Annotated in this window: 43 protein-coding genes and 3 pseudogenes; 24 read left to right on the top strand and 22 right to left on the bottom strand. The window is 44.7% G+C overall.

Annotated elements, in window-relative coordinates:
* Positions 1–206: 206 nt before the first annotated feature.
* The 6 genes from IQ270_RS03110 (at position 207) to IQ270_RS03085 (ending at position 6715) form a co-directional block, all read left to right on the top strand.
* Complete coding sequence (locus tag IQ270_RS03110; protein ID WP_228056035.1) at positions 207–1859, top strand: AarF/ABC1/UbiB kinase family protein; 1653 nt, start codon at positions 207–209, stop codon at positions 1857–1859.
* A gap of 261 nt (positions 1860–2120) precedes the next feature.
* Entirely contained in the window at positions 2121–3065 is a 945-nt protein-coding gene (uvsE, locus tag IQ270_RS03105) for a UV DNA damage repair endonuclease UvsE (RefSeq protein ID WP_193971802.1), read from the top strand.
* Positions 3066–3437: 372 nt separating this feature from the next.
* Positions 3438–4124, top strand: coding sequence for an SOS response-associated peptidase (locus IQ270_RS03100; RefSeq protein WP_193971801.1), 687 nt, complete (start codon positions 3438–3440; stop codon positions 4122–4124).
* Positions 4125–4250: 126 nt separating this feature from the next.
* On the top strand, positions 4251–4637 hold the full coding sequence (locus tag IQ270_RS03095) for a VOC family protein (RefSeq protein ID WP_193971800.1): 387 nt from the start codon (positions 4251–4253) through the stop codon (positions 4635–4637).
* Between the two features lie 133 nt (positions 4638–4770).
* Complete coding sequence (locus IQ270_RS03090) at positions 4771–5688, top strand: helix-turn-helix domain-containing protein (RefSeq protein WP_193971799.1); 918 nt, start codon at positions 4771–4773, stop codon at positions 5686–5688.
* A 232-nt stretch (positions 5689–5920) separates the two neighbouring features.
* Positions 5921–6715, top strand: coding sequence for a dienelactone hydrolase family protein (locus IQ270_RS03085; RefSeq protein WP_193971798.1), 795 nt, complete (start codon positions 5921–5923; stop codon positions 6713–6715).
* 142 nt (positions 6716–6857) lie between these two features.
* On the opposite strand, the gene IQ270_RS03080 is transcribed toward IQ270_RS03085, so the two are convergent.
* Complete coding sequence (locus IQ270_RS03080) at positions 6858–7475, bottom strand: CP12 domain-containing protein (protein WP_193971797.1); 618 nt, start codon at positions 7473–7475, stop codon at positions 6858–6860.
* Between the two features lie 454 nt (positions 7476–7929).
* Entirely contained in the window at positions 7930–8148 is a 219-nt protein-coding gene (locus IQ270_RS03075; protein ID WP_006632503.1) for a helix-turn-helix domain-containing protein, read from the bottom strand.
* Positions 8149–8573: 425 nt separating this feature from the next.
* Here IQ270_RS03075 and IQ270_RS03070 point away from each other — a divergent pair, with 425 nt between their 5' ends.
* Together IQ270_RS03070 and IQ270_RS03065 are read left to right on the top strand one after the other, a co-directional pair.
* Complete coding sequence (locus IQ270_RS03070) at positions 8574–9044, top strand: hypothetical protein (RefSeq protein WP_193971796.1); 471 nt, start codon at positions 8574–8576, stop codon at positions 9042–9044.
* Positions 9045–9434: 390 nt separating this feature from the next.
* Entirely contained in the window at positions 9435–11243 is a 1809-nt protein-coding gene (locus tag IQ270_RS03065; RefSeq protein ID WP_193971795.1) for a hypothetical protein, read from the top strand.
* 127 nt (positions 11244–11370) lie between these two features.
* On the opposite strand, the gene IQ270_RS03060 is transcribed toward IQ270_RS03065, so the two are convergent.
* From IQ270_RS03060 to IQ270_RS30650, 4 genes and pseudogenes are all read right to left on the bottom strand, one after another.
* Positions 11371–12759: a UDP-glucose/GDP-mannose dehydrogenase family protein gene (locus IQ270_RS03060; RefSeq protein WP_193971794.1), complete on the bottom strand. Its 1389-nt coding sequence runs from the start codon at positions 12757–12759 to the stop codon at positions 11371–11373.
* A gap of 148 nt (positions 12760–12907) precedes the next feature.
* Positions 12908–13528: pseudogene (locus IQ270_RS30660) on the bottom strand (NAD-dependent epimerase/dehydratase family protein); the annotation flags it as partial.
* Positions 13529–13549: 21 nt separating this feature from the next.
* A pseudogene (locus IQ270_RS30655) lies at positions 13550–14041 on the bottom strand (LAGLIDADG family homing endonuclease); the annotation flags it as partial.
* Positions 14042–14407: 366 nt separating this feature from the next.
* Positions 14408–14842, bottom strand: a pseudogene (locus IQ270_RS30650) (GDP-mannose 4,6-dehydratase); the annotation flags it as partial.
* 940 nt (positions 14843–15782) lie between these two features.
* Between IQ270_RS30650 and IQ270_RS03050 the strand changes: the two are divergent.
* From IQ270_RS03050 to IQ270_RS03040, 3 genes are all read left to right on the top strand, one after another.
* On the top strand, positions 15783–16589 hold the full coding sequence (locus IQ270_RS03050; protein ID WP_193971792.1) for a DUF4058 family protein: 807 nt from the start codon (positions 15783–15785) through the stop codon (positions 16587–16589).
* A 355-nt stretch (positions 16590–16944) separates the two neighbouring features.
* The gene (locus IQ270_RS03045; protein ID WP_193971791.1) at positions 16945–19581 is read left to right on the top strand and encodes an ankyrin repeat domain-containing protein; all 2637 of its coding nucleotides are present in this window, start codon (positions 16945–16947) and stop codon (positions 19579–19581) included.
* Positions 19582–19610: 29 nt separating this feature from the next.
* Positions 19611–21002, top strand: coding sequence for a serine/threonine-protein kinase (locus IQ270_RS03040; protein ID WP_193971790.1), 1392 nt, complete (start codon positions 19611–19613; stop codon positions 21000–21002).
* Positions 21003–21190: 188 nt separating this feature from the next.
* Here IQ270_RS03040 and thrB read toward each other — a convergent pair whose 3' ends face one another.
* The 4 genes from thrB to IQ270_RS03020 form a co-directional block, all read right to left on the bottom strand.
* Positions 21191–22129: a homoserine kinase gene (gene thrB / locus IQ270_RS03035; RefSeq protein ID WP_193971789.1), complete on the bottom strand. Its 939-nt coding sequence runs from the start codon at positions 22127–22129 to the stop codon at positions 21191–21193.
* Between the two features lie 101 nt (positions 22130–22230).
* Positions 22231–22707, bottom strand: a complete 477-nt coding sequence (locus tag IQ270_RS03030; RefSeq protein WP_193971788.1) for a tetratricopeptide repeat protein — start codon at positions 22705–22707, stop codon at positions 22231–22233.
* Between the two features lie 7 nt (positions 22708–22714).
* Complete coding sequence (locus IQ270_RS03025) at positions 22715–23281, bottom strand: Uma2 family endonuclease (RefSeq protein ID WP_193971787.1); 567 nt, start codon at positions 23279–23281, stop codon at positions 22715–22717.
* Positions 23282–23487: 206 nt separating this feature from the next.
* Positions 23488–24723, bottom strand: a complete 1236-nt coding sequence (locus IQ270_RS03020) for a VWA domain-containing protein (RefSeq protein ID WP_193971786.1) — start codon at positions 24721–24723, stop codon at positions 23488–23490.
* A 71-nt stretch (positions 24724–24794) separates the two neighbouring features.
* On the opposite strand from IQ270_RS03020, the gene IQ270_RS03015 reads away from it, so the two are divergent.
* From IQ270_RS03015 to IQ270_RS03005, 3 genes are all read left to right on the top strand, one after another.
* Positions 24795–25454 (top strand): ATP-dependent Clp protease proteolytic subunit, encoded by a 660-nt coding sequence (locus tag IQ270_RS03015; protein ID WP_193971785.1) that lies wholly within the window; start codon positions 24795–24797, stop codon positions 25452–25454.
* Positions 25455–25621: 167 nt separating this feature from the next.
* The gene (locus tag IQ270_RS03010; RefSeq protein ID WP_193971784.1) at positions 25622–26215 is read left to right on the top strand and encodes an ATP-dependent Clp protease proteolytic subunit; all 594 of its coding nucleotides are present in this window, start codon (positions 25622–25624) and stop codon (positions 26213–26215) included.
* A gap of 119 nt (positions 26216–26334) precedes the next feature.
* Positions 26335–26961: a J domain-containing protein gene (locus tag IQ270_RS03005; RefSeq protein ID WP_193971783.1), complete on the top strand. Its 627-nt coding sequence runs from the start codon at positions 26335–26337 to the stop codon at positions 26959–26961.
* A gap of 18 nt (positions 26962–26979) precedes the next feature.
* Here IQ270_RS03005 and IQ270_RS03000 read toward each other — a convergent pair whose 3' ends face one another.
* The 3 genes from IQ270_RS03000 to IQ270_RS30640 form a co-directional block, all read right to left on the bottom strand.
* Positions 26980–27915 (bottom strand): inactive serine/threonine-protein kinase VRK3, encoded by a 936-nt coding sequence (locus IQ270_RS03000; protein WP_339384243.1) that lies wholly within the window; start codon positions 27913–27915, stop codon positions 26980–26982.
* A gap of 581 nt (positions 27916–28496) precedes the next feature.
* Positions 28497–28838, bottom strand: a complete 342-nt coding sequence (locus IQ270_RS30645; RefSeq protein WP_228056030.1) for a hypothetical protein — start codon at positions 28836–28838, stop codon at positions 28497–28499.
* Between the two features lie 75 nt (positions 28839–28913).
* Complete coding sequence (locus tag IQ270_RS30640; RefSeq protein WP_228056029.1) at positions 28914–29057, bottom strand: hypothetical protein; 144 nt, start codon at positions 29055–29057, stop codon at positions 28914–28916.
* Positions 29058–29450: 393 nt separating this feature from the next.
* Here IQ270_RS30640 and IQ270_RS02990 point away from each other — a divergent pair, with 393 nt between their 5' ends.
* Positions 29451–29726 (top strand): hypothetical protein, encoded by a 276-nt coding sequence (locus IQ270_RS02990; RefSeq protein WP_193971782.1) that lies wholly within the window; start codon positions 29451–29453, stop codon positions 29724–29726.
* A gap of 4 nt (positions 29727–29730) precedes the next feature.
* On the opposite strand, the gene IQ270_RS02985 is transcribed toward IQ270_RS02990, so the two are convergent.
* Positions 29731–30624, bottom strand: coding sequence for an EI24 domain-containing protein (locus tag IQ270_RS02985; RefSeq protein ID WP_193971781.1), 894 nt, complete (start codon positions 30622–30624; stop codon positions 29731–29733).
* 66 nt (positions 30625–30690) lie between these two features.
* Here IQ270_RS02985 and IQ270_RS02980 point away from each other — a divergent pair, with 66 nt between their 5' ends.
* Positions 30691–31440 (top strand): 2-phosphosulfolactate phosphatase family protein, encoded by a 750-nt coding sequence (locus IQ270_RS02980; RefSeq protein ID WP_193971780.1) that lies wholly within the window; start codon positions 30691–30693, stop codon positions 31438–31440.
* Between the two features lie 210 nt (positions 31441–31650).
* Here the strand turns inward: IQ270_RS02980 and IQ270_RS02975 are convergent, their stop codons facing one another.
* Positions 31651–33018 carry a lipid-A-disaccharide synthase-related protein gene (locus IQ270_RS02975; RefSeq protein WP_193971779.1) on the bottom strand — a complete coding sequence of 456 codons (1368 nt, stop codon included), beginning with the start codon at positions 33016–33018 and terminating at the stop codon, positions 31651–31653.
* A gap of 165 nt (positions 33019–33183) precedes the next feature.
* Between IQ270_RS02975 and IQ270_RS02970 the strand changes: the two genes are divergently transcribed.
* Positions 33184–33747: a Uma2 family endonuclease gene (locus IQ270_RS02970; RefSeq protein ID WP_193971778.1), complete on the top strand. Its 564-nt coding sequence runs from the start codon at positions 33184–33186 to the stop codon at positions 33745–33747.
* Between the two features lie 46 nt (positions 33748–33793).
* Here the strand turns inward: IQ270_RS02970 and IQ270_RS32190 are convergent, their stop codons facing one another.
* The 4 genes from IQ270_RS32190 to IQ270_RS32185 all read right to left on the bottom strand — a co-directional run bounded on the left by IQ270_RS32190 (position 33794) and on the right by IQ270_RS32185 (position 43687).
* Positions 33794–34039, bottom strand: a complete 246-nt coding sequence (locus IQ270_RS32190; RefSeq protein ID WP_339384242.1) for a hypothetical protein — start codon at positions 34037–34039, stop codon at positions 33794–33796.
* A 6-nt stretch (positions 34040–34045) separates the two neighbouring features.
* Positions 34046–39238 (bottom strand): PAS domain S-box protein, encoded by a 5193-nt coding sequence (locus IQ270_RS02965; protein ID WP_193971777.1) that lies wholly within the window; start codon positions 39236–39238, stop codon positions 34046–34048.
* A 416-nt stretch (positions 39239–39654) separates the two neighbouring features.
* Positions 39655–40947 (bottom strand): ATP-binding protein, encoded by a 1293-nt coding sequence (locus tag IQ270_RS02960; protein WP_193971776.1) that lies wholly within the window; start codon positions 40945–40947, stop codon positions 39655–39657.
* Between the two features lie 421 nt (positions 40948–41368).
* On the bottom strand, positions 41369–43687 hold the full coding sequence (locus tag IQ270_RS32185) for a tetratricopeptide repeat protein (RefSeq protein ID WP_193971775.1): 2319 nt from the start codon (positions 43685–43687) through the stop codon (positions 41369–41371).
* Positions 43688–43980: 293 nt separating this feature from the next.
* Here IQ270_RS32185 and IQ270_RS02950 point away from each other — a divergent pair, with 293 nt between their 5' ends.
* Both IQ270_RS02950 and IQ270_RS02945 read left to right on the top strand, forming a co-directional pair.
* On the top strand, positions 43981–47550 hold the full coding sequence (locus tag IQ270_RS02950; protein ID WP_193971774.1) for a glycosyltransferase: 3570 nt from the start codon (positions 43981–43983) through the stop codon (positions 47548–47550).
* A 236-nt stretch (positions 47551–47786) separates the two neighbouring features.
* Positions 47787–49118: a beta-xylosidase gene (locus tag IQ270_RS02945; RefSeq protein WP_193971773.1), complete on the top strand. Its 1332-nt coding sequence runs from the start codon at positions 47787–47789 to the stop codon at positions 49116–49118.
* 140 nt (positions 49119–49258) lie between these two features.
* Here IQ270_RS02945 and IQ270_RS02940 read toward each other — a convergent pair whose 3' ends face one another.
* Complete coding sequence (locus tag IQ270_RS02940; protein ID WP_193971772.1) at positions 49259–49558, bottom strand: contact-dependent growth inhibition system immunity protein; 300 nt, start codon at positions 49556–49558, stop codon at positions 49259–49261.
* The gene (locus tag IQ270_RS02935; RefSeq protein WP_193971771.1) at positions 49555–50094 is read right to left on the bottom strand and encodes an RNase A-like domain-containing protein; all 540 of its coding nucleotides are present in this window, start codon (positions 50092–50094) and stop codon (positions 49555–49557) included. Before IQ270_RS02935 ends, IQ270_RS02940 begins: the two co-directional genes overlap by 4 nt.
* 377 nt (positions 50095–50471) lie before the next feature.
* On the opposite strand from IQ270_RS02935, the gene rfbF reads away from it, so the two are divergent.
* The 5 genes from rfbF (at position 50472) to IQ270_RS02910 (ending at position 55830) form a co-directional block, all read left to right on the top strand.
* Positions 50472–51248 (top strand): glucose-1-phosphate cytidylyltransferase, encoded by a 777-nt coding sequence (gene rfbF, locus IQ270_RS02930; protein ID WP_193971770.1) that lies wholly within the window; start codon positions 50472–50474, stop codon positions 51246–51248.
* Between the two features lie 229 nt (positions 51249–51477).
* Positions 51478–52560: an acyl-CoA dehydrogenase family protein gene (locus IQ270_RS02925; protein ID WP_193971769.1), complete on the top strand. Its 1083-nt coding sequence runs from the start codon at positions 51478–51480 to the stop codon at positions 52558–52560.
* A 165-nt stretch (positions 52561–52725) separates the two neighbouring features.
* Entirely contained in the window at positions 52726–53457 is a 732-nt protein-coding gene (locus IQ270_RS02920) for a cyclase family protein (protein ID WP_193971768.1), read from the top strand.
* Positions 53458–53504: 47 nt separating this feature from the next.
* A complete protein-coding gene (locus IQ270_RS02915; RefSeq protein ID WP_193971767.1) occupies positions 53505–54251 on the top strand; it encodes a DUF1995 family protein in 747 nt (248 codons plus the stop codon).
* An 811-nt stretch (positions 54252–55062) separates the two neighbouring features.
* The gene (locus tag IQ270_RS02910; protein WP_193971766.1) at positions 55063–55830 is read left to right on the top strand and encodes a metallophosphoesterase family protein; all 768 of its coding nucleotides are present in this window, start codon (positions 55063–55065) and stop codon (positions 55828–55830) included.
* 174 nt (positions 55831–56004) lie between these two features.
* On the opposite strand, the gene IQ270_RS02905 is transcribed toward IQ270_RS02910, so the two are convergent.
* Positions 56005–56859 (bottom strand): M48 family metallopeptidase, encoded by an 855-nt coding sequence (locus IQ270_RS02905; RefSeq protein WP_193971765.1) that lies wholly within the window; start codon positions 56857–56859, stop codon positions 56005–56007.
* Positions 56860–57100 lie beyond the last annotated feature (241 nt).

Below are 57100 nucleotides of genomic sequence, written 5' to 3'. Positions count from 1 at the left end.
GTATATTAACATGAGGATTAATGCTACGGCCAAAAACCGATCGCCCTCCCCCACACCCCAAAGTGCAGCGCAGTTATCCCTCTTCAGAAATTGCGCCCCCGAACCACTATTCCCGCCAATTTATTCCTCAAGACAACGATCGGCTCGGTCAACAGCGCTATCCTAGTAGTTATATTGCTACCAAAGTCGATCGACCCGGAGGCCCCTTGTTCAGCCTAGTTCAAAACACTTCTCGCAAAGGAGAAATCCTAGAGGTCGTCTTCCGCAACGGTTGGGACTACATGAAAAGCCTCCTAACCGGCCGCAAAACCGACGCACCCAGTCTCCCAACTCCCGCTGTTCTCCGCAACATCCTGGTAGAATTAGGCCCAGTTTTTGTGAAATTGGGACAATTGCTGAGTACCCGTCCCGACCTTTTACCCGCCAGCTACATCGAAATCCTCTCCACGCTACAAGCGGAAGTTCCGCCCGTACCTTGGTCGGAAGTAGAATTTATTGTCCGCAAGGAACTCACACAATCTCTCGAAGATACCTTCGCTAAATTTAACACTCAGGCGATCGCCGCAGGGTCGATCGCCCAAACCCACAAAGCTACTTTAAAAGATGGCCGCGAAGTCGCCCTCAAAGTTCAGCGCCCCGGGATTGATATTATCATCGAACAAGACATCGCCGTGCTCCGAGGCTTGGCAGAACTTGTGATGCTCACCGAATTCGGTCAACAATACGATATTGTCGCCCTAGCTGAAGAATTTGCGATCGCCCTGCGTGCAGAACTAGACTTCATTCAAGAAGCCAGCTACACCGACGAACTGCGCCGCAATTTATCTAAAAGTAAATGGTTCGACCCAAAACAAGTTGTTTTACCAGAAATAAACTGGGAGTTGACAACCAAAAAACTCTTAGTAATGGAATGGCTGAACGGAGTGCCGATTTTGTTAGGCGACTTGCAAGGAATTGGTCATAAAGGAGATATAAATGCCGAACGCGAAGAAATTACAACGCTACTTTGCCGCGTTTTCTTCCAGCAGTTGTATATCGACGGATTCTTTCACGCAGACCCGCATCCCGGCAATTTATTTTATCTCAAAGACGGTCGAATAGCTTTGCTCGACTGCGGTATGGTCGGCAGATTAGACCCGCGAACCCAGCAAAATTTGACAGAAATGTTGCTAGCAATTGTCGATTTAGACGCTCAGCGATGCACTCAATTAACATTGGAAATGGCAGAATTTGCTCAACCTAAAAGTTTAGCTATTCTCGAAAACGATTTGGCTCGAATGCTGCGGAAGTATTACAATGTAAGCTTGTCGCAAATGAACCTCTCCGAAATATTTTATGAAGTGCTGGAAATCACCCGCAAAAATAAAATTAGGCTACCCAGCAATCTCGGTTTGTATGCAAAAACTCTAGCTAATTTAGAAGGACTGGCGCGCTCTTTCAATCCGAGATTTAATATTGTAGAGCAGGTGAAACCGCTGATGACCGATATGTTTCGCCGTCAGTTATTGGGAGATGACCCGGTGCAAGCTCTGCTGAGAACCGCTCTGGATCTAAAAAGCTTGTCTTTGCAATCTCCGCGACAGGTGGAAGTGCTTTTAGACCGGGTTACTTCGGAAACTTTGAAGTGGAATTTAACAGTAAAAGAACTCGATCCGCTGCGCCGTACTTTGGGTGATTCTGCGAACCGACTTTCTTTTAGTGTTGTCGTGGGTTCGCTGATTGTGGGTGCAGCAATTATTTCTTCTAACGCGCAAACTGCTCAACTATCTTTTTTGAGCAACGGTTTGTTTGCAGCGGCGAGTTTTTTAGGTTTGTGGTTAATTGTTAGCATTTTGCGATCGGGGCGTTTGCGGAGTTAAAAGGTTAGTAGTGGGGACTTCAGTTTCTTCAAATTAAGGACTTGCATTCCTGACTACAAACCTATGCTATCTTCAGGTTCGTAGTGGGGACTTCAGTTTCTCCAGATTCCAGAAAGAAGGACTTGCATTCCTGACTACGAACCTATGCTATCTTCAGGTTCGTAGTGGGGACTTCAGTTTCTCCAGATTCTAGAAAGAAGGACTTGCATTCCTGATTACGAACCTATGTTAAAATAAGATTCAAGCTAAATATTATTAGGAATGAGCAATATTAACCAAGTGTTATTAAGTCAAAAACAGCCAGAATTAGGATTAGTCTGCATTACAACATCCGATGCCGTTCGCTTTCGCACTGTCACGCGGAAGCGACTTTTACAGCTTGCGGAAACTGAACAAGAAAAAGTGTTGCGCGAGTTGTATGCAGATAACTTAAAACGGCTTGACAAAGCGATTGATTTCTGCTATGCAAATAAGATTAAATTGTATCGCATGACTTCTGCACTGTTCCCTTTTGCAGATACAGATTTGGGGGAAACAGTGCTGCACTCCATGACTGAGGAATTGCGGAGAGTGGGCGATCGCGCAATTTCCCTCAATATCCGTTTGGTACTCCACCCGGATCAATTTGTTGTCCTCAGTTCCGACAAGCCGGATGTTGTGAAAAACAGCATTAAAATTCTGGCGACTCATGCTTTAATTTTAGATATGTTGGGACAACCCCGATCGCCCTGGGCACTGATGAACATTCACGGCGGTAAGGGATCTCGCACTTCGCAACTGACATCAGTCATCCGCGACTTACCCGAATCTATTCGATCGCGCTTAACCTTTGAAAATGACGAATACGCTTACAGTTCCTCAGAACTTTTAGAAGTTTGTCTCGATACCGCAGTACCGATGGTTTTTGACGCGCACCACCACGTCATTCACGAACATTTAGAAAGTTACGACGATCCGAGTGTGGCCGAAATGCTCGCAGCAGCCCGCACTTCTTGGGCATTTCCCCAATGGCAATTAGTACATATATCCAACGGAAAAGAATTTTTTGCAGACCCGCGCCACAGCGACTTGATTGTAGATATGCCTGAGTGCTATTATCAAGCTCCTTGGATTGAAGTAGAAGCTAAATTCAAAGAATTAGCTATTGACAAGTTGCGGAAAGAATGGCTGGCTGCAAATGTTCGAGAATTTAGCAATGTCTCGTAGGGGATGGTTTAGTCTGACAGTCCGACAGGGGTTTTTAACCTTTGTTTCATAGCTAAAGTCCTCTTTTAGAGGACTAAAATAGATAAATATTGATGTGATATTGCTAGTCGGTTTTAACCGAGATATTGCACCATTCTCAATTAGCCTTTCATGGGCGGGCTTTCTGGCCCACCCCACAAGAAAATCCATTTTTTGTGGAACGGGCTTCTAGCCGATTGCTGACATTGGTGCAATATCTCAGTTTTAACCGAATGCAAGCTTTGAGGCGGGGGTTTAAAGCACTGCCGCACTGTCGGATCGCCCGACGAATGCCGGACTGCAAGAGTAGAGAAAAAAGCGCGTTAATACCAACTATAAATAATGTGAGCAATTATGTGCGGAAGATTCACTTTAAATACATCAGCTCAAATCATCGCCGAATTCTTCAAACTGTCAGAAGTTCCCGAAATTAAACCGCGATACAATATCGCCCCAACTCAATCAGTTGCGACAGTCACAGTCGATTCAAAAACAATTGAGCGGCAGTTTCAATTTATGCGCTGGGGATTGATTCCCAGTTGGGCAAAAGATCTGAAAATCGGCAGCCATACGATCAATGCGCGATCGGAAACAGTAGCCGAAAAACCTGCTTTTCGCAGCGCCATCAAGCACAGGCGATGTTTGATAGTTGCTGACGGTTTCTACGAATGGCTGCCGCAGGGCAAGAAAAAACAGCCTTACTATTTTACAATGGCAAACGGCGCACCTTTTGCTTTTGCCGGTTTGTGGGAAAATTGGGAATCTCCAGAAGCAGAAAAGATTGTATCTTGCAGTATAATTACTACCACTCCTAACGAAACTGTGCAGCCCGTGCACGATCGAATGCCGGTGATTCTCCCTGAGGAGGTTTGGGAAGAGTGGCTTGACCCCTCAATTAAAAATGCTCAGCAAGTTTTGCCGCTGTTAAAGCCCTATACTTCAGCAGCAATGAAAGCAAATGCGGTAAGTGCGATCGTCAATAGTCCGACTAAAGACACTCCGGAGTGCATTCAAGCAATGCCTTTATCGCTCGGCGGTTAGAAACCGCGTCTACACACACGAAGTCCGCCTCCGCGGACTAAGAAGTCGAGGAGCATTACAGTTTAACTCAGTTGTTATTTGCTCAAATACTTTTTTTCATCTCAACATCAGGGAAAGGACAAAAACATGATCGGATACGTTACACTCGGCACTAACGATCTTGAAAGTGCAGCAAAGTTTTATGATGCTTTGCTTGCGGAAATTGGCGCTCGACGATTCATGGAATTCGACGGATTTATCGCGTGGAGCGTTTCTCCAGAGCTACCAGCACTTGCTGTTACAAAACCATTTGATGGTAACAAAGCAACTGTTGGTAATGGAGTAATGGTAGCTCTTCAAGTTGACAGCCCAGAAAAAGTCAATTTAGTTTATAACAAGGCGATCGAACTTGGCGCTAAAGATGAAGGAGCCGCGGGACCCAGAGGCGTGTTACCGGGGTTTTATGCCGGATATTTCCGGGATCTTGATGGAAATAAGTTGAACGTGTTTTGTATGATTCAACCAAACAGCTAAGATAGAAAATCGCTATCGCACTGGTGCGTCGCCATCTACAATCTGCAACTTCCATCCCATATCTGAGGGCGACGCACCCTACAGAATTGACAGTCACGAAAATCAAAGACTTCTCAATCTATTTAAGCGAAAGATGAGAACATCAGAAGCAGAGGTAAAACTGATTGATTTCAGCCAAGAAAAGGCAACAGATTTTTTGTTACCTCAGCCCGCTGTTCTGACAAGTTCGGGATGGGATAATATCTATTACGAACATCATCAACAGCCTCAGTTTGACACGCCCGAACATCAAGGTTCGTGGCACGTGATTGCTCATTGTCCTGCTGTTGAGGTATCGGGAGAGCGATCGGGAGAACGGTGGTTGGATGGTAGGCTAAAAACAGAACCCCGGAATCAGGGAGACATTGCGGTGATTCCGGCGGGTATTTCCCAGCGCTGCAATTGGAATACTTTGGCTCAGTTTACCATTTTGGCGATCGCCCCTGCACTCCTAGAACAAGTGGGTCAAGATTTGGTAAATTGCGATCGCATTGAACTCATCCCTCATTACATGAATAAGCAAGATATCCTGATTCAAGGGATATTTGGCGCTTTAAGACAAGAATTAGAATTTGGTCAAATCGGCGGTTATTTGCTGGTTGATAGTCTCAAAACCGCATTGGCGATTCACCTGTTGCGAAATTATTGCACCACACAACCTCGGCTTTCTAGCTATGCGGATGGATTATCTAAATCCAAGCTAAAACAGATAACGGAGTATATCAACGAACATCTTCATCAAGAGGTAAAGCTAATTGAACTTGCTGCGATCGCCCAAATCAGTCCTTATCACTTTTTACGTCTGTTCAAGCAAAGCACGGGCATAACACCCCACCAGTACATCTTACAATGCCGCATCCAGAAAGCAAAGTATCTCTTGCACGAGAGTGAACTTAGCATCGCAGATATTGCTTTCCGAGTCGGATTTTGCGATCAAAGTCACTTGACTCGATGTTTCAAGCGCCTGCTGGGGATGACACCGAAACAATTCCAATCAGGGCGATCGCAATAATTTAATAAAAGAGCGCAATTTTTTTCTAGAATTCAGAGTCGCTAATTTTCTAAGCTATAACCCAATACGGTTCAGATCAGACCGATCTCCCTGGCACCCCCCTTAAAAAAAGTAAGGATAAGAACTTACTCAAAGTCCCCCTTTTTTAGGGGGATGCGAGGGGGATCTCCGGGGAATTAACTGTGTTAACCCAACCGTATTGAAACTGAAAGATCAAAGCTGGAAAAAGCAAATGAAAAATCGCGAAATTAATACCACAAGAATCAAAATTATTAACCACAACTTACAAATCGATGCTTACTTAGCCCAACCAGTAGAAAAGGGAACTTTTGCCGCGGTTATTGTGTTTCACGAAATCTTTGGTGTTAATGAAAATATTCGGGATATTACCGAATTGATAGCACAACAAGGATACATAGCAATTGCACCTGCGATGTATCAACGTATTGCTCCCGGTTTTGAATTTGGGTTTAGCGAACCAGATATTGGTTATAGTCCAGAAGCTTACCAATTGGGGTTGCAATACTATCAACAAGTAAAATATTGGGAAATATTCAGCGATATTCAAGCAACCATTGCCTATCTAAACACATTACCCAACGTTAAACCTGATTCTATTGGCTGCATTGGTTTTTGCTTTGGTGGTCACATTACTTATATGGCTGCAACTTTACCCGATATCAAAGCAACTGCTTCGTTTTATGGTGGGGGGATTGCAACTTCTAGCTATGGAGAAGATACTCCAACTATCGAGCGCACATCGGCAATTAAAGGCACTATTTATCTATTTTATGGCACGAATGATACAATAGTTTCACAGGAGGAAACCCGAAAAATTGAGGTAGAATTACAGAAACATCAAATCAGTCATCGTGTATTTCGATACGACGCAGGACATGGATTCTTTGGTGCATTTTTCGTAGATAAGTACCCGTTTTTAGCACAGCATCCTAATATAAATAGAGAAGCTGCTGCTGATGCGTGGCAACAGGTTATCGAACTTTTTCAAAATAAACTTAAAGATTAAGGGCGATCGCATTAGTCTTTGAAGGCAGAAGGCCGAATTAAAAATTCTGCCTTCTGCCAACTCTCAACTGTCAGGGTGCATCCCAATTTTGGAGGGATATATTTGCAAAAATGGGATGAGCCAAACTGCCAACTCTCAACTGTTAACTGTCGTACATCCGCGCTTCAGCCGCCTCGGGATTTTCATCGCAATACTCCTCAAAAGCCGTTTTCTCAAGCTTCATCGATCGCTGGTGAGAAGCCTCAGCCTGCATTTCCTCTACAATGTCCCACGCTACGGCGCACTCAGCAGAAGTAGCGCCTTTCTGGGAACAGACATTTCTGGCATCGGCGATCGCCGCTTCAATTTCTTCCTCAAATACCAAACTCTTCGGCTTATCAACAAAATCGCTTTTTGTCAAGATATCCGTTACCGAAATAATGCCGAGCAGCTTGTCCTTAATCACCGGAGCTCGGCGGATGCGGGTATTGGCGAACAACCTCGCCACATATTCCACGCCCAAGTCAGGGTTCACCGTGATGCACGGTTTGGTCATAATCTCGAAAACGCGGACTTTTTGCGGGTCTACTCCGTAGGCTGTTACTTTGTAAACAATATCCGTTTCAGTCACAATCCCGTAGGCGTCTTGTTCGTGGCGGCGTTCCACAATTAGGGCGCGCAGACAGAGTTCGTTCATCATCGCCACTGCTTCAGCTACCGTTGCCGAACCACGAATGGTAACAACTTCTGTTGTCATAATATCTTGGGCTTTCATCATCATTTTTTAGCAACTCCCGGTTGTAGAGTTTAGTGCTTCCCGATTTTTGACCGGAAACTTGATTTGCCACAATCATAAAACTTCAGGCTTGAGGCAACTGTTACGATAAATCAAGGATGGCGGCCCAAGGAAGAAGCCACAAGAGAAATGGAAGTCGGAAGAAGGAAGATTTTTCCAAATTTCCCACTCTCCCACTCTCTGGCACATCTTCCCCGCTTACCGGTAAGCTATTTGTTTGAAGACGATACATGACAAATTCTTGAGGTGCTTATTTTTGAGGATTCAGGTTTTTCCCCCAGCCCGGTGTTTCGTTTGAGTACCTCGATTTTCCCCTGATTTAGTTGATTTTGTACTACCCTGTGGCCAAAAAATCTACACTTGTCAGCAGGGTAAACGCATCTTAAATTTAATCCAAAACATGGTACAATCTGATATTTAATTTAGGAAAAATGCTCGGCTACTTTTCTAGGATTACCACAAAATCTTCAATCATCACATCAAAAGTGCGAGCCAACTTGTGCACTGCTGCAAAGTCAACCATCGCCATGCCTTGAGAGCGGGCATAATTGCTAATCGTACTGTACCCCACGCCCGATCGCTCGGCAACCTCCTTGAGCGTCCATCCCTTCTCGGCCGCCAACTCTCGAACCCGCAACCTGACTAAGCCTTTGCTCATATTTACTATTTACAAAATTTTGGATTTAGTATAATATATCAAAAAGCGATCGCCCCCGGTCTGCAAACTAAAGACGATCGCCAGTTAAAATTAATCCCGACAGATAAATTTCTGTCGATCGTACCTAGCAGATAGATTTACCTACCACCAGGATATGCAACTACATTGACATCCTCTCAGCGCTCTTTGGGACTGAGATTCCTAAGACTCACAACTTAGGTTTCTGCTTCATAGCAACTGCCTCTGCACCCGAAGCGCTTTTCGGTCTTATGTTCGCTCCACAGACTTGAGGTCTTACCTTTCCGCAAGCCCTGCGGTATGACTTGATCCTAGCACACAAAAAGACTAAAAGGAATTTATTCTCTCGCTCGTTTACCTTTCAGGTCTAAAGACCCGTTTCGTTTCCCACTTACCGTATTATTTTGATGATATCAGAAAATCAGTTAAGATCGTCAGCGATCGGCGCATCAAAAATTATTCACAAATCGTCGATCGTCAATCCGCGATCGAGATTTGTCACCGAAGAAACAGTAGCACTCCTGTTCAACATCACACCAGACCAAATTTACCGGATCGAATGCTGTCACAACATGGTGTACGTGCACGCCAAAGGCCTCAGCAGATTCGTCAGCTACGCCGATTTCCCCCCAATCTTAGAAGTAAAACAGCCCTGCGATCGAGATTTTCTCGGATGGTACAAACGCTGGAAACGCACGCAAGCACCAGAATTTTGGACTAAATTCTATACGTACAACTTCAAAACCGCTGTTTCAGTTGACAGCTTGCTGGAGTGGGGTAAATTAGTCGCTACAGTTAAATCGGTAATTTCTGCCTCAGCGCTGCAACAGCTACGAGATGTTTACGCTCAAGAAAAAACCTTGATGGAAAAATTTTAAACAGTTAGTTTTCAAGCGTAAGGTTCGCACGGAGCACCTTACGCCCAGGAGTGCGATCTACTGCTTTGTATCATTGTAGACGTTGGCGATCGACAATAAACAAGATTTATTTATAATCACTGGTTAAAAAAAGGAGATTGTGAGCGATCGCTTTGATCCGGGTGAATTGGCGGGGGATGATTTGATGGAATGAGGGAAGGCGTTAGGTGTTATTTTTTGTAAATTTTGAGTGATTGACAGCGGTAGCTGTAGTGATTGAAAGCGATTAAGTTAAAATAATAAGTATTTGGATTAATCTTCAGTTAAAAAAGTTGGGATTTTGACTCCGGGCGATCGCGGAATGCGGAGAAATGGTGGTGTAGCAGCTAGAAGTATAAATCAGCATTGACCATGAGCAACGACGATTTGCAAGTCCGGGTGCAACATTTTGCAGCGCTTAAATCCAAGTATCAAGCAACTAATTATGAAGATTTATCACCCTCTAGTCTTCTCTATCTCATTCTGCGAAAAGCTGATTTAGAATTTGAAATTACTGACTTCGAGTGGAATTGGTTACAAGAGCAAGAGCTTTTGGAAACAATAGAAGCTATCGAGTATGAACCCCAACGTAGAGCAGAAGAACTCCGAAAACTCGATACAGAATTTTCTCAACTCAAGTCTAAGTTCAAAGTCACCAAGCGTCACGATTTGCGACTATCTAGTCCTTTGTATCCTATCCTTTGGAAACTTGACTCTGAACATCAATTAATCCCGTCTGAAGTTAATTATCTCAAAGAGCAAGGACTAACTCAGACGCTAGCGATTGCTCAAGAGATGGCACGGTTTGCAGCGCTCAAAGATAAATACAAAGCGACTAGATATCAAGATACTTTTCCTGAGAATCCGCTGTATAAAATTCTCAATAAACTGGAAGCAGGAGAGCCTTTAAGCGATGCTGATTCTAACTGGATTCTAACTAAAGAATTGCTAGAAACGCTTGATATTTATTGGCAACAAGAGGCTGTGAAAGAAGCTGAATTTTCCCATCTTAAGGCTAAATATCAAGTCAGTAGTAATCAAGGAGGTACATTTGCCTCTAGCCTTCTATATCCTATTCTGCAAAAAATTGAGTCAGAAGAATTGCTGAATGAATATGAAATCAACTGGCTAGTACAGGAGAAACGATTTGAGATTGTTACTCTCAATCAGCAAAGATCGGAAAAGCGGGAATTTGCCATATTGAAAGTTAAGTACAACGCCAATCAGCATGAAGATTCATCTATTTCTAGTCCTCTTTACAAAGTTCTCCAAAAGCTTGAAGAATCTAATCCGTTAGAGGAGGAAGAAGTTTGCTGGCTGCAAGAACAAAGGCTGACTGATACTTTGACAATTGCTAATGAAAAGTATGCTACCTTCCTCAAGGAAAAAATAAAATCAGGAGAAGATGTGAATGAGTCAGAGGTTAAATGGATAAAACTTAACGATCGTAAAGATATCCTTGCTTTGTTAGAACAAAAACACTTTGCAAAACTCAAGGCTAAGTATCAGTTTGTAGACCTAAGAAGTGAAATACCGCGCGAAACTATTTACGAGATTATGCTGCAATTAGAGGAAGGAACAAGACTCGATCGCTTGATGGTTGCTCAACTAATAGTTAACGATCAGCTATCCCCTAATGGAAAAATTGCTAAAGCTCACCACACGCTTGAAGCAACTTTCTACGAACAGGAATACAAGCGTACTGGCAATAAATGGAACTTGGTCAGCGCTAGCAGTGATTGGCGCAAGGCAAAAAATCCCCAAAAAGCATCGGAACTGACAAATAATTTTAATTTCAACAAAATACCAGGAGATGAACTCAAATCAGCACTGTTAACGACTAGAGGTACAGCCTTCCGAGATGTTGAAAATTTTAGTGAGGCAGAAAAGTGTGCAAAACAAGCTATTGACTATTGCCCTCACGGTTATGAACCTTACCTTCTCATGGCAACAATTTCTAAGAGGCAAGAGAAATACGAGGACTATGTATTTTGGGAAAACGAGGCAATCAAACGCGGGGCTGAACTGGGAGATGAGGATTACGAACTCAAACGAATGGTCAAAAATATCAAGGATGAGGTCAAGCTTCAAGAAGTTGTAGAGTATTTGCTGAAAGAAGATCCGCATCAGTATGCTTGGGCTAACTCTTATCTAAAGCAGCCAAAAGACAAAGCTAAGTGATATCAATTCCGGTTGCACTCAGACATGATACGGAGGAAACGGCATTGCCGTTTCCCTACCCCGATTAATTGTAGGGAAACGGCATTACCGTTTCCTGACTTTGGTGGGTAATATTAATTCTCTCCCTTTACCTTCCAATCCCCACATATTGGAAACCAGCCGTTTCTAAAGCCTTCTTGTCTAAGAAATTGCGGCCGTCAATCATCACCGGATGGTTCATCAACTTGGCCATTTTTTGATAATCTAAATTGCGAAACTGTTCCCAATCAGTCACCAACACCAAAGCATCGCAACCGTCGGCCAATCTTTCGGGATCGGTTTCTACCAAAACTCCCGACAAACCGTGACGCATCCCAGTTTGAGAAACAATCGGATCGTAAGCTTTAACTTTCGCTCCTAATCGGTTCAAATTTTCGATTAAATTCAGCGAAGGAGCATCCCGCAAATCGTCAGTATCCGGCTTAAAAGTCAAACCCAAAAGTCCGACTGTTTTACCTTTAAGAATCTTCAAAACTTGCTGCAATTTTTCAATAGCAATCAACCGCTGGCGTTCGTTAACTTCCACCGCTGCTCTGAGCAAATGCGCCTCGTAGCCGTAATCCTCAGCAGTGTGAACTAAAGCTGAAACATCTTTGGGAAAACAAGAGCCGCCCCAACCGATACCCGCTTGCAAAAACTTGCTGCCAATTCGCGAATCTAAACCGATACCTTTGGCTACTTGGGTAACATCTGCACCGACGCGATCGCAAATATTAGCTACTTCATTAATAAAGCTAATCTTCGTAGCCAAAAAAGCATTAGCTGCGTACTTAATCATCTCCGCCGAACTGATATCAGTCGTCACCACAGGCACCTCTGGTAAAGACGAATTTTCGGCAAATTTGCGATCGACAATTGGCTTGTAAAGCTGCACCATCATATCCATAGCCCGCCCGGAATTGCTGCCGAGAACAATGCGATCGGGATTAAACGTATCGTGAACAGCGCAGCCCTCCCGCAAAAACTCTGGATTGCTAACCACATCAAATTGCACGCCTGTGTTTGCCGCCACTTCCTCGCCCGTAGACGCATCATTGGTTTGAGCTTTTTGACGTTCCGCCAAACCATCGAGGACAATCCTCCGCACCCAGTCCCCAGAACCGATCGGTACTGTAGATTTATTGACAATGACTTTGTAATCGCCGTCGAGGTGAGCGCCGATGCCGCGCGCCACCGCTTCCACGTAGCGAGTATCGCTTTCCCCGCTAGGCAAAGGAGGGGTTCCCACCGCAATAAACAAAATGTCTCCGTGAGCCACTCCTGCTGCTAAATCCGAAGTAAATTCTAGATTGCCCGACGCAGATGCAGAGTGCATTAATTCAGACAGTCCGGGTTCAAAAATTGGCGACTGTCCAGACTTCATTAATTTAACTTTTTCTTCGTTGTTGTCTACGCAAATTACCTGGTGCCCGATATGGGCTAAACAAGTGCCGGTGACTAAACCGACGTATCCTGTACCGATGACACATACACGCATAGAAATATCCTCAAAGTAAATAAGTTAGATGGGAATTGGGAATTGGGAATTGGGGATTGGGAATTGGGGATTGGGAATTGGGAATATTTTTTTCATCCCCTACTCTCCCAATCTCCCACTTCTCCCAATCTCCCCTTCTCTTGAGTCTCTACTTTTTGTTTCCCTCAATGCGATCGCGAAAATCCTTGATCGTCAACTCCAAACCTCGATCCAGCGGCACAGTTGGCTCCCACCCCAACCAAGTTTTAGCACGAGTAATATCCGGCTGTCGCTGTTTCGGGTCATCTTGCGGCAGAGGTTTAAAAATAATTTCTGCCCCAGGATTAATCATGTTTTGAATTTTCTGTGCCAATTCTAAGATAGTGTATTCGCCGGGATTTCCCAAATTCATCGGCCCGATTTGGTCGCTGTTCATCAAGCGAATAAAACCCTCAACTAAATCAGAAACGTAGCAGAAACTCCGCGTTTGCGAACCGTCGCCGTATACTGTCAGCGGTTCGTTTCGCAAAGCTTGAGCAATAAAATTGCTGACAACTCTGCCATCATTTTCCAACATCCGGGGACCGTAGGTATTGAAGATTCGCACAACTCGAATGTCTACCCCATTTTGACGGTGGTAATCAAAAGATAAGGTTTCAGCTACTCGTTTGCCTTCGTCGTAACAATTGCCACAAAAAGCAGCCCGGCCGTTCCGGCGGACGCAGATAACGTGATTGCGAACATTGACGCAGTAAACATTGCCAGCATAGCGAACTGGTTCGGGATTCACCAGATTTGCATCTTTTGCAGGCCGAATATTAACTCGATAAAGGTCGCGACCAACTGCATGATTTACCACTGTTGCGGCATAGCCACAGCGCATTGCCAACTCTTGTACGTCGTCAGCTAATTGTTTTGACTTAGTGTAATAAGCGTAGGCATTTCCTCTTTCAGAGCCATCTCCCAAAATCAAAGCTTTGAACAAAATTAATGACTGTCGCTGAGAAAGATTCAGATATTCTCGCGGTATGTATTTGTCGCCAGACTTGCCCAGTGGCAGCAGAATTTCTGCTAACTGTTTGCTACAAATCCGAAATTGGTGGTCGTCCGAGTCGAAAAACTTAAAGGGAGTGCGCTTTAGACACTCTGCTATAGCTGTCCGTCCTTCTGGATTTTGTTGAGCAATCAATATGTTGTAATCAGCAACATCATAATTGGAGCCATTAACTACTCGCGCTCGTCTACGGACATGGACGCAACCTTCAGAAATGTAGTAACCCAGGAATTCTAGCCAATCATCCATCCGCACCCGTTCGAGGTTTACTTTAGAATTGCGCGGGGGTTCTCCTAATTCAAACCATTCTTTTTCTGATCCTAAAAACTCTGCTCCTGTGATCGCTCTTTGATGATGCCAATATAAATCTGTATCGGCTCGAATAAACTTCAATTTTCCTGTTCTGTTTTTGACATACATCGAGTGATTGGGAGTCACGCAAAAATCAAATTTAGTGTTGGCAAACCGGAGCAAGTTACCCACATAGGGTTGTACGATTAACTCATCGGGAACGTGATATTCAATCTGATTCTCTGGATTGAGGGTTGCTACGGGGACTCCAGGCTGTAATTTGGGAAAAGGTATCCAGCCGTTTTCTGTCAAAATTTCAGTATTTTGGTCGTAACAACTGCGAATTCCGATACAATTAACGTTGCCGCGGTACTCTTCTGTTTGGGGATGTACGTCAGGATCTCCGTACACTTCGGAAGTAGAAGCGAGAAAAAATCGGGCTTTCACCCGTTTTGCCAATCCCAACATATTCATCGTGCCGATGACATTTGTTTTAATTGTCTTGACAGGGTTGTACTGATAGTGTATTGGCGAAGCAGGACAGGCCAGATGGTAAATCTGATCGACTTCTAACCGAATCGGTTCGGTGATGTCGTGGCGGATCAGCTCAAAATACGGGTTGTCCAGCCATTTGAGGATATTGCGTTTAGTCCCGGTGTAAAAGTTATCGAGGCATACTACCTCGTGTCCTTGGGCCATTAAGCGATCGATTAGGTGGGAACCGAGGAAACCCGCACCGCCTGTGACTAAAATTCTCATGGGGGAAACTGCCGTTCTGTTTAGGGGGTAGGACTGTGGTACAAAAATTTAGCCGATCGAATGAAACTTAAGTAATACAATAACAAAATTGCGATCGACAATGTAAAGGCTTCTGCGTTACATTCATAAAATCTTTAATTAACTTAGCATTTTCAAATATACTGAACAAACCGGCATCCTACCTACATCTGGGCTAGCAATTTTTATTTTAACTTCGATATTTACGAAAAAATACTGTTGACAATAATTCAATTATGAGTTAATGCCGCTCTGGGGGGTGACAAATACAGCTAAGCTAGAAACTTTGTCCTCGCCGATTCTCGGCCTGAGACTTTTTTGACAAAAGTGACACTTATTACAAATTAATTTCATTAACTATGCCACAGGTTCAGCATATTTTTCAAGATAATTAACCCACTGTTGGCTATCATTGCCTCTTTCGAATGTACTGCGTCTGCGATATGTTCTTTGGGATTCCTTAATGCAAAAAATCTTTTGTAAATACTTCTTTTTGACTGTAGTACGTTCAATAATGTCACGACTAAAGGCAATTGTGATGAAGAGAATCATTTTAGTCGATCGGTCTTCTGTTAACCTTGTCCCCTCACTCATTACAGCCTGCTGTTTGGCAATCGCGGAACATTTTCCCAATTGGGATCAGTTGCTTACAGGCTGCGATCGCGAACGGTAAAGTCTCTAAGTTAGTTAGGATAAACCGCGCTTCGTGAACTGTCCATCCTTGACAATTTCTTTTCCATTTGCAGCCAATATCAAATCTGCGATCGGCTTAGTCTTTCTAACTTTTATACCTTGAAATTATATAAATGTTCCGGGGGTGATATTTAACTCATCTAACCGCAGCCAAATTATATTTTCGGTTTCGATACATCGAACCCAGTGCTAAAATGATTTTAAACTCAATACATCGGAAAGCTGTCCTATGCCCTCACCCTTTCCCGGAATGGACCCCTACTTAGAACACCCCGATTTTTGGCAGGAAACTCACAATCGATTAATTGTCGCGATCGCTGATAGCATCATGCCTCAAATTCGCCCTAAATATGAAATTGCGATCGACAAACGCATCTATGAAATTACCGATACCGACAGTAAAAGTAACGGCGACTCGCTTTTAGTTGGTATCCCCGATGTGGCGATTAAACGTCAATCTAATAGCCCCGATGTTCCCACCCGTTCAGTTGCTACTGTAACTATCGCACTTCCTACGACCGTCAAAGTGCCTATTCCTGAAAAAATTAAACAAACTTACCTAGAAGTGCGAGAAATGGCAACTAAACAAGTTGTCACGGCAATTGAAATTATTTCTCCGGTCAACAAACGCAGTGGAGAAGGCAGAATTACTTATCTCAAAAAACGCCAGAGTATTTTAGGTAGCTTAACAAATTTAGTGGAAATCGACTTGTTGCGAAGCTGGGAACCGATGCCTGTACTCAACAGTTCCATTCAAAGCGATTATCGGGTTTTAGTCAGTCGTAGCGATTGCCGTCCTTTTGCCGAACTTTATGGTTTTAATCTCCGGGATTCTCTACCTGTATTTCCGCTGCCATTGCGCGAAGAAGATATAGAACCTATTGTTAATTTACCGGAATTGTTCGCAGGTATTTACGATCGCGCCGGCTATGATTATCGGAGCGATTACGATCGAGAACCGGTACCATCCCTGTCAGAAGAAAATCGGGTTTGGGCACAGGAATTTTTACAAGAAACAGGATTGCGAGATAATTAATTCTATTTTATATCGTTTCCGGTTGCATCGGCACGATCTAACCGCAGAGGGCGCAAAGGACACAGAGAGAGAATAGAGAGATGAATACAGGTGTCCACTGTCCACTGCTATATCTGTCAACCGTAAATTTTCGTTAACGGTGATATGACACTCCAAAATTCTGGGTAAGCTATCCATAGAAATACGGTAATTAAAATTTAAGCAAATATACATAGTCAGTCATTGACTTTTCGATTGACTTGTGTTTGAAATTTACTCAAACGCTCAGTTAACATTGCATAAATTTCTCAAAATTTGGGTTGTAAAAACCCAAATACAAAATGTTTGTTGGTACTCATCAACCCAGGAGCAGGCTATGGATATTATTCAACAAATTCCCCAGAAGTCAGTCAAACACTATCAGATTAAAAATCTCCTCGGAGAAGGTGGTAGTAGCACAACTTATGAAGCCATTGACCTCAAAACAAACCAGCGAGTCGCACTCAAAGCTTTGTCTTTACAGAAGATGAATGACTGGAAAGTCCTGGAACTATTTGAACGAGAAGCCAATGTTTTATCAAAATTGAATCATCCGGGAATTCCGCGTTATTTGGATTATTTTTATGTCGATACTCCCGATAACCGTTGTTTTTATATAGTACAAGAACTGGCCCAAGGGCAATCTCTAGCAAGTTTAGTCGAAAATGGCTGGCACGCTTCTGAATCCGAAATTAAACGCATTGCAACACAAATTTTGGAGATTTTGGTTTATCTCCATTCACAGACACCACCTGTTATCCACCGGGATATTAAACCAGAAAATATTGTTTTTAAATCCCCCATCAATTCCCACAAACAAAAAGATTGGGAAGTCTGCTTGGTAGATTTTGGAGCAGTGCAAAACACTTATAACAATACTTTAATGCGAGGAAGTACCGTAGTTGGAACCTATGGTTATATGGCTCCAGAACAATTTCTTGGACAAGCCGTACCTGCAACAGATTTATATGGTTTAGGAGCGACGTTGTTGTATTTACTAACCCACCGTTCCCCCGCCGAATTACCAACAAATATACTACAGAGAGATTTTCGCTCTCAAATTCCGATTTCTTCAGCATTTGCCGATTGGTTAGAAAAAACGATCGCACCAGATTTAGAAAACCGCTTTCAATCGGCAAAAGAAGCGCTTGAATCGCTTCGCAATCCTCTAAAAGTTAGCGTTAAATCCAATCGATCGACGCAATTAAAAAAACGCCTTAAAATAGGAACTGCTGCTGTGGCTACTGTTGCTACTGTTGCTGTTTTAAATCACTTTAAATATCCCATCCTCAGCCGGATTGGATTTACCCCCGATGCAGTTTTCAAGGCTGTTGAACAGGGAGATACTAAAACTATTAGGCATTATCTGGATCTCGGTATTGGTGCTAATACCAGGGTAAATAACCAGAATTTACTACACTTGGCTGGCTCAAAAGAGATGGCAGAATTGTTAATTGCCAAGGGTGCAGATATCAAAGCTAAGGATGGACTTGGCTTTACCCCGTTACACTTTGCTGCTGGATACGATCGCATAGAAGTGGCACAGACGCTAATTGCTAAAGGTGCAGATATTAACGCCCAGAGTGAAATTATTTTGGATATGTGGACTCCTTTCTGGAGTTATAAATCGGTAATGTCTTTACCTTTATATGCCGATCGTAGGGGTACAACTCCTCTGTTCTTTGCGCGATCGCCTGAAATGGCCAAGTTTCTGATTGCTAAAGGCGCAAACGTCAATGTCAAAAACAAAAATGGCTCGACTCCTCTACATATAACGAAATCAAAGGCGATCGCAAAGATACTACTCGCTGCGGGCGAAAAAATTAACATCAAAGAAGAAAATGCCCGAAATGGCAAGCGTACAACTTTATTACATAATGCAGCCAAAATAGGCTTTAAGGAGTTGGTACAACAGCTAATTAACAACGGCGCAAATGTTGTTATCAGGGATAGACAAAAAAGAACTCCACTGCACTATGCAACAACAAAAGAAGTTGCTGCTTTGCTAATGCAGGATATCAACGCTAAGGACGAATCTGGAAATACTCCGTTACACCTAGCTGTTCAAGAAGATCGCCCAGAAATCGTCTCTTTTTTAATTGCTAATGGTGCGAAACTCAATATTGAAAATAAAAGTGGAGATACTCCGTTACACCTAGCTGTTCAACATAATCCCTATAATCCCTCAGATATTCCACGTAATCGCCCAGAAATCGTCTATTCTTTAATTAAAAATGGCGCGAAAGTCAATGTTAAAAATAATAATGGGCAGACTCCTCTACATATTGCTGTGTTCAATAAGCGGTTTCCTAGGTTAGATAATATGCAGAATATCATCGAACGACTGCTAGAGTATGGTGCAGAAATTAATATCCAGGATAATAACAAAACAACTCCATTGGATATCGCCGTAGACTCGACAGATCGGGATGCAGTAGCGTTGCTGATTAGTAAACACCCAGATGTTAATAGCGAATACAAATATGGCAGAACCTTACTGCATATCGCTGTCGATTTCAAACTTAAGGATGCAGCCAAACAACTCATTGCCAAAGGTGCATTCGTGAATGCCAAAAATAACTTGCTTCAAACTCCCCTGCATCTTGCCACTACTCGAGGATCTCTAGATATCGTTGAACTACTAATTGCTAAAGGTGCAATGGTTAACGTTAGAAATGTGAAGGGTCAAACTCCTTTGTATCGAGCGATCGCACTCGGACACAATGATATTGCTGCACTGCTAATTAACAAGGGTACAGATGTTAATAATATAGATGTATCTGGCACAACTCCACTCCACCAATCCGCACATTATGGCACTCTAGAAATCTTAAAGTTGCTGATTGCTAAAGGTGCAAAGATTGACGCTAAAAACTCCTATGGCGATACGCCGCTAAAGATAGCAGTAACCGACTTGAATCCCAACCGACAAGCAGTAGCCGAAATACTTAGATCTCACGGCGCAACAGACTAATTATCCAAAATAAACTCAGGCATAAAAATATGGAAACACTACAACGATCGGAAAAAATCATTGCTGAAAAATATCGCATAATCGGCAAATTAGGAGAGGGTGGAGTTGGGATTACCTATGCTGCTGTAGATTTAAACAGCAATCGAAAAGTTGCACTCAAAGCTTTATCGCTGCGTCTGACAACTGAATGGAAGAAAGTCGAGTTATTTGAACGAGAAGCAAAAACTTTATCGGGATTGAATCATCCGGGAATTCCTCGCTACATTGACTACTTTCAAGTTGATACTTCCCAAGATCGTTGTTTTTATATCGCCCAACAACTCGCACCGGGAAAATCTCTCGCACAGTTGATAGAAAATGGCTGGAAACCAAATGAAGCGCAAGTTCGTCATATCGCCTGTCAATTGCTAGAAATTCTAGTTTATTTGCAATCGCTGTTACCTGCTACTATCCACCGAGATATTAAACCTCAAAATATTATTCTGCAAAAAAATGGGCGAGTCTTCTTAGTTGATTTTGGCGCAGTTCAAAATACTTACCATCATACCGTTACTGGAGGCAGTACCGTTGTCGGAACCTACGGTTACATGGCACCTGAACAATTCAGAGGAAAAGCTGTATTGTCAACAGATTTGTATGGATTAGGCACAACACTGCTTTTCTTGTTAACCCAGAAATTTCCATCTGATTTACCCAGACAAAAGCAGAAGATAAAATTCCGCGATCGCGTCTCTATTTCTCCAGAGTTTGCCGACTGGTTAGATCAGATAATTGAACCCGCAATTGAAGATCGATTTCACTCTGCAAAAGATGCTTTATCAGCGCTGCGAGGGGAACAGCCAAGCGGGATTAATTCCGAAAAAATGTTTAAGCGATCGCCCCAATCCCGAATTACTTTAATTGACGCTAAACGGTGGTTATTCATCAATATATATCCCGATCGTTTCCCTAGCAAACTCAAAGGTTTTTTTCAGTTCATTCATCTGACTTGTAAACTTTTACTTCCCTTGTATTTGATTCTGGCATTTTTTAGTTTATATTTATTCCTAATGCACATATTCGGAGAGTCAGACCGGACATTTAGCTTGTTTGAATACACTGTAGCCGACTGGCTAGCTAAATTGTTTCAGCTATTTGTATTTATATCAGTCAAAGCTGTAATAATATTTATCGTATTTTATGCTCTGATGTACTTGTGTTGGATTTCTGGTTGTCTATTCACCAGACAGATTCAAATCAGTCTTCAAGATATCCAGCGGGTAAAGTTGAGCAAAATTCATCTGCCATTGCTCAAAAAATCGATGACTTTTTGCCGGATTCGCGCCAAGTCGCGTAACTATTGTTTTGGCTTATTTTTGCCGCAAGCTGAGAAAGAATGGTTGGTAGGGGAATTGAATAATTGTTTAAGTAAACTCAAGTAAATAATTTAGCACTTATGCGTGGGGTTCAGAAACCGGGTTTTTTCCTAAATACTTCGTTGTTAGCCGCAGACTTGGTAAAAAACCCGGTTTCTTTGTCGGAGTGCGTGGCCCCGAAACCGAGTTTTTTCCGAGATACTTCGTTATTACCCAGAGATTTGATAAACAACCTGGTTTCTTTGTCGAAGTCCCTAATTTCTATTAGAAATTATCGCGCCTTGAGTGTCAAGTTCGATCGCCCTGACATCAGCCTTCACCCCAAATTCCATCCAAGCAGCCGCCATTTCCCTCACAACCGCAACAGCATTAGTAACATCCGTTAAAGCCAAAAGCGTCGGCCCCGCACCGCTAATCACCATTCCACAAGCCCCTGCATTGATTGCGGCTTTTTGGACTGCTTCATATCCCTGAATCAGAGACTGGCGATAAGGCTGGTGAATCTTGTCTTGGAGGGCGCAGCGCAGCCAATTGCGATCGCCCGTAGCCAACGCCCGCACCAACAAACCCAGGTGTGCGGCATTGAAAATCGCGTCAGCCCTGCTGTAATCTGCGGGCAAAACTCGGCGCGCTTCGGCTGTAGAAAGTTCAAAATCGGGAATCGCTACCACGGGCACAATATCAGGATGCCACGGAATGTCGCAGATTTGCCAGGAACCGCCCGGTGCATTGCTAGCAGCGAGGCGACACCCCCCCAACAAAGCGGGGACAACGTTGTCGGGATGTCCTTCAAGTTCGATCGCCAATTGCATCACATCCACCTGACTCAAAGGCTTTCCGGCTAATTCATTGGCACCGACTAACCCACCGATAATAGCTGTAGCGGAACTTCCCAAACCCCTCGCCAGCGGTACTTGCATATCTATATGTATCGCGACTGGTGGAGGGGATTGGTGGAGGTATTCGTATAACTTGACAAAGGCTTGGTAAGCGAGATTGCTTTCATCTGTCTTGACTTTAGCGGCTTCCGCGCCCGTAACGGTAATTTTTAGTTTCTCGGTTGGTGACGGTTCGAGGAGGGAGAATTGGAAGGAGTTGTAGAGGCTTAAAGCCGCGCCGATGCAGTCAAATCCGGGGCCGAGGTTGGCGGTTGTGGCGGGTACGGTGACGGTGACGGTGGAGGTTGCGGACATTTTTTTGAATAATGGATTTGGAGTTTTTAACCGCAGATGAAGGCGGATGAGCGCGGATGAACGCAGATGGAAGAATACTATACTATGTTTTGGGAAGCACTCTATCTTTGCAGTATTTTAAGATGTTTGATGGCATCTTGATAATCGTTGGTATTGCCGGATTTTTGATAAATATCGGCTGCTTTTTGATAGTCGCCGATCGCGCCCGGTTTGTCTTTTAAGAATTCGCGGACTCTGGCGCGGTTGTAGTAAGCATCGCCGTAGTTGGGGTTGATGGCAATTGCGCGATCGAAATCTGCCTTTGCTGCTGCGTAATCTTTGAGATCGCGGGCTCGAATTATACCGCGTTTGTTATGGGCTTCGGCGTAGTCGGGATTGAGGCGGATGGCTTCGGTGTAATCGGCGATCGCCCCTGGGATATCCCCACCCTCTGACTTGGTTAAAGCGCTGTTGAATAAGTCTTCGGCCGAATTTTGAACGATGAGTATTGGTGAATTTTGAGTAGAAATGGCAGGGGATATGCCGCCGAAAACGGTAACAAATCCGCAAATTGCGATCGCTCTGTAAAAGAGTTTCATAAATAATCTAAGCAAAAATCTGAGCTACAGAACAACTAAAACCAGGTAATAAAGGCGATGTCAATTCATCATCTCTCAACAGCGTAGCAACTAATCTTAAACTTGCTTGTTCCCTGCGATAAACCTCTATTTGCTGCAACCGCCAATTCACGATCCAGTATTCCTGTACTCCCCGCACTGAATAAAGTCTGAGTTTCAAATCTCGATCGCGTCTTTCATTGTCTGTACCAGCAGATAATACTTCAACCACTAACTCAGGTGAACCGGTTAAATGTCCGGCTTCGTCGAGCAAAATAGCCAAGCGTTCATTGCTCGCCCAAACTAGATCGGGAATTACGTTATCGGCATCTGTGAAAATAAGACCCGGATTGATTCCTGCTTGTCCTAAATTAGTCTGTCGCGACCAAGTATTAAGTTCTTGGTAGAGGTTGCCTATAGCCTGTTGATGACCCCAATGCGGTGCTCTAGTCACAAATAACTCTCCATCAATAAGCTCGTAACGATCGCCGTTATCTGGCAAGAGTTCTAAATCGGCGGTAGTCCAGCGTACTTTATCAGATATTGTCTGGCTCATACAAGCACTCTATGATAGGTGATACAAAAATTATAGACGATAGAGTATCTAGAGCATCCACAAATTTTAACTTGTGCAGTACACATAGATGCAAAAACAAAACCCGCGCAAGCGGGTTTCAATATTCTTAGTCCGCGAAGGCGGACTTTGTTTGTGTAGTCGCGATTTCCAATCGCCGAATTTCCTGAAAATTACAAACCATGAGATTACTTAAGAACAGTTTTAGAAGCAATGCGAGTTTTCTTGCGATCGGCCTCACTCAATTCTTCACCAGACTGCAAGCGAGTAGCTGAAGTTTGCAGCACCGTTGCGGCACTTTTATCGCCCATTTGCAGAGCAGTTTTAGCAGCCGTTTGTAACATTGTGGCGGCACCAGCCCGATCGCCCTGTTGTAACCTAGTTTCGGCGAGTTGAGTTTGGCGGTACTTAGCCAAAGCGAAAATATGCTGCTGCACCATCGGGTTAAGTGCCGGCTGATAAACTTTTAGGACATTAGCAGAAACTGCAACGGGATCGGAAAGCAAACTTGAACCCACCGTCGGATCGTCGTAGCGAATTTGTAATTGCCCGATCGCCTGTGTACCTTCGGGTAACTGTCCAATATAAATATTAGCCAAAACTACTCGCTCTACATCCTTCATTAAATCTCCCAAACGCACCATAAAGCGATCGCCCTCTTGCTGTACCGGCAGTTCGATCGTATCAGGAGCAACTTGGGCGATCGGTTTGAGTTCGGCTAACCGCACTTTTGGCATCAGGGAAAATAGCAAATAAGCATTAGTCAAACCTACACCTTGGATGCGAGTAAACAGCTTGCCAAACTCATCAACCGCATCTTCGGGCCGCTGAATGTGAGCCAGAGCACCGCCGCCAGCATCAGCAATCTTCTCCAAAATATCCTGGTTCCAGTTATCGCCAAATCCCAGAGAATTTAAAGTCATGTTATACTCTGTGGCCAGTTTCGCCAACTTCAAACAGCGGCTGTCGTCGCCGTGTTCGTTTTCGCCGTCTGTCAGCAGAAATGCCTGAGATATAGATTCTTTTTTGCCTTTCCCCAACTCTTCAATACCTAACTTAATGCCCTCATCAATTGCTGTGCCGCCGGCCGGTCGCAACCTGTCAATTTGGCGTTTAATGCTAGCGGAGTCTTCCACAATTTGGTTGGGGACGATGACTTTGGCTTTGTGGTCGAAAGCCACGGCGCAAAAGCGATCCCCTGGCTTCAACCTGTCGAGCAACCGTCCGGCGGCTTGTTTGACCGTTTCCAAGGGCCGTCCGCCCATCGAGCCGCTGTGGTCGAGAATCAGGCACAGGTTTAAGGGAACGCTGGAGTCGATCGAGCTTGCCATTGCAGACACTGAAATTGCTAGCTGGCGCTGGATAGAGGGCGCGGCAGCGTCAAGGTTGGGGTCGTTTAACACCGGGAGCAAACTAACTTTCATGCGGGATACCCAAAGATTGCGTTACTATTTCTTTAAGAATAGCTCCATCAGTTCAGGCAACATTTCGGTTTATGAACACACCAATTAAAGCTGTGCAATCGCCATACTACGGGGAAGGTAACTCTCGGACACCGCCTCCCGATTTGCCATCCCTGTTGCTGAAGGAGCGGATCGTTTATCTGGGTATGCCTCTGGTGCCTGCGGTAACAGAACTGATTATCGCGGAACTGTTGTATTTGCAGTACGAAGACCCCGATAAACCGATCAAAATCTATATCAACTCGACTGGCACTTCAGGTTACAGCGGCGAACCCGTCGGTTTTGAAACCGAAGCCTTCGCTATCTGCGACACGATCAGGTACATTAAGCCGCCCGTCCATACTATTTGTCTCGGTTCGGCAATGGGGATGTCTGCGATGCTGTTAGCAGCCGGTACAAAGGGCTTTCGGGCGAGTTTGCCGCACGCTTCGATCGTGTTGCACCAACCCAAGGCTTACACGCGGGGTCAAGCCAGCGACATTCAAATTCGCGCGAAGGAAGTGCTGGCAAATAAGGCGACGATGCTGGATATTTTTGCAAGCTGTACGGGTCAACCGATCGACAAGATTACTAAAGATATGGATCGGTTGCTGTACCTGACGCCCTATGAAGCTAAAGAATACGGTTTGATCGATCGGGTTCTTGAAAGTTCGGAAGAATTGGCGAAAGCCCTTCCTGCGGCCGTCGCATAACTCCGTTATTAGTTATTAGTTATTAGTTATTAGTTATTGGTTGTAATCACCAAAAACTCTAATCCCAGAAATAACAAGTAACAAATAACTAATAACAAGTAACTAATAACAAGTAACTCATCCCCAATGCCCGATTACCAATTACAAACTAAACGGAGTTCCGAATTATGCCTATAGGTGTGCCAAAAGTTCCCTACAAAATGCCTGGTGGTTATGATACTCAGTGGATTAATATCTACGATCGCCTTTACCGGGAACGGATTATTTTCTTGGGTAAGGACATTGACGATGAAATTGCCAATCAAATCATCGCTGTGATGCTCTATCTCGATTCGGAAGATTCAGGTAAGGATATCATTTTGTACATCAATTCCCCAGGCGGGATGGTGTCGGCAGGTATGGCTATTTTTGATACCATGCAGCACATTAAATCCGACGTGGTGACGATTTGTGTGGGCTTGGCGGCTTCGATGGGTTCTTTCCTGCTGGCTGCGGGCACGAAGGGGAAACGCTTGGCTTTGCCTCACTCGCGGATCATGATTCACCAACCTTCAGGTGGCACGCGCGGACAAGCAACAGATATTCAGATTGAAGCGAAGGAGATTCTGCGACTGCGCCACCAACTCAATGGTATCTACGCTAGCAATACCGGAAAGCCGATCGAGAAAATCGAAAAAGACATGGATCGCGACTATTTCATGTCCGCTGAGGAAGCCAAAGAATACGGCTTGATTGACAAAGTAGTCGAAGATCGTCCGTAAGCGATTTTTTCGCTTCACTACCTCGCACTACACCCTGTTTTTAGGTAAATTTTGGCAGAATCTTTACATTTAAGGATTCTGCCATATTTAATTGTATTATTAACGATCGTTCATGCTAGATGGATATTGCAAATTATTACCGACAGTTAGGGCTCAGGCACGGTGCGAGTTTATCGCAAGTTAAAGCTTCTTATCGAAAGTTAGCCAGACAGTATCACCCCGATGTGAATCCGGGAAACGAACAAGCTAAGAATAAGTTTATTGCTATTACAGAGGCTTATAAGTTCCTGCTAAACACTGCCCCCGCCGATGTTGCGGAGTCAACAACTGCCAATTCAACTGTACCGCCTACTTCGACGCCGCCGGCTGCGGCGGTGAAAACTCAACCGCAGACAGTTAAGGTGACTCGGAAACAGCAACCGACTCCAGATAGCCCGGATCTGTCGGCGGCGGAACAAAAGTTAAAGCAAGATGCTTATTTTGAGCTGCAACAGTTGCTGAAATATCAGAGGTTCCCGCGGGCGATCGCCCTGATTGAGGGTTTGGCGCAGCGGATTCCCGAAGACGGGGAGGTGCGCCAGTGGCAGGCCATCGCCTATCAGCGCTGGGGACGGCATTTGATCGGGGAAAAGCAGGTTGATAAGGCGAGAATTTATTTGAAAAAAGCTGTAAAAACTGACCCTCACAATCGGGCTTTGTGGGCGGAAGTTGAGCGAGATTTTCGCAGGTTGGAACAGATTTATTGATTGGGGAATCGGGAATTATTACTTTGGTTCTGTGGAGGTCATCAAAAACTCTATATTTTTGAGTTTTTCTAAGATAGCTTGGCTATTTTTAGGTCGGTTTTCTGGTAGCGGTTCCATCAATTCGTCGATCGAGTCTACGAATAACTGGTCAACATCTACAGCCTGGTTTCTCCAATTAATCTTACCAGTTTTTTGATTGACGGGAAAGTCGATCGGCTTTAAGCCTGTTAATAAATGTACAAAAGTACGCCCCAAGGCAAAAAAGTCCGATCGCACTTCAGCTTTACCTGCAATTTGTTCCGGCGCGCAGTATCCAGCAGAACCGATGGGTGTAGTATCCGTGTCTGCTTCGGCTGCTGCGCCGAAGTCAATTAATCTCAATTTTCCAGCGGCTTCCAGCATCAAGTTGGATGGCTTAATATCCCGATGTACTAGATGATATTTGTGGATTTTCTGCAAAATATGGAGCATTTGTTGCAGCCAATCAACAGCGAGGGCTTGAGAAACCTGTTGGTTTTTAGTTAAGAATTCGATCAAGTTTTCTCCCGCAATTTTTTCCATCATTAAACAAGACAATTTCTGGGAATTATTGGGGAGTTTTATTTGAAAATAACCGTCAGGTTCCACTTGAGGCACTTCGCCCCTCCCCCCCAGCCAAATTAACACTCGCGCTTCTTGCTGGAACAAGCGAAGTAAATCGGCATCGTGGGTGTGTTTCAATATTTTTAAAACTTTGACAGTTCCCCATTCGTTTTCCCCGGTTCCCAAATCTTCGACTTCCAAGATGTCTGTGGGGCGCGCGGGATTGGGCGATCGTAATGGTTTCAGGATGCGGTAGCGATCGGCAATTAACAAAGCCGTGCCGCAAGCCTGACAATTTTGAGCCGCAGCAGGATTTTCGCGTTGTTCGCATTCAGGGTTGATGCAGTAACTCATATCATTTTCGATTTTCACAGGTTCGTAGTGCGGACTTGAGTCCGCACTACGAACCGTTTTTATTATGGTCATTATACCGGAAATTATCCGATCGATAAATTAGCATAAAACCCAGTAGTTATGACCTTACTACTGGGTTTTTATTTACCGCCCATTTGCACAGGCTATCACATTTAAGTCAAGGATTTAAGATTAATTGCATCGCGCTCTACCGATTGAGCTACCCCCCTGCGTTTGGTAGAGGGGGCTGGATCTGAGCCAGCAACCTGGATCATGTTATTTTTCCTGACATTCGTTTTAGCGATCGGCGGTGAATGCTGAGTTTAGAGTAATAACTTGCTGTTGAATTTGTACGCAATGCTGCCTCTGCCAATTGGGCTACCCCTCATTTTGGGTTGAAGGGACAGGAGTCGAACCTGTACTGTCACATTTGTAAAATTTAAATTTAAATTGTACTCTGTTTATATCTGAAACTATAACTATCAAAAAAGCAAGCAATTAGCGGAAAAAATTAAAAAATTCCCTCTCCCACTCTCTGTTCCTCGACATCAGAATTGTTAGCTTCTTCGCGGCGAACATCACAGCTTGCTGCAAGATTTTCACCTTTTGCAGCAACTCATTGATTCGCCGCGCTGGCAGAGTTCCCGAAAACTTGACCGTCCGCCAGTAACCGAATTGCGCGGAGTTTTAAAAGTCTTGAGAGTTTGCACCGGTTCTGTTGACCAGCAGTCGGCGGAAGCATCGAAATTCCAAGTCTCGGAAGCATCTAAAATTGGTAGTTTTTTGATGAATGCTTGCAACTCGGCTAACTGCTTTTGAATGAATAGCAAGTAGCTGACGGGAACTTGGCTCAACACCACGTTTCCGTCTAGGGTTACGTCGGCGCGGGCGCGGCAATTTGTCCAATCTTTGGTTGCGGTTACGTCGAAGAGTTTGGTCAAAACTTCAGTTGTTTTGCGGATAATTTGTTCGGCTTTGACTTCGACTTTTTTGGACTCCGGCGGCAGTTGTTCGCCTTATTCGTCTTTGGGACAGTAAGTGCGGGAGATTCCAGAAAACAAAGCTGGCTTTTGGAGGGCTTTTTGGGCTTCTGCTAGTTCAAGGATCGATCGGCTTTTGATGCCTTTTTCGATCGCAATAATCTGATTTAAGCGTGCCATTGTTTGATGTTATTGATGCAAAACGGATCTTAAGTGTGGTTAATAACGACCGTCAAATTGTTTGTCGCGGGGGTTTTGGGTTTTGAGGACTGAAGTCCTCACTACCAACTTTCTGAGTAGTATGATGTAGTTCTAGTAAACTACAAATTGTCATGGAGGCATTTGCCAAGAGGGCGATCGCCCTTCCGGCCAAAGTGTAGCAAAGTTTACTTCTCTTTCACCCTGCGACTACCTCTTGAGATAGATGCGCGAATACCTCTAGAGGTATGTTGCAATTTTTGGAAACATTTCTTAACATAGAGAAAACAAAGGGAATCCGAGGAGATACCAAAAATCCTTAAGCCCTTGGGGTGCCCCGGTAAATCAGATTGTTCGCCAACAAGGGCCAAATCAATGAATAATCAGCAAAACTCCGAAGTTTCAACATTTTTGTCAATGCTGCAAAAAGGCATTTGGCTGTTTGGGATTCTTTCTTGGATATTCGGGCTGACAGATAGAAGCATTGCGCTGTTTGCTGACGGATACCTGTCTGCGATCGATATTGTTCAGCTATTTACAGCTTCATTCTTTTTCGTTAGTTGGCTGTTTTTAAGCCCGTTTCTGAGTTGGAAATCCCAGAGTCAGGGGCAGGTAGAAGGCATTCGGCATAAGGTAGAAGCATCTCCGTAGTTTTTTAAGTTGTAATGTTAGTTTCTGGAGCGATGTTTGTTTCTTTTGAAGCAAAGCGGGCCGGCCAAATGCGATCGCAAAAAAATAAAGTCCCCGCCGTCACGCACAGCGGAATTGCCAACAGATTCAACAGCGGAATGCTCACCAAACCAAAACACACTAAACCAAAACTGCCGCTAGCGGGCAAACTCGCCCAAATTATTTCTAACTTCTCCTGAAAAGGCCTGCGCCTTCTTTCCAAAGGTGCATCTAAAAAATCTAAACAGACAATAGTTGCGCCCAAAGCTACGCCTCCCAAACTGCTAAGAATAGAGCCGAATCCTGGCACAAAATTCAGCAGTATCAGGGGTATGCCGACGCTCAGTAAAATTTGTAGTTTTCGCAGTTCAAAGGCGATCGCCCTTTGAATATCCCGAAAAACACTCGCCACATTCATTGGGGCTTCTGCGGGCAATTGACCGTTCCGCAGCAGTTCCAATTGTTCGGAAAGTTGACCGTACCAGGGCGAACCCAAAATCACGCCAAACTGTACTAACAAAAACCCGATTACCAGCAAAAGTCCTGACACTAGGAGTACGCGCAGCAGCCAGCCGAAAGCGACTGTTAACCCGCCGAGAAAGCTCAACCAAGCTGGCAAATTCGCAATTAAATCATTAAATCGCACGGACAAATCGGCAACCAAAACGTCTATGCCTGCCAAACTGGGAAATAGCAAGCTTAAATAAAGTCCGATACCAATTAAGCAATTTAGCACGACGGGAACTAATACATAAGTCCACAGCTTGGGAGTTTGCCAAATCAGCGTGAAAGCTCGAAAAGGATAGGTGAAACCTGCCAAGAGTCCAATTGGTGCGGTAATGGCGGCGCGGGCGGGATTTGAATTGAGCTGTTTTGACATATTAGGGGTGAGAGCGTCACTTTCTATTATTATTGCCTGTGAGGATTTATTGCAGGTTGCCCAAAAGTGAAGCTTTTTATTTACCATACCCCGGAACTTACCCCAGCCGACAAAATGCCGGCTTGCGCGATCGCAGTTGATGTGCTGCGGGCGACTACGACAATGGCGACGGCCCTGAATAATGGGGCGGAAGCTGTCCAAGTTTTCAGCGACTTGGATAAGCTGATGGCAAGCAGCGAAAAATGGCCTGCAGACAAGCGGATTCGGGCAGGAGAGCGCGGCGGCGCGAAAGTTGACGGTTTTGACATGGGGAATTCCCCTTTGGACTGCGCGCCAGAAAAGGTGGCTCTCAAGCGCATTTTTATCAGCACAACTAACGGTACTCGGGCTCTGCAACGAGTGCAAGCTGCTGCAACTGTGCTGACGGCGGCTTTGATTAACCGCAAATCTGTGGTGCAGTTTTTGTTAAGCAAAAAGCCGGAAAGTATTTGGATTGTGGGTTCTGGTTGGGAAGGGAGTTATTCGTTGGAGGATACGGTTTGTGCTGGGGCGATCGCCCAAAGTTTGCTAGCAGAAAGCGGTATTCCTGCGATCGATTTTGCTGGTAACGATGAAGTATTTGGGGCGATCGCTCTTTATCTGCACTGGCAAGATCGGCTGCATGAATTGTTGGAAAAAGCCAGTCACGGCCAGCGCCTCCTCGGTTTGGGCATAATCGAAGACTTAAAATATTGCGCGCAATTGGATACTTTAGATGTGCTTCCTATGCAGCGAGAACCGGGTGTTTTGGTGAAATCGGATTTTAAAATTCCTTAAGCTGATTTCTGGGTTCAATCTTCTGAAAAAACGGCAAATTTATTTTTTCTGGTTTGAGCGTTCGGACTTTAGTCCTGATAATTATCGGACTCAAGTCCGAACGAGCAAACAATGGAAGTTAGTAGTTAGCGAGAGATTTTTTAATAAAGTACAAATAAAGATATTCGGTAGGGACAAAACATAGTTGTGTCCCTAGTGTACGATCGGCAATTAATCGTTGCTGCGTTCACCGCCGAACCGCTGAATTAAACACTTGGCAATTCTGGCTGCTGCACCGGGTTCTCCCATGCGGCGCAAGCCATTTTCAGCGATTAGCTGCAACCTGTCGGGGTCGCGGAATAAAGACTGTACTGCGCCGGCAACTTCGGCGGGATGTTTGACTAAAATTAATGACGGCCCTAACAGGCGACTTTGGGCTTCTGCAAAGCCGGGAGTAAATTGCGGGCCGTTTCCGGGAATGGCGATCGCGGGTTTTCCTAAACCTACAAATTGTTCTGTAGCGGTTCCTGCCATTGCTACTGCTAAATCGGCTTCGTACAAACAATCGTTAAAACTTTGCTGAGTTAAAATCATTGTGGCTTTTCTCTGCACAAAAGTCAAGGGCAATAGCAAATTAGGAGATTCTTTATGAATTTCTTGAGGGCTAGAAACAGGAGGTCGCAAAATACTTCCTTCTCGCCACTGCGTTCTAGTTTCGCCGTCTTGGCGCCAGCCGAAAAATTCTAAAATAGGTCGCAAAGCTTCTAAGTTTAATTCTGGAGAAATTGCTGCCAAAAATAACAGTTTACGATCGGCAAACAAGGACAAAATTCCGCCGACAGCCTCTACTATTAGCTGCCAATTAGCATAGGCTTCCGGCGCTCTAGAGCCGGGGAGTAACGTGATGACGAGCGATCGCTCCCTTTCGCGAAACTCTGCGTCAAGGCCGTAAAAACCGGCTGGATTTTCCGGTTCGAGTCCGTCCATCATCGGATTGCCGAGATTGCAAGCGGGAATTCCTAGCTTTTGTAAAGTCTCGGCGGTTAGCGCGTCCCTGACAAAAACGGCGCGACAGCGGTTTCTGGTCATCAACCAGCGCTCCCAAGGCAAATAAACCGATCGCGGCGACCAAATCCAAGCAAAAATGTTGGATTTGCGAGGCAGAGGCCCGTTCTCGTCCCGCAAATAATAATCGGACTTGGCTGTGCCGAGAAAGGCATAGGGCGCGCCACCTTGCCAAGCAAATAGCAGCGGTACGATATCGCCACAGGCTAAGATAACTGCGTCTTGATTCCCAGACTGTGTTTGCGATCGCACCCAAGCGCGGATCGCTTTAAACTGAGCTAGAGTCAACTGAAGCAACCCGCCTTTGACATCGCGCAAAAATTCCTTTCCATCCATGTAAATAAAGCCGCCCGAAGGCATCCGCTGCACTGGGCCGATGATGCGGGCGTTTTCTAGTTCAGCGAAAGCTTGCCCTTCGCCCACTAGCGGAAACACGGCCAATTCTGGGGGATGCGGGTGCTGTTGCAGTTCCCGCAAGATGCGAAGGGCGATCGCATCTTCTCCGTGGCCGTTACTGAGGCAAAGTAATTTCAATCCCAACTCTCTCAAAAAACTGTCTCTGAATATATAGAAGCAAGATTAGCGGCAGGATGCAAGGTGGTATGGCCGAAGCAAGAAGTAAGCGGATCGGCGATCGCGTGAGTCGGGCCATTTTTGGTAAAATAGTAAGTTAAACTCCTATTTTATAGGTAAAATCGGATGGTACAAACCCTGCCAAAATCTTTGACACTCGAAGAGTTTCTGAAGTTGTCAGAAACCAAACCAGCCAGCGAGTACATTGACGGTAAAATCATTCAAAAACCCATGCCTCAAGGAGAACATAGTGTAATTCAAGGCGAGTTGACAAGTGCTGCTAATGCTGCTCTCAAACCTCAAAAGGTGGCGCGAGCATTTCCCGAACTGCGGTGTGTTTTTGGCGGTCGCGCGATCGTTCCCGACGTGACTGTATTCACTTGGGAGCGCATTCCCCGTAACGAAAATGGCGGTGTGGCAAATGTGTTTGCGATCGCCCCGGATTGGACAATTGAAATCCTCTCCCCCGACCAAAGCCAAACTAAAGTTACTAAAAATATTTTACATTGTCTCAAACACGGAACTCAAATGGGTTGGTTAATCGATCCAGAAGAGCGATCGGTTTTTGTATATCGGCCGGCTCAATCAACCGAGGTGTTTGACGAACCGGAACAGTTATTGCCCGTGCCATCTTTTGCCAGGGAATTGCAACTGACAGTAAAAGATTTATTTAGTTGGCTGTTAGAGTGAAACAACAGAATATTATATATAGCGGTTCTCAGAAAGATTCGCGGACTCATGGGCATAGGGCATAGGTCTTGCGAGCATACCTCATGTTAGTGAGAAAGGCTATAGCTTTTCTCACTAACATGAGGTACGCATAGGGCAAACAGGTCATTAGCCATTGGGCGGAGCGTAGCGGAGGGATTGGAACTGACAACCAATAACTAATAACTAATAACCAATAACCAATAACTAATAACCAATAACCAATAACCAATAACCAATAACCAATAACCAATAACCAATAACCAATAACCAATAACTACTAACCATCGATATACTGCTTTAAAATACTCCGAATTTGTTTGAGCTGAAATCCCTTAGCAAGTGGGCGCAGCTTGGTGGCAAACGGCACTAATTTTGGTTCCAAAGTTTCCAGCTTGGCAATCTCTTTAAAAAAATCTTCAATGTCGCCCATAGCTGCGAGTTTCAAAAGTTTTGCTACCGACTCAGAAGCCGCAGGTAACAAAGCAGAACAAGCAGGAAAATCAGATGCTGGTGACAAACTGGGAGTTTTGCGCTTGTTGCTTTCGGGTGATTCCTCGTAAATCCATTCTAATCCCAAATGTACGCGCAACCGTTCCAAAAAGTGATTTGCTTCGATCGGCTTGGCAACAAAATCATTGCACCCTGCCAGGAGGCTCTCTTGCTGCGCCGACTCAAAAACACTAGCTGACAGAGCAATTAACACGATATCTTTGAATTCCGGCAACTGTCGCAGTCTCCTTGCAGTTTCTAAGCCATCCATCACAGGCATCCGCAAGTCCATTAAAATCACATCCGGTTTAAATTCAACTGCTTTGTAGAGGCATTCTTGACCGTTACTGGCCTCTGCAATCTCAAATCCCAAACGCCCCAGCAGCCTGCACAACAAACCGCGATTTAGTTGATTGTCGTCCACGATTAGCACTTTCCGCTTGTGGCCGACAAAACCGACAAGCCAGCGTTTTTCACGCAAAGGAGACACCTCCAAGTACCGCTTGGCTGCGGGCAATTCTAAATCCAGCCAGAAAGTGCTGCCTTTTCCTAAAGTGCTGTTGACGCGAATTTCGCTGCCCATCAGTTTGGCTAATTTCTGGCTGATGGAGAGTCCCAGACCAGTACCTTCAACAAATGTATTGCCTCCAACTTGGTGGAAGGGCAAAAATATTTCTTCTAACTTGCTTTGATCTATGCCCCTCCCGGTATCCTCTATTTGAAAGCGGATTTTTAAATCGTGTTTTGCTGCGATCGCATTGTGGGCGAAGCGCATATAATTTTGTTTCAGTTCCGAAGTCAAAATCGAGAAATTGTAATTTTCTCCTTGGCCTCGACTCCAGGCTCCTGTTCCGACATACCCGACTTTGAAAGTTACTTTGCCGCTCTTGGTAAATTTAACTGCATTGCTGAGTAAGTTGATCAGAATTTGGCGCAATCTTTTTCGATCGACCTTGACGCAGTTAGGCAGGGGAGACACTTGTTCGTAATTGAAGGAAATTCCTTTTTGAGAAGCCCGCATCTCAAAAAGGTCGGCAATGTTTTTTATGAAATCTAGAAAATTTAACTCTTCCGGGTAGAGTTCCATTTTTCTAGCTTCGATTTTGGAAAGGTCTAAAACATCGTCGATTAACATCAGCAGGTGTTCGCCGCACTGTTGAATGTTGCTGAGACTGTCTTGGTGATCGGAGGTTAAGTCTTTGTCGGTTTTGAGGATTTGAGCGTAACCTAAAACGCCGTTTAAAGGCGTCCGCAGTTCGTGGCTCATGTTGGCGAGAAATTCGCTTTTGGCGCGGTTGGCGGTTTCTGCGGCTAATACGGCTTGTTGGAGGGCAGCTTCGGCAACTTTTCGATCGGCAATTTCGGTTTGTGCTTGTTGAAATAGCGTCGATTGCTGGATCGCGATCGCCAATTGGACGCACAGTTGCCGGAGGGATTCTATTTCTGAGGAATCCCAGGCACGGGGGCCGCTGCAATCCTGGGCGATCAGCAGTCCCCAGAGTAGATTTCCTGCGGTCGGTTGGCTCGCGGAAATAGTTTCTCGTGCTTTTAAAATCGGCACTATTAAGTTAGCTTTTACTTCTAATTCTTCGAGATTTTTAATGTGGCATTCGCTCAGATTTTCACTATAAATATCTTCTATAGAGCGAATATAACCTTGCTGGTAAATATCTACAAACCCATCTGTAAAACAGGTGTCAAGATTGTGAAGATTTAGCAATGAAATTCTATTGTTTGCCACAGATTCCACAACTACAAAGCCGCTCCAGTCGGGATTAAAGCGGTAAATAACTGTGCGGTCAGTTTGCAAGAATTGCCGCACTTGTTCGACAGCAGCGGTGAGGACTTCTTCTAAATTGAGGGAGGAGCGAATGCGATCGAGCATGGCAACTACCAGCCGCTCTCGCCTTAATTGGTGCAGCAGCGCCATCTCGGCTTGTTTGCGTTCGGTGATGTCGGTCATTACTCCCACTAATGCGATTAAATTGCCAGTTTCATCTTTGATGCAGTCAGCGCGAAATAAAGTTGTTACCAGTTCGTTGCTTTTAGTTTTGATTTTGAGTTCGCCTTGCCAAGATTTGCCTTTGCGGAGCGTTTTCAACATTTCTAGCAGCACTTGAGTTTTGGGGTAGATTGCCGTTGCTCCGCCGGCTGTGTTCAGTTCTTCTGCTGTGTAGCCGTACCGCTGAATAAAGGCTTGATTGTGGTAGATCGATCGCCCTGTCAAGTCAGCAATGCCGATCGCGTCGCTGGTGCTTTCTACGGCTTGAGTCACTCGCAGCAGGTTTAATTCGGCTTGTTTGCGATCGCTAATATCAGTAATAGTGCCGATATAGCCTTTAATTTCCTGCCCATCTCCGATTTCTGCGATCGCCTGACCGATTGCCCAAACTACACGACCGTCTGGATGCTGAAAGCGGTATTCTGATTTAAAAGGAATTTTGTGAATAACTGCCCTGTACCATTCATTTTTCACCCGCTCCGCATCATCGGGATGAATGGCATTCATCCAGCCAGTTTCGGCTGCTAATTCTGCCTTTAATCCCGTGATTTCGCTCCACCGCTGATTCACATAAAAGCAATTGCCAAACGCATCGCTGTGAAATATGCAAACCGGCGACGCTTCTGCCAAAGTTTGATAGCGGCGCTGGCTCGCTCGCAGTGCTGATTCTGCTTGTTTTCTCTTAGTAATATCGCGGACTATAGAAATTATCTCTCCGCCTGCAAGCATTGTCAGCGACAATTCTTGAGGGAACTTAGTACCGTCGTCGCGCTGACCGAGCGCTTCTATATTGCAGTACCCTTTTTCCTGAATCGCCGGCATTACTTCTCGTTCAAAATATTGATTTTCTGCGTAGCTGTAGAGCATTTTCCATTTCTTGCCAAACAGTTCGCTAGTGCTAGCCAAGCCGTACATTTTGAGATAAGCGTCGTTTGAATAAATACATTCTTTGCGATCGTTAAAAATGGCAATACCGTCATAAGCAGCGCCCATTGCTACTGCTTGTTGCTGGAGTTTGGACTCGGCTTGTTTGCGAGAGGTAATATCGTGACCGACGGAGTAGATTAAACCTTCTTCGCCAAACGGCGATGCCGTCCACAGCAGGCATTTGTAAGAACCGTCTTTGCAAAGATAGCGGTTTTCAAAGGAAATACTAGAGGTACCGGCGATTAGTTTTGCCGCTTCGGCTGCGGTGGCTTCTCGATCGTCAGGATGAACAAATTCGATCGCACGCTTGGCAAAAAGTTCAGCCGTGCTGTAGCCTAGAACCGTTGACCAAGCTGGGTTCAAACGTTTGAAACAGCCGTCGTAACCGACAATGCAAAGCAAGTCTAAGGAAATCGTAAAAAAGCGATCGCGCTCTGTTTGTGCCTGCTTCAACTCAGTGATATCCATCACTAAACCGTCCCAGAGAATATCGCCTTCGCTCCCAGATTCGATCTGATTATTCAGCCTTTCTGGTCTTGATGCTCCTTGCAACCACTTAACTTTTCCCGACGGCAAAATCTGCCGCCACTGATGCTGCCAAGGTTCCAAAGTAGCAGCTGAAACTTCTATAGATGTTTCTAAATTTAAGCGGTCGTCTGGATGAATTCCGTTGAAAATAATTTCCGCATTTTGCTCTATTACTTCTGCCTCTAATTCGTACAGTTGGCGGCAGCCCGAAGAGACGTAGGGAAAACACCTTTGTCCCGTTGCTGACCTTCTGAATTGATAAATTGATCCCGGCAGATTAGCTACCAATTTTTGAAATCTAGCTTCGCTTTGTTCCAAGGCTCTTTGCTGCCGTCTATATTCAGTAAAATCTCTAATTGTGCCAACTATTACTTTACTGCCATCTGCTTTTTGAAAAACGCTTTTTTTGGTAGAAATGATGCGTTCTTTGCCTGCGGTGTCTGTTAAAGTTTCTTCATTTTCCAAGCAGATGCCAGTTGTCAATACTTCTTCATCTTTAGCCCAAAAAACATCCGCTTCTGATTTGGGGAAAAAGTCATAATCTGATTTGCCTAGCAGTTCTTGCCGCGATTTTCCGACAAACTGACAAACAGCATCATTTAAGATGATCCAGCGGTGCTGCTCGTCTTTGACAAAAATCGGGTCTGGCGTAGCATTTATAGTGTGGTTTAAAAAATCTTCTGATGCTTTCAGTTGGGCTTCGTAGCGGTAGCGATCGCTCACGTCCAACACTACTTCGATCATCCGGTCGATCGACCCGTCTCGGCCACGGATGCAGCGCAGCGAAACTCGCGTGTGAACTATTTCGCCGTCTTTTCTGAGCCACCTTTTGTCACAGATGTAACCGTCGTTCGTACCTGCTAGCATCTGAGACAATTGTTGTTCATTGACATCAAAATCCTCTGGATGGATCAACTCCAGCCAATGCTTTTGCACGAGTTCGTCGCGCTCGTAGCCCAGCAAATCGCACAGCGCATCGTTAACTTCTATCCAATTGCAATTTTCACCAATTGCCGGGTGAACAATTGGAGCGACGATGGCAATTCCGATTAAAGAATTTTCCACCACCGAGCGATATTTTTCTTCGCTTTTTCGCAAAGCATCTTGACTGTTCTGCCGTTCTATGGCGTAACGGAGCGATCGAATTAACAGTTCGCCGTCGATTTTTCTTTTGACTAAATAATCCTGTACGCCGGCCGAAATCAACCGCAGCGCAAGCTCTTCGTCGTTTTGGGCGGTCAAAACTACGATCGGCACATTTACCCCGTACTCTTTTACCCGATCCACCGTCTCAACACCCAGACTGTCTGGCAGTGAAAGGTCTAATAAAATGATGTCAAAAGTTTCTTGACTCAATCGCTGCTGCGCTTCGCTGAGACGCTCAACTTTCGTCACCAATATACGCTGCCGGCCGCTAATTCCTGACAGCAAATCTTCAATAAGCTCAGCTTCCTGATGGTTGTCTTCTACCAACAGAATGTTAAAGCAGGTAGGAGGTATAGCTAAGTTAAAAACTGCTTTCATAATATTTACTAATCAAAGTTTTTTATCAAGATAATTTTGATTTTATCTTTTCTTGCCAGGGCCGTTATTGAATCCCACCTACACATATATCGGCAGTCAGTCGATTAGAGATTTACTTGCCACAGATGAATCTGCTAGCTTGAACTTGAGTCTAAATTTGGGGGCTTTCCGCCACTTTTTTGGGGCGATTGTCTCCCTTTGTGGGCGGGGTGAGATTGCGGTGTAAGCGATCGCTACAAAAATCGTGTTTAAGATTTATAATCATATCACGAATTTACTCTGCTGTCAACGCAAAACATTTTTTATTCTAACTTGCAATTTCACTTCTAGGTTCTAGCTTGTGCCTTAAAATATAAGAATTAATTCAGTTTTCCCGGGCTTGTAGCTTCTACATAAGTGCCTGCATGATGTCTCGATTAAGAAAGAGTAAAGTGAAAAGTTGAACCTTGACCCGGTTGTGACTCCACCCAAATACATCCGCCGTGACGCTGCACAATCTTTTGACAAATTGCCAAACCAATACCTGTCCCAGAATATTCTCTTGGAGTGTGCAAGCGCTGGAAAATTTGAAAAATGCGTTCTTGATGCTGTCGAGCAATCCCAATTCCATTATCCGAGACAGAAAATAACCAATTTTCCTTTTGTTTTGCAGCGGTAATATGAACTACAGGCGGTACATCGTGGCAATATTTAATCGCATTGCTAACTAAATTTTGAAAAAGCTGTACGAGCTGAGAAATATCACCAATTACACTTGGTAATTCGCTGTAGGTAACAACTGCTTGACTGTCGCAGATAGCCCCTTGCAGATTAGCGATTGCGTGCTGGACTGCATGATTGCAATCTGTTGGTTGAAAAGCTTTCTGACTGCGGCCAACTCGCGAATATTCGAGCAAATCGTCAATTAAAGTTTGCATTCTCGTGCAGCCTTGAACAATATTGCCGATAAACTTACTAGCTTGACTATCGAGTTGGTCTTTATAGCGTTTTTCTAAAAGTTGAGCGTAGCTGGCAATTGTTGCTAAAGGCGCTTGCAAATCGTGAGAAGCCACATAAGCAAATTGTTCGAGTTCCGCATTTGAGCGCGCCAATTCTTGGTTAGATTTTAATAGAGCCGATTCGGCCCTCTGGCGGTTTGCAATCTCTTTTTGGAGAAGCAAATTTTGATCTTGCAAAGCTTTTTCAACGGCGAGGCGGTTGCTGATTTCTTGTTGCAGGATTTGGTTTTTTTCGTGAAGGACTTTTTCTACGGCTAAGCGGCTGCTAATTTCTTCTTGAAGCACCACATTTTGTTCTTTTAGCTGCTTTTGTAAATTCCGCAACGTGAGGTGACTTTCGATGCGGGCGAGCACTTCTTCAAACTGAAAAGGCTTGCTGATGTAGTCAACTGCTCCCACAGCAAATGCGTTTACTTTGTCGAATACTTCATCTTTGGCACTGATAAAAATTACGGGAATTTCCCTCGTTTTTGCTTCAGATTTCAGGTGCTGACATACTTCGTAACCGTTCATTTCCGGCATCATGATGTCGAGCAAAATCAAATCCGGCGGATTAGAATTGCAAGCTCTCAGAGCCATTGATCCGTTAATCACGCAGCGGGGAGCATACCCCCGATGAGTCAACATTGTAGACAGCAGGCGCAGGTTTTCTGGCGTATCGTCTACTACTAAAATGTTTCCTAATGGCGTTTCTCGTTGCTGATTGTTCATTGATTATTTTCCGTAAAAATAAAGTCATTAGTCATTAGTCATTAGTCATTGTTCATATCGTGTCCTATCGATTGACAACAATAAGATTGGATCGCGCGTGCGGACTAAATTCCGCACGCGCGATCCGTTTTTTTCGCTCGATCGGATATGATATCATTAGTGATTAGTCATTAGCGATCGGGAAGCAGGACAAACCAAAAAGGAAGAGGCTAGCAGGAAAAATGAATTTTTCGGAAGGGTTTCAGTAATTAAGAATTTCCTCACCATCTTGTGGTTGCTATGTTTTGTTTTTTAATCCTTCGTGCAAAAAAAACTGTTTACTTGTAGGATAATTGGGGAAATAAAACGAGTTATTCGCTGATCAACCAGTCTTTTAGCCTTTTTTGAGCAGCAATAGCTGTGATTCTTTGTCGCTCAATCCTTAAACCTCCAGCAATAGAGTCAGAGCGTTATTGTACCAAGTCAATCCTTTATCTAAAACTTTAAATCCAGCTACTTTGCACATAGATTCTAACGCAGAAGCTGTAGGCAGCCACCACCACGGCCCAAAGTCGTTGGTGTCAAAAACTGCTTTCTCAATTACTCCGAGAATTGGTGTGCCGTAGGTGTACTGCTGCCAGTAAGCTGTTAAGATAGCTCGTTCTGCTTCGCCCAAAGCGGGAATGAAGATTACCCCAGAAGCTGGAATTTCGTAGCGTCCCCGCTCGTTTTCTATAACTTCTTGGGTAATAGCTGAAGTTAAGATTAAATACTGCCCTGTTATTTGACGCAAGCTGATTAAAATTTGCAAAGGGTGTGGGTGATGGTACAAAACTCCTGCACAGTGGACTACATCATAGGGCTTACCAATTTCTGCAGGCTGAATCTGAGTTATATCTTGACTGATACAATTATAGTTAGCAATATTTAAACTTGCCATGCGATCGCGAAAATCTTGCCAAAACGGTCGAGATGCGGGCGTGACATCAATCATTGTTAGAGAAATTGCACCATATTTGTTTGCTACAGAGACTTTTTCGTTGACGGTTCCCCACAATCCCCCGACTTCTGCAAAAGTGCGATTTTTGACCACTCGGGCAATGTAGCGATCGCGAATATCGTCAGTTTCTAACTCTAATAATATACTGCGATCGCCACTTTGATGTTTTATCTCTAAAATTTCCGCTAATTTTGCGGATATTGCTGCATCTTTGGGCCGGACTTCTAATGCCATCACGTACAAAACAGCCGCTTCGTCAAGCCGATCGCTCTCGGCAAACTTTTGGGCAATTTCGCAGTAAAATTCAGGAGAGTGCAGCGGCTGCAATGCGTGGTGATAGTAGCTGGTTGCTGCGTCTAAATTTGCTGAAGTTCTTTTGAGCAAAGCATCGCCCAACTTGGTGTAAATTTTAGGGAGAGCGGGTTCGATTTGCAGCGCACTCAGGTAAGCCCAAACAGCCTCGTTCCAGTCGTGCTGCTGGGTCAAAGCATCGCCTAAATTGTAATAAGACCAAGCAAAATTTGGGTTGAGTTCAATAGCGCGCTGATAAGCATTAGCTGCGGCTTTCCACTGCTGGGTTTTCAACAGCGCTTCTCCTAAATTGTGGTAAGTCCAAAAAAAATCTGGATTGAGTTCGATCGCCCGCTGGTAAGCGAAGGTTGCTGCCAACCATTCCTGGAGTTTAACTAAACTCAAAGCTAAATTATAATGAGACCAAAAGAATTCGGAATTAAGGGCGATCGCCCTTTGGTAGGCTGCCGCAGCTTCCGACCATTTTTCTAGTTGAAAAAGCGCATCTCCCAACTTGTGAAAAGAGCCAGAAAAATTTGGGTCTAGTTCAACAGCGCGCTGGTAGGCTGCGACGGATTCCGACCATTTTTCTAATTTACCGCAAGCTTCGCCGATGCTGTAGTAAGACCAAGAAAAATCCGGGTTAATTTCCACAGCAGTGCGGTAGACAATTACAGCTTCTTGCCATTGTTCTAATTCCAGCAAAACTGCGCCTAAATTGGAGTAACACCAAAATGAATTTGGATTTAATTCAATACTTTCTCGGTAGGCTTTTTCTGCCTCACACCAAAGATTCTTTGCTCTCAAAACATTGCCTAGTTTGTAATAATATTCAGAAATATCCGGCTGAAGTTTAATAGCTTTCCGGTAGTTAAAAATAGCCTCGTCCCACTGTTTTAGTTGGGTAGCAGCTTCCGCTAATTTGCAGTAAGCTTCACAACAGCTAGAGTTTAAATAAATCGTCCTGTGGTAACAAATTATGGCTTTTTGGGGCTTGTTGAGTGCCAACAAAGTATTGCCCAAATCGAGATATTCTGACGCTATTTCTACTGGTTCTACCAAAAGTGCTTGATACCAGCAATCTGCTGCTTCGTCAGCTTGACCTAGTTGGGTAAATATGCGACTCAAATTGCGGTAAAATCCTGCAACGTCGGGTTGCAGGGATATAGCTTTTTGGTAATAGGCGATCGCCTCTTGCCACTGTTGCAAACTAGCGCAGAGAGTGCCGAGGTTGGCAAAAGCTTCGGCAAAATCCGGTTTGTGGGCGATCGCAACTTTATACCAATACCTTGCGTCTTCTAGATTACCCTGAGCTTGCAGCGCCTTCCCGAGGGTTTTGCAAGTCTCGGCAGAATCGGGGTGGGATGCGAGAATTTGGTGGCAAAGTGCGATCGCCTCCTCCAACTTCCCTAAAACTAAATATATTTCTGCCTGTTGTTGACAATCAACGGCTGCTATTTCTGGATTCACTTTTTGCGTTCCTGTTTAGTAATAATGACCTGTATAAATTTAGGGCAAAACTTGTCTAGTTTACCACTCGCCCTGAGACATCTCCCTAGGTGTCAATACCAATAACCTCCACGGGATTTTTCCGATCCAATTTTGAGGAAATTTGCCTAATAGAACTTGAGTATAAACTCAAATAAATTATACCATTTGTGGAACAGGCCCGAAAGCCTGTTATAAACAATAGTGCCGCTAAGTGAGGTAAAAACCAATTTGGATTAAACTAAGATAGCAACAGGTTAACAGCAAGGTAAACAATGTCAGCAGCCACTCAGACACCGCTAATCAGCGTAATTATACCAGCATACAATGGCGATCGCTACATCGCGCAAGCCCTAGAAAGCGTCCTAGCCCAAACTTTTACCGATCGAGAAATTATCATTGTAGACGACGGTTCCACAGATGAGACAAATCAAGTATTGCAGCCTTATCTCAACAAAATTCGCTATGTATATCAGGAAAACCAAGGAGTAGCAGCCGCCCGCAACCGAGGAATTCAGGAAGCCAAAGGCGAATTTATTGCTTTTTTAGATCAAGACGACTTCTTTGAACCAGATAAATTAGCAGCACAAATAGCACTGTTTCGCTCCTCACCATCTTTAGGAATTGTCAACAGCGGCTGGCGTTTAGTTAACGAGCAAGGCGACGCAATTTCCGATGTAACACCTTGGCTGTATCTCCCCAAATTAAACTTAGAAACTTGGATAGTACAAATGCCCGTACTGCCCAGCGCCATGATGTTTTCGCGCCAGTGGCTGGAAACAGCAGGCGGGTTTAACTCAGAGTTTGATTCAGTAGACGATTCCGATTTAGTGCTGCGTTTAGCAGTGCTGGGTTGCGAAGCAGCTTGGCTGCCACAAGTCACAGTATCCTACCGCCAGCACGACAAAAATGTATCAATAAAAAAAGCCCTAAAACAAGCAAATCTTTTTATAACCTTAAAACAGCAATTTTTCGCAAAACCCGACTTGCCGCAGCACATCCGCGAATTAGAAAATCCGGCTTTCTACGAAGCATTGACTTGGATGGCGTGGCAATTGTACTATAGTAACTATCCAGTAGAAGCGGTTGACTTCTTCCAAGAATCTCTCCGCTACAGTCCCTATAAGCCCAAAAATACAGTTACAGATTGGCTCAAACGTCTGGGCGCTATTGCCCAATCTTACGGGCGCAAAATCGATCTTCAAGTATTAAGAAACCTATCAGAATGGAAAAAATTAATGGCTAGCATACTTTCCTCAAAAAAACCCACAGTCAGCGTCATTATCCCAGCATACAACTGCGAACGTTACATTACCAGAGCTGTAGAAAGCGCCATCAATCAAACTTACCAAGACTGGGAAATCATTGTCATAGACGACGGTTCAACCGACAGTACGAGCCAAGTTTTAAATACTTACCGCGACATAATTCAGTACGTCTATCAGGAAAATCAAGGAGCAGCAATAGCCCGCAATCGCGCTTGCGAACTTGCCAAAGGCGAATTCTTAGCTTTTCTGGATGCCGACGACTTTTTCCTGCCAGAAAAACTCGCCAAACAAATTGCTTGTTTTGAAGCTGACCCCTCTTTAGGGATGGTACAAAATGGCTGGTTGATGGTTGATGAAACTGGAAAAGATATCTACGCATCCGTGCCTTGGGAAGAGTCGCCCAACTTAGATTTAGAAACGTTTGTCCTGTACAAAAGCGTGCGTCCCAGCGCTATGATGGTGCGGCGCGAATGGTGGCAACGTCTGGGCGGTTTTGACCCTCGTTTTCCGCCAACCGAAGATTTAGATTTTGCTTTACGTTTGGCTTTAAAAGGCTGCAAATGTGCTTGGTTGAAAGAGATATTAACCTGCTACCGCCAGCACGATAAAAATCTGATGTCCGGCGGGCCAAAAGTAATGCAAAGTATGGAAATTGTGATGGAACAATTTTTTGCTAGACCCGATTTGCCCGATCGCATACGCCAACTAAAAAAGGCAGAACGTTACAAATGTTTAGTATGGATAGCGTGGCGGATGTACCGCGATGGATATTTGGCTGAAATGGTCGAGTGCCTGCAAAAATCTCTGTACTATACTCCTTTTACTGGCTCGGAAACTGTGTTTAAATGGTTGGAAACTTTTAGAGTTTCTTCGGAAGAATACAGCAATACTTTTGATGCTTATGCCTTGACCAATTTACCAGAATGGCAAGACATAGTTGTAGAGGCTGTCAACAATACCTATCAATTTAAATCGGCCCCTAGTTCAAATTACCGCAAGCTTGCAGGGCACGTACTCCTGTACGCAGAAGACCACGGAATCGGCGGTTTAGCGCAATTCAACCACTCGCTGCTTTGCAAATTAGCAGCCGACGGCTACCGAGTTACTAGCGTGCAAACTAAAACTTCTAATCCTTTAATTACCGAACAGCAGCAGCTAGGTATCGAGCATATTTGGCTGGAGTTCGACACAATGAAGGAGTTTTTGCGAATTGCTTACAATTGTGCGGATGCTGAAAGAATTTACGCGGAAGCTCAACCGGATTTAATTATATTTAGCGACGGCTGGCCGATCGCAAATTTTGCTGCAAAACAAGTTGCAATTAAGCAAAACATACCTTACGTAATTACTCTCGGTTATATCGATCGCACTTATCAAACTTTCAACCGCGGCGATCGGATTCCCTATTTCGATGCAGTCGCCTATCAGTACGATTTAGCCAAATCCGTCATCGCTGTTTCCCACGAAAATTTAAACTTGTTCAAGAGTTTGTTTAAAACACCTCTGGAACAGGGAAAAGTAATTTATTACGGCAGGCCGGAAAGTTATTTTAAACCGCCCAATCTTTCCAACCGCCAACGCTTGCGCCAAGAACAAGGCATCCCCGAAGAAGCTGTGGTTTGTTTCACGGCGGCGAGACTGACTCCAATTAAAGGATATCAGTATCAATTGCAGGCGATCGCCCAACTAAAAAATCTGCCAATTTGGCCGCAGCTATACTTTGTGTGGGCCGGCCCCGGTTCTGCCACTCACGACAATATGGAACCGGAATTGAAAGCAACTGTTAGCGAATTAGGAGTCACCGAAAAAGTTAAATTTTTGGGACAGCGGTGGGATATTGCCGATTGGTTGGATGCCAGCGACATCTTTATTTTATCTTCCGAAGCCGAAGGAATGCCGCTAGCAATTATGGAAGCAATGGCGAAAGAACTGCCCGTAATTGCTACAGCAGTCAGCGGCATTCCCGAAGAGTTGGGAGACACCGGAAAGTTAATCGCCGACCCAAAAATTGACCCGAAACAGACAGCACGAGAGTTAGCAGAAACGGTAGAACTATGGGCGCAAAATCCCGAATTGCGGCGGCTTGCAGGACAAGCTTGCAAACTGCGGGCTGCCGAAATGTTCAAGGAAGAACGGATGCTTGTGGAATACGCAGAAGTGATCGCACAAGTCTTATCTGCTAGCAGCAATCCAGACAAATTTGCGTTAGCGTTAGCGAAGCGATCCGAAGGAAAGCCCGCCCCTACGGGGGCTGCGCCAACGAAGAGGATCGCCCCCAAAGTCCAAAAGCAGATTCAGCAAGTTGACAGTATGCTCAATTACTATTATCTAGTATGGCAGGCATGGCAAGCTTTCGATCGCGGAGATATGTCCGGAATGGTGGAGAAGTTGCAGTTATCTTGGAAATGCACGCCGCTGTTTTCAACGGAAACTATTTTGAGCTGGATTACGAATTTTGTGACACTATCTGCCGAAAAGAATGTTAAACTCGATACTTATTCGCTAACTAATTCAGAAGCTTGGCAAGAATTGATAGAATCAATCCAGGGTTTTGAAGTTGCCTTGTCTGTTCGTTAATCCTGTTTGAGAATCGATTCCTAAAAATCTGTTTGTAGTAAGGACTTTACTCCTTATTAGCTAAAATATTATAGAGAGGACTGAAGTCCTCACTACAAAGCCTAGAGAAAATTGGTTTGTAGTAAGGACTGAAGTCCTTGTTATCTAAAATTTTTTAGAAAAAACTAAAGTCCTCACTACAAACTTACTAATATTTGTACTTTATTCCTGTTGTTCACTTCGCCAGCAAATACAATATGCAATTCACCTTCAAGTTCAAACCTATTAACAAGCTGCTGCCAATTTGCTTGGCTGCGATAACTGTCCTGTTAATCGCCTATTTTGGGCAGCAACCAAGTATTGCTCAAGTGCGATCGAACATCACAGTCGATTTTGGACAACCAGCCACCGGTATAACGTCCATGAGCGGCATCTTGCACGGCATCGACCCCAGCAAGCCCCCAGACAACTTAATCAAACCCTTGCAGCCGAAGCTGTGGCGGGCGGGAAGGCTCGATATTTACGATCGAGTGATTGCCAGCGGAGCCGAATTTCAACTATTAGTTAGCGACCTCTGGGGCTACGGCAGCAACCCCAAAGGCTGGCCCTATCAAGATTATCCCGCGTGGGAAGCATTCATCCGACAGTTAGCCCAACAAAATAAAGGCAAAAAAATTATTTGGGATGTATGGAACGAACCAGATTTAGCTAACCCGTTTTGGAAAGGAAGCAGAGAACAATTCTTTGAAACCTACAAAAGAGCTTACAAAATTTTGCGGGAAGAATTGGGGCCGTCAGCGGTGATTGGCGGGCCGAGCATTAGCACTTACAACAAAGAATATTTAAGGGCTTTTCTTGATTACTGCAAAGCTAACAAACTGGAAGTAAATTTCTTAGCTTGGCACGAACTCAACGATACCATAATTTTATTTGTGGACGACCACGTGTTCGATGCCAAGCGCAATTTTCAACAAAGTCCATTTTACAAGGAACTGAAATTGCAAAAAATTTATGTCAACGAAATTGTTGGCGAATTAGCTCAATATCAGCCAGGGGAAATTTTAGGTTATTTGTCTAACTTAGAGTTTGCAAAAGCTGATGGTGCTTGTAGGGCTTGTTGGGATACAACCGGAGCTCAAAAAGTTAGTAATTGCTTCAATAATACGCTGAGCGGGATGGTGACTCCTAATACTTTTGAGCCGAGGGCGGCTTGGTGGACATACAAAGCTTACGCTGACGGAGTGAATTCGCGGGTGCTTAGCCGATCGGATAACGATCGCCTTGTCGCTTTAGCCAGCAAGTCAAATCCTGAAGGTAAAGCACAGGTACTTTTAGGTTATTTCGATCCCAATTATTCCTCAGCAGCAACTCTTACCTTAAATCTTGCCAATTTGCGGCAGCTAGGTATTGAAAAAGGTCAGAAAATTAGTCTGAAATTAGAGAAGATTCCTAACAATCTAGAAGGCGCTGTGCCAAAGCTTGTCACGGTTAAAGAAGAAGAAATTTCGGTTGGGGGAAATAACTTGAATTATGTCATCCCTAATTTTAAGGTTCACGAAGGCTATTTATTGACGCTTAATCAAGAATAGGTTCGTAGTCAGGACTTTAGTCCTTAGATGCGGACTAAAATCCTGACTACAAACCTTTTTTATTGTCATTAAATGCGGACTAAAGTCATCACTACAAACCTTAACCCTTACCTCACAAAGCTTGAGAACCGCTATAGAGTTTAGCTGGGATTTGTCAAAGATTTTTGCACTGATTCCAGCCATTCTCTGACTGTTTGATTTTCCGAGTTTGGGTCATAGTAACAGCCTAATTCATCGAGGATGAATGTTTCTAAGTCGGCAGGGGCGATCGGCATTTCTAGCAGTTTGCTGAGCTCTTGCGATGCGGCTTCAACCGTTTCGCGCGGTTCGCTGCTGCGGTAGTTGTTCACTACATCGCTGGGAGTGTCCGCTTCTAGCGGCCAGTCTTGGTGAAAGTAGGAACTGAAAAATTGGGTTAAATTAGGAAATCGATCGATCATTGAGGATAAGCTGTGAGAATAAAGTATCCGGGAGGTAATTTGGCGCTGCGCTGGAGGACGATTTTCAGGCGAGATGTTGAAGTTGCTTTCGATGCGCGGCGGCGCAAAGTAATGCCAATTATTCTGTTGGCGTTATAGTCGATCGTATAAAGATTTCCTCGACTTTTCACCCAGGAGTCGATCGCACTTTGACTTCTGTTCATTGCTTCACCAATCGCCGATTCAGCGACGGAACGATCCGTAAAGGAAGACGCTGCTGGAATTCTCTTTTCCTGTGCCAGTCGCTGTGCTAGTTCTGCTTCTGTTTTACCAACGTGTCTCTCTAAAGTGTGTCCTCCTGCTGCTTCGTGAAAGTCTAATCCGCCCCCCGGTATGTTGGGTACAAAAGCTACGGTGGTTTGTGCAGCAGTCGAGGTTTGCCCCCCAACAACCGTCGCGCCAACATCAGGTATTGCCGATTGAAATAAGATTGTTATGGAGGCGATTGCACCTATTATACCCAAAAACTGTTTGAGGCGATCGAGTTGAGTTCTCATTGCTGTTGAATCTATTTCTTATATTTAGTATAGCTCTCGGCTGTTTTTTTGTCTATTTCCTAATATACCATTAGTTAGTTAGAAATTGCGCGCTGCATTTAAATATACAGTGCGCCACAAGCACCCTAGGATTATTTATAATAGTTCGTGATTTGGCAGTTTACAAAGCTTCACTCACTCTGAAAAAATGTTAATAATTCTTAGAAAATATCGCTGATGATTGATGATACATTAATTGATGATCTTTAGTCCTAGAGGCACGGGTAGTCAGAAACCGGGTTTTTGGCGAAATACTTCGTTAAACCCGCAGAAAAAACCAAAAACCCGGTTTCTTGGGTTTTGATGCGTAAGTCCCGATCTTTAAAAAAATTAAAAAAATGCAAGTAGTTATCCTGGCTGGCGGTCTCGGTACTCGTCTCCGAGAAGAAACAGAATTTCGCCCCAAACCTTTAGTTGATGTCGGCGGGCGTCCGATCATTTGGCACATCATGAAAATATATGCCCATTACGGCTTACAAAGCTTTATTGTCTGCTTGGGCTATCGCGGCAACATGATCAAAGAATATTTCCTCAATTATGAAGCCATGAACAACGACTTTACTGTCTGTCTGGGACGCAAAAATAGCATTACCTATCATGAGGAACATCGCGAACAAGATTTTCATGTAACTCTGGCTGAAACTGGCGCGGAAAGCATGACGGGAGGGCGGGTAAAACGGATAGAAAAATATATTGATGACGATAATTTCATGGTGACATATGGTGATGGAGTTGCTGATGTCGATATTGAGGCATTGATCGAGTTTCACAAATCTCACGGGAAGCTAGCAACTGTTACGACATTTCGCCCGATTTCTCGCTTTGGAATTTTGGATGTAGACAGCGACAGCCGCGTAGTAGAATTTACTGAGAAACCTCAAATAGACGGCTGGATCAGTGTTGGATATATGATATTCAACCGCCGGGTATTTGAGTATTTGGGTGAAGATGACTGTGTTTTAGAACAGGAACCGCTGCAGCGTTTGGCGGCAGAGGGACAGTTGATGGCTTACCGTCACGATGGCTTTTTCTTTGCGATGGATACTTATCGAGAATACAAGTATTTAAATGAGCTTTGGGATGAAGGGAAGGCTCCTTGGAAAGTGTGGAAATAAGTGAGTTGCTGTACCATTCTCAATAAGCATTTATGGGCTGAGTTTCCGGTTCGTTCCACAATAGATAGAATTTATTTGTTGTGGAACAGCTATCTTGCCTTGCATTCTAAACAAACTTTTTATGAACGGGCTTTCCGGTTCGTTCCACAATAGATAGAATTTATTTGTTGTGGAACAGGCCGGAAAGCCTGTTCTGGTGCATAGCTCTGCTATAAAATTATCATAAAAAATGGATTTTCAAGAAATTCTCCACAGCACAGAAAGTTATCTCAAAGAGTGCGTTGCACCCCGCGCCGAAATCATCGACACCGACTCCGAAGCGCTGAAAATAGCAGTTGCTGGATTGGAAAGTCGATCGCTCTTAGCGTTGCGAGTTCCCCAAAAATGGGGCGGTGCGGAGATTTCCCCGGAGGTTTTTTACGAATATCAGGAATTGACGGCTCGATATTCTGGCGCTTTGGCTTTCCTGCAAACTCAGCACCACAGCGCAACTGCGATGGTTGCCAACAGCGACAATGAAATGCTAAAAAATATCTACTTGCGGGCGATCGCCCAAAAAGAGTTACGCTTAGGTGTTGGGTTTTCGCATTTGAGGCGATCCTCTTCGAGGGCTTCGCTAACGGGAAATCCCGCAGTCACCGCAACTCCCACAAAAGAAGGTTATTTACTATCAGGCCAAGTTCCTTGGATCACAGGTTTTGGCTTGTTTCAAAAGTTTATTGTAGCTGCTGTACTTCCCGACAATCGCGCAGTTTTTGGTTTGTTGCCTTTTGCCAATACCGAACGCGAATCTGGTACAATAGCAGTCAGCGAAATCATGCAGTTAATCGCCATGAACTCGACTAATACTGTGACAGCAACTCTCGATAATTGGTGGCTGCACGAATCGGAAATAATTTCAGTTAAACCTGTCGGCTGGATTGCGGAAAATGATAGCAAAAATATTCTGAATTTTTTGCCTGGTACTTTCGGCTGTATTCGATCGGGATTGGATGTAATTGCAGCAACCGCGACAGCTAAAAATTCGCCTTCAATGGCGGCGGTTTGCCAAAAATTAGAGCAAAAGCTCGATCGGCTCAAACACAATTTCCAACAATCTCAACACAGCTCAAAAGCAGAACAATTAGCGCTCCGAGCCGAAGCCATCGACTTAGCGGTGCGCTGCGGGCACGCTGCGGTTACAGTTTCCGGCGGTGCGGCTAACGGTACGCTGCACCCGGCCGGGAGAGTTTATCGAGAAGCTATGGTGTATACTGTTTCCGGGCAAACCAAGGACGTAATGGAAGCTACAATCAGTCGATTCGGCTTGTAGTGCGGACTTCAGTCCGTTCCATGTCACCAACTCCAACACACACGCGCGAACCATTTTTATGATGATAATCGATCGGACACAGTCTTACTCTTGAGTCCCTCACTACTGCAGACGAAAGCTTCTATAGTCGCGCTTTCAACCGCCGAATCTTCTTCATTTTTGCCGATGACAAACAACTTCAACTCAAACAATTTAAAAACGATCGCCTACAGACAAATTATAGACTTAACCCACGCAATTCATCCAAATATTCCCATCTGGCCCGGAGATCCGGCGCTCGAATTTGAAACCGTATCTCAAATAGAAAAACACGGCTATTTCCTGCGAAAATTCTCAATGGGAGAACACAGCGGCACTCACATCAACGCACCCAACAGCTTCGATCCAGCCGGCGCGAGTGTTGACAGTTATCCGCCGCAGTCGCTAATTTCGCCCGCAATCGCGATCGACATCCGCGAGCAAAGTCTTGCCAATCCAGACTACACCTTAACTGTAGATGATATATTAAATTGGGAACAAAAGCACCAATTTATCCAACCAGAAAATCTCGTTTTATTGTATACTGGCTGGCAAGAAAAATGGCATGACGAACAAGCATTTTTTAATGCCGACGAGCGCGGAATTTGCCACTTTCCCGGATTTAGCAAAGCAGCAACTCAATTTTTGCTAGAAGAACGTTCGATTGCCGGAATTGGCACCGACACCCACGGAGTCGATCCAGGACAAGATGCAAGTTTTGCCGTCAACAAAATGGTATTGGCAAAGCAGCGAACAGTGCTGGAAAATCTGGCAAATCTCCACTTGTTACCTGCCGCTGACATCACTTTGGTTGTCGGAATATTACGCCTTTTGGGAGGTTCCGGATCGCCTGTGTCGGTGTTAGCTTTGGTGGCTTGATGCGGTAAAATAAGATTGACAGAAGTAAAGTAAAAATCATAAGATTAATGACAGAACTGCCAAAGGATCTCAACGAGGCGATCGCCCAATCCCGCATTGCAACAGCCGCCGCCCTCTCGGACGGTCAAAATCTCCTGCAAGTTGAATTAGTATTTCCAGAAATCGCACTGCAAGCACAGTCTATCACCCAACAATTTCTCCCAGAATTTGCAGAAAAATACTCGGGTATGAAAGTCTTTTTTCCCGATACCGGTGCGGCAGCCCTCGCCCGCCGCGACTGGGGAGAAACACCGTTTAAAGTCACAGATTTGGGCAGCAGCCGCACCCCTGTCGAAGAAAAAATAGCACCGGAAGACGAACTGTTTTTGCTCGTCAATCCAGCCGCCGTAGAAGTGGCGCAAGTTGAAAAACTCTACATAGCAGCCGCAGGTCGCCCTGTAATTCTACTAAACCCGCGGCTCGAAGATGTTGCTACTATAGGTATAGGCTATGCAGGCCGTCAATTGCGCGATCGCTTCCTCAGCAAAATCGAATCCTGCTACTACATCAGACCTCTAGAAAGTGCGGCTTTATTCCGCTGCTACCCCCAACCCTGGCAAGTTTTGCTGGAAACCAACGACGAATACAAACTAATTTCTGAAACCGCTCAAAAACCCGTCGGAGAAGATTTAGAGCGGATTTTAACCAAAGCTTTGGGAACCGCCGCTCCCGACTCCAACGCACCTGCAAAACCGCTAAAAAAGAAAGGTTTTTTGGCAGAACTCCAGACTTTCCTCAAAGCTTTGACTCAGTGACAGCAGTTAAAGCTCGATCGTATTTTCGGGTGTGCCGCGTCGATTGGGCGATTAATTTCGGTCAATTTGAGATTTACTCCACAGTAAGCTGTGGCGGCATTTAAACTGTATGCCAAAAAACAATAAAAATCTTGTGGGGTGGACACGCGAGCGGGCCTTGAACATACAATGTTTATTGGCGCGACAGCTTATTGTCGGAGGCATCAGCAGCGGATTATTTTCGACTGAACCGACCAATCGCGCTGTGCACCTTAAGTAAGTCGCCCTAAATATTATTTATCGTTGGGCTCCCCCAGGAGGCAGTTCCGCTTAACGCAGGAGGGATTCGGGAAAGCGTGTGATACCAAAAATCCGAATTTGCCACCCCCTTTATCTTCTGACTCTTCTTTTTCCTCTTCTATAAGCGATAATAGCGCTGACGCGCCGCTTCGCGTACTGCTTCTTCGCGGTTTCATTATAAAGCGGGTATCTTACCTGGATTTAGTATGATTTACATTTCATTACATAGTGCTGTTTATTTGCCCCTTTCTAAGGGCACCGTCAAATAACTGTTGAGTAAATCTCAAATTGAAAATCTCAAATTGAAAATCGACTGACTCACTAACAGCAGTTGCAGACACACAATTAACAGCTTGCCAGTGTTGCTATCTGTAGCAATGGAAACAGATATTGTGAAGATTCACTGAATTGGTTATAGAAAGCAGTATAATGGGTCTCACCCCTCCTCCCGAAAAAACAGAGGAAATATCAGCAAAATCACATGATATAAGCAAGTAATTAAGGTTTTGAGTCAGGGAAGCGGATAAACACAGTGGAGTACCGACGCATTGTTATCGGGGACGTACACGGGCATTACGACGGCTTAATGCTCTTGCTAGAGGCACTTGCCCCGAGCTCGAAGGATCGCGTCTATTTTTTAGGAGATTTAATCGATCGCGGGCCCAAAAGCGCTCAGGTATTAGATTTTGTCCAGCACAGCCCCTACCAAACACTGCTGGGAAATCACGAACAACTGATGCTGGAGGCTTTGTCGGGACGGCATCCAGATATGCGGGCGTGGCAATGTTGGCTCTACAGCGGGGGCGATGCGACAGTCGCCAGCTACAGAGATACTGGGATGATGCCTTACAAACACTTGGATTGGCTGCGATCGCTCCCTACCTATATTGACTTGGGCGATATCTGGCTGGTACACGCGGGCGTGCATCCGGCAATGTCAATTAGCGAACAGTCTAGCGAACAACTGTGCTGGATTCGCAAAGAATTTCACACGATATCGAAACCGTATTTTCCCAATAAATTAATTATCACCGGTCACACAATCACCTTTACCTTTGAGGGCGTCAGACCAGGGGAATTAGTCAGGGGCCAAGGGTGGTTGGATATTGACACAGGTGCTTATCATCCCAAAAGTGGCTGGCTGACTGGATTTGACCTCAGCTACCGCAGAGTTTATCAAGTAAATGTGTTTAACAGTCAAGTCCGAATTTTGCCGCTTGATGAAGTTGTCAGACAATTGTATCCGCAGATTGCACTCCCAAAAAATTGGCTCTTTCCTGTTGTTCAACAGCAGGGTTAATTGAATTTTTAGTTGTAGGGTGCGTTAGTTTGAGTTCGATCGACAAAATCGAAATTCACTTATTTCTAACGCACTATACTACATAGATTTATTTGTTAACGAACCGCGAAGACGCCAAGATCGCGAATTAAGAAAAGAGTAGAGAAGATCTCGCCTTTGACAGTTTTAGAATTGCTAGGACGATCGCAAAAATCGGCGAATTTCCAGCTTGTAATCCGCATTGTTCAAGCCTTCACCGCTAGCCAGATCCGGATCGATCGCCTGAGAAATAGCGGCAATCCGATCGCTAGTAGCCGGGTGAGTGCTTAAAATATTCGGCGGCGAAGGTTGATTCAACAACTTTTTCATGAAATCAACCATCCCAGATTGAGCGTAGCCCGATCGCCCCATAGTTTCCAGTCCCAACCCATCTGCTTCGTACTCAGCTTGGCGGCTGTGGGGGCGACGCAAAGCCAACTCCACTCCAAGCTGCACCGCCCGAGATCGATCGAGTCCTGTCGCCGAAGCTACACCAGAGGCGATCGCCATTTGACGCATTTGTTTAATCGAGTGGCGAGCACTAATATGCCCGATTTCGTGGGCGATGACGCTGGCTAATTCGGCTTCATTATCCGCCGCCGCCATCAAACCCTTATTCACGTACACAAAACCGCCCATAGTCGCAAAAGCGTTAATCTTGTCATCGTCAATCACCTGAAATGTATAAGGAATGTTCGGGCGAGTGCTTTGCTCTGCCAGCCGCTGACCGATGCGATTGATATATACTCTAGCAGCGCGATCGCCGTAAATTTTCACTTCCGAGCTCGCCAACTGCTGGTTGATTTGTTTGCCAACCATCACCTCCTGGCGATCGGACATATTTGACAATTGAATAATTTGAATCCCCCGAAAAATCAGTTCCGGCAAAGAAAACGCCTGTGTCGGTTCCGGAGAAACCACCCAGATGCCCGCAGTCACAATCAGCGACAGAAACAGATAAATTCCCCGGCCACAAGTATGCCGGCAAGTCAACCAAAAACTTTTGAACATGATTGATAAGTGTTAAAGGAAGGAAGATGGAAGATGGAAGATGGAAGATGGAAGATGGAAGATGGAAGATGGAAGATGGCTATAAGGGCGAAGCTGAGCGGGTGAAAAGAAGGAAGATGGAGATAAGACGGCGGTTGAAACCGGATTTACAACAACAAAGTCCCTCTCTAAGAGACTGAAGAAAATAATGTAATTTCAACCGTCCGTTCTTCAACCTGCGGAGGCAGGTGAGTGTTTGTAG

This window comes from Microcoleus sp. LEGE 07076 (genome assembly GCF_015207455.1).
GTDB lineage: Bacteria > Cyanobacteriota > Cyanobacteriia > Cyanobacteriales > Microcoleaceae > Microcoleus.
This window is presented reverse-complemented; position numbering and strand designations above follow the sequence as displayed.

Excerpts from the sequence above, each read along its gene's own strand:
- uvsE (WP_193971802.1), top strand. The coding sequence starts at position 2,121 with ATGAGCAATATTAACCAAGTGTTATTAAGTCAAAAACAGCCAGAATTA.
- IQ270_RS03100 (WP_193971801.1), top strand. The coding sequence starts at position 3,438 with ATGTGCGGAAGATTCACTTTAAATACATCAGCTCAAATCATCGCCGAA.
- IQ270_RS03095 (WP_193971800.1), top strand. The coding sequence starts at position 4,251 with ATGATCGGATACGTTACACTCGGCACTAACGATCTTGAAAGTGCAGCA.
- IQ270_RS03090 (WP_193971799.1), top strand. The coding sequence starts at position 4,771 with ATGAGAACATCAGAAGCAGAGGTAAAACTGATTGATTTCAGCCAAGAA.
- IQ270_RS03085 (WP_193971798.1), top strand. The coding sequence starts at position 5,921 with ATGAAAAATCGCGAAATTAATACCACAAGAATCAAAATTATTAACCAC.
- IQ270_RS03080 (WP_193971797.1), bottom strand. The coding sequence starts at position 7,475 with ATGATGATGAAAGCCCAAGATATTATGACAACAGAAGTTGTTACCATT.
- IQ270_RS03075 (WP_006632503.1), bottom strand. The coding sequence starts at position 8,148 with ATGAGCAAAGGCTTAGTCAGGTTGCGGGTTCGAGAGTTGGCGGCCGAG.
- IQ270_RS03070 (WP_193971796.1), top strand. The coding sequence starts at position 8,574 with ATGATATCAGAAAATCAGTTAAGATCGTCAGCGATCGGCGCATCAAAA.
- IQ270_RS03065 (WP_193971795.1), top strand. The coding sequence starts at position 9,435 with ATGAGCAACGACGATTTGCAAGTCCGGGTGCAACATTTTGCAGCGCTT.
- IQ270_RS03060 (WP_193971794.1), bottom strand. The coding sequence starts at position 12,759 with ATGCGTGTATGTGTCATCGGTACAGGATACGTCGGTTTAGTCACCGGC.
- IQ270_RS03050 (WP_193971792.1), top strand. The coding sequence starts at position 15,783 with ATGCCCTCACCCTTTCCCGGAATGGACCCCTACTTAGAACACCCCGAT.
- IQ270_RS03045 (WP_193971791.1), top strand. The coding sequence starts at position 16,945 with ATGGATATTATTCAACAAATTCCCCAGAAGTCAGTCAAACACTATCAG.
- IQ270_RS03040 (WP_193971790.1), top strand. The coding sequence starts at position 19,611 with ATGGAAACACTACAACGATCGGAAAAAATCATTGCTGAAAAATATCGC.
- thrB (WP_193971789.1), bottom strand. The coding sequence starts at position 22,129 with ATGTCCGCAACCTCCACCGTCACCGTCACCGTACCCGCCACAACCGCC.
- IQ270_RS03030 (WP_193971788.1), bottom strand. The coding sequence starts at position 22,707 with ATGAAACTCTTTTACAGAGCGATCGCAATTTGCGGATTTGTTACCGTT.
- IQ270_RS03025 (WP_193971787.1), bottom strand. The coding sequence starts at position 23,281 with ATGAGCCAGACAATATCTGATAAAGTACGCTGGACTACCGCCGATTTA.
- IQ270_RS03020 (WP_193971786.1), bottom strand. The coding sequence starts at position 24,723 with ATGAAAGTTAGTTTGCTCCCGGTGTTAAACGACCCCAACCTTGACGCT.
- IQ270_RS03015 (WP_193971785.1), top strand. The coding sequence starts at position 24,795 with ATGAACACACCAATTAAAGCTGTGCAATCGCCATACTACGGGGAAGGT.
- IQ270_RS03010 (WP_193971784.1), top strand. The coding sequence starts at position 25,622 with ATGCCTATAGGTGTGCCAAAAGTTCCCTACAAAATGCCTGGTGGTTAT.
- IQ270_RS03005 (WP_193971783.1), top strand. The coding sequence starts at position 26,335 with ATGGATATTGCAAATTATTACCGACAGTTAGGGCTCAGGCACGGTGCG.
- IQ270_RS30640 (WP_228056029.1), bottom strand. The coding sequence starts at position 29,057 with ATGGCACGCTTAAATCAGATTATTGCGATCGAAAAAGGCATCAAAAGC.
- IQ270_RS02990 (WP_193971782.1), top strand. The coding sequence starts at position 29,451 with ATGAATAATCAGCAAAACTCCGAAGTTTCAACATTTTTGTCAATGCTG.
- IQ270_RS02985 (WP_193971781.1), bottom strand. The coding sequence starts at position 30,624 with ATGTCAAAACAGCTCAATTCAAATCCCGCCCGCGCCGCCATTACCGCA.
- IQ270_RS02970 (WP_193971778.1), top strand. The coding sequence starts at position 33,184 with ATGGTACAAACCCTGCCAAAATCTTTGACACTCGAAGAGTTTCTGAAG.
- IQ270_RS02965 (WP_193971777.1), bottom strand. The coding sequence starts at position 39,238 with ATGAAAGCAGTTTTTAACTTAGCTATACCTCCTACCTGCTTTAACATT.
- IQ270_RS02960 (WP_193971776.1), bottom strand. The coding sequence starts at position 40,947 with ATGAACAATCAGCAACGAGAAACGCCATTAGGAAACATTTTAGTAGTA.
- IQ270_RS02950 (WP_193971774.1), top strand. The coding sequence starts at position 43,981 with ATGTCAGCAGCCACTCAGACACCGCTAATCAGCGTAATTATACCAGCA.
- IQ270_RS02945 (WP_193971773.1), top strand. The coding sequence starts at position 47,787 with ATGCAATTCACCTTCAAGTTCAAACCTATTAACAAGCTGCTGCCAATT.
- IQ270_RS02940 (WP_193971772.1), bottom strand. The coding sequence starts at position 49,558 with ATGATCGATCGATTTCCTAATTTAACCCAATTTTTCAGTTCCTACTTT.
- IQ270_RS02935 (WP_193971771.1), bottom strand. The coding sequence starts at position 50,094 with ATGAGAACTCAACTCGATCGCCTCAAACAGTTTTTGGGTATAATAGGT.
- rfbF (WP_193971770.1), top strand. The coding sequence starts at position 50,472 with ATGCAAGTAGTTATCCTGGCTGGCGGTCTCGGTACTCGTCTCCGAGAA.
- IQ270_RS02925 (WP_193971769.1), top strand. The coding sequence starts at position 51,478 with ATGGATTTTCAAGAAATTCTCCACAGCACAGAAAGTTATCTCAAAGAG.
- IQ270_RS02920 (WP_193971768.1), top strand. The coding sequence starts at position 52,726 with ATGACAAACAACTTCAACTCAAACAATTTAAAAACGATCGCCTACAGA.
- IQ270_RS02915 (WP_193971767.1), top strand. The coding sequence starts at position 53,505 with ATGACAGAACTGCCAAAGGATCTCAACGAGGCGATCGCCCAATCCCGC.
- IQ270_RS02905 (WP_193971765.1), bottom strand. The coding sequence starts at position 56,859 with ATGTTCAAAAGTTTTTGGTTGACTTGCCGGCATACTTGTGGCCGGGGA.